This window comes from Arthrobacter sp. 9V (assembly GCF_902506065.1).
Taxonomy (GTDB): domain Bacteria; phylum Actinomycetota; class Actinomycetes; order Actinomycetales; family Micrococcaceae; genus Arthrobacter.
This window is the reverse complement of record NZ_LR732912.1, coordinates 2,917,351-2,974,519: the sequence shown is the minus strand read 5'-3', so window position 1 is coordinate 2,974,519 and position 57,169 is coordinate 2,917,351. Positions and strand designations below refer to the sequence as shown.

Genomic DNA, 57,169 nt, shown 5'->3' with positions numbered 1-57,169 from the left:
GCGCGACGTGAAAGCGATTGAAGACGACGTCCTGGACGCCGGGATGCTTGCTGACAACGACTCCCTCCAGGGCGAAGGCGCGCTGCTGGCCGCGCTCAATTCCAAGCGCACCGGCCGGATGTCGGACATCGTGGGCACCATTCAGTCCGAGCAGGACCGGATCATCCGTTCCTCCATTTCGGGCGCGTTGGTAGTCCAAGGCGGTCCCGGAACAGGCAAAACGGCCGTGGCCCTGCACCGCGCCGCTTACCTGTTGTATACGCACCGCGAGCGGCTCAAGAGCGCCGGTGTCCTGCTCGTGGGGCCGTCGTCGTCCTTCATGCACTACATCGAGCGCGTGCTGCCGTCCCTCGGTGAGACCGGAGTGGTCATGGCCAGCCTCGGACGCCTCATGCCCGGCATCAACGCCATCCCCGAGGAAGATGCCGATGTTGCCGCCCTCAAAGGCAAGCTGGACATGGCAACCGTGGTGGCTAACGCCGTGGCCAACCGGCAGCGGACACCTGCGGAGGACCGCATCCTCGAAGTGGATTCGCGGAAGCTGACACTGTCAGTACGTCAGGTACGCCGAGCCCGGGAAAAGGCCCGGGCCACGGGAAAGCCACACAACGAAGCGCGGCTCACGTTCGTCAAGATTCTCCTGCGTGAGCTCACCGAACAGCTGACGGACCTCGTGGAGGAAGGCAACATTGGCAACAACGCTGATCGCGCCTACTTGGCAGAAGATGTTCGTTCCGCCCGTGACGTGCGCATTGCGCTGAATCTCTGCTGGATGCCGATGACGCCTGAGAAGCTCATCTCTGAGCTCTTCAGCAAGCCGGCCATCCTGGAAGCCTGCACCCCGCACCTGACCCCGGAACAGCGCGCCCTGCTGCAGCGTCCGGTGGATGCGCCGTGGACCGAAGCAGATGTTCCGCTGCTGGACGAGGCTGCAGAGTTGCTGGGTGAGCTGGATCCGGCCGCCGGCAGGGGACTGGCCCAGCAGGAAGCCGACCGCGCCCGCGATCTGGCCAACGCGAAGCAGACCCTCGCCAACATGGAAGCGATGGGCGTGGATGTGCTGGTCACGGCTGAAGAACTTGCCGAGCAGAACCAGGAACGTGAAGGTCGGCTGACCGCTGCCGAACGTGCCACGAGCGACCGGTCCTGGGCGTTCGGGCACATCGTGGTTGACGAGGCACAGGAACTCTCGCCCATGCAATGGCGGCTTCTGGTGCGGCGTTGCCCGCTGAAGTCCTTCACGATTGTGGGCGACATCGCCCAAACGAGTGCAGCGGCCGGTGCGAACTCGTGGCAGAGCGCACTGGCGCCGTCGTTCGGTGACCGCTGGACGCTGGAAGAACTCACCGTCAACTACCGCACGCCCTCGCAGATCGCCGAAGCTGCTGTCCGAATGGCCAACCGCGCCGGCCTGGTTGTCTCGGCCCCCAAGGCCGTCCGCGAAGGCAAATGGTCGCCCGTTGTGGACCATGTGGCCGAGGGTGAAATCGTCAGGCGCCTGGTTGAAGTCCTGCCGGAGGAAGTGGAAGCGATCGACGGCGGCCTGCTGGCTGTCATCGCCGACGGACCATTGCTGCCGCAGGCCACCGCCGCGCTGCGCGAGGTCTACGGACGCCGCATCGGCAGCGGCGCAGGCAGCTACCAACAAGACATCGTGGTGATCAGCCCCAAGGAAGCCAAGGGCCTGGAATTCGACGGCGTTGTGGTCCTGGAACCGGCCGCCATGTTGAACCACGAGCACGGTAAGGTGGGCGACCTCTACGTCGCCATGACCCGGGCAACGCAGCGTCTGCGCCTCATCGCAGCCGCACCGGTGCCCGCCGGCATCGAGCGCTAAGAAAATTGGACCCTTCAACCGGTGCTAACTTAGATCTCGTGTCACACGTAAACAACCTCGAGTCCCAGCACAACGATCCCGCCTTTGCCAACGTCTGGCAGGAGCTCAAATGGCGCGGCCTGGTCCACGTTTCCACTGATGAAACTGAACTGGAAAAACTGCTCGCCGGGGACCCGATCACGTATTACTGTGGCTTCGATCCCACGGCGCCATCGCTGCACCTGGGCAACTTGGTGCAGCTGCTGGTGATGCGTCGACTGCAGCTTGCCGGGCACAAGCCGCTGGGTTTGGTTGGCGGCTCCACCGGCCTGATCGGCGACCCGCGTCCGACGGCGGAACGCACCTTGAACACCAAGGACACGGTTGCTGAGTGGGTTGGCTACCTTCAGGGCCAGGTGCGCCGCTTCCTCAGCTTTGAGGGCGAAAATTCTGCCCGCATGGTGAACAACCTCGACTGGACTGCACCCCTGAGCGCGATCGATTTCCTTCGGGAAATCGGCAAGCACTTCCGCGTTGGCACCATGCTCCGCAAGGATGCCGTCGCGTCGCGGCTGAACTCCGACGAAGGCATCAGTTACACGGAGTTCAGCTACCAGATCCTCCAGGGCATGGACTACCTTCAGCTCTTCCGCGACTACGGCTGCGCTCTGCAGACCGGTGGCTCGGACCAGTGGGGCAACCTCACCAGTGGAACCGAACTGATCCGCAAGGTGGAAGGCAAGAGCGTGCATGCCCTGGGTACGCCGCTCATCACCAACTCCGACGGCACCAAGTTCGGCAAGAGCGAAGGCAACGCCATCTGGCTGGACCCGGACATGTGCAGCCCGTACACGTTCTACCAGTTCTGGCTGAACACTGCTGATGCTGATGTGGTTGATCGTCTGAAGGTGTTCACCTTCCTGTCCCGCGCCGAAATTGAAGCCCTTGGCCAGACCGTGGAAGAGCGTCCGTTTGCCCGTGAAGGCCAGAAGAAGCTCGCCTTCGAAGTGACGTCCCTGGTGCACGGAGTCGACGCTACCGAAAAGGTCATCGCCGCTTCGGCTGCACTTTTCGGCAACGGCGACCTCACCGTATTGGACGAGCGGACTCTTGAAGCAGCCACTGCCGAGCTTCCCTCCGCGACGATCGGTGCGGACGGCCTCGGCATCATCGACCTCCTGGTCGCTTCGGGCCTTTCGGACAGCAAATCGGCAGCTCGTAGAACAGTTGGCGAAGGCGGTGCATACGTGAACAACACCAAGGTTTCCGATCCCGACGCCGTCATTGCCCGCGATGAACTGCTTCTCGGGCGCTACTTGCTCCTTCGCCGTGGCAAGAAGAACCTGGCCACCATTGAGGTCACAGCCTAGGTTCTCGTTTCCATTCCGTTCCAAAAGGGCCGGCACCTTCACAGGTGCCGGCCCTTTGCGTTCCAACGTGCTTCCGAGTGCAGAGGTTGCCGCCGGTGGTTGAGGGCGGCGGTGGCGTCTGGGCTGTGGTGGCGGCAGCCTGTGTTGAGGGCGGCGGTCATCCTCTGCGCGCTCGGTCATTCTTCCCTTGGACGCGCGCTGCCGGATGACCGCCCCTTCCGACGCTCGCTCACTTCCCTCGGGTTTGGTCTGGACGCTCGTGCAGGTCCCTCGGGCTTGTTGTCGACGCTCGCTCATTTCCCTCGGGTTTGGTCTGGACGCTCTCTCACTTTTGGTGGGGGAGCGTTGTGGTTTAAGGGTTCGACGGCGGTGGTTGGGTTTGGGGTTTGGGTTTGGGGGCGGGTGTGTGGGTGGTTGGTTGTGTGATGGGCTTCACGGGAAGTTGTTGGTGGGTTTTTGGGGTGGTTTTGGGGGGTTGTGGGGTTGTTTTCCNAAGTGAGCAGAAAGTACGACGCCGGGCCGGTCGCCTTTCGGTGACCGGCCCGGCGTCGTGCATCTCGGTTGGGTGACCCGACGAGCTAGGGGACGTGCCGCTCTTCGGGTCCGTTGTATTCGCTCAACGGGCGGATCAACGAGTTGGAGGCTACCTGTTCCATGACGTGGGCGGTCCAGCCGGTAATGCGGCTGGCTACGAACAACGGCGTGAACGTTTGGGTGTCGAAGCCCATGAGGTGGTACGTGGGGCCGGCCGGGTAGTCGAGGTTGGGCTTGATGGCTTTGGCCTCGTCCATGGCCTGTTCCAGTCCGTTGTAGAGGCCCAGGAGTTCAGGCCGGCCGTAGTGGGCGATCATCTTGTCCAAGGCGGCTTTCATGGTGGGCACGCGGGAGTCGCCGTGCTTGTACACCCGGTGTCCGAAGCCCATGACCTTCTTCTTCTGAGCCAGGGCCTCTTCCATCCATGCCTTGGCACGGGTGGCGGCTTCTTCGAGGGATTCTTCGCTGCGGATGCCGATCTCATCGAAGGTGTGCATCACAGCTTCGTTGGCGCCGCCGTGCAGCGGACCCTTCAAAGCGCCGATCGCGGCGGTCACCGCTGAGTGCAGGTCAGAGAGCGTGGAGGTGACCACACGGGCGGTGAAAGTGGAGGCGTTGAAGGAGTGCTCGGCGTACAGAATCATGGAGACGTTGAATGCCTCCACCACTTCAGGGACCTGCTCTTCGCCGAAGGTCATCCACAGGAAGTTCGCCGAGTAGTCCAGGTCCTCTCGGGCTTCTACTGGTTCCTGGCCACGACGGCGGCGTTGGTCGTAGGCGACCACTGCGGGCATGGCAGCCCAGAGGTCGATTGCCTTCTTCATGTTTGCCTCGGGCGAGGAATCCTCGGCCAGTTCGTGCCGGGCGCCGAGCACGGAGGCAGCCGTTTACGGCGGTCATAGCGTGGGGGAAACGCCCGGTCCCATTCCGAACCCGGAAGCTAAGACCCACAGCGCCGATGGTACTGCACCCGGGAGGGTGTGGGAGAGTAGGACACCGCCGGACAACCATTAACGGGAAGCCCCGACCACACGGTCGGGGCTCCCCGCATTTAACAACCAAAACCGGAAGACACCAATTTGCGTAGTCAATATTGCTGTTGAGACTGTCCTCCGGCTTGATGACAGAGCCACCGGTAGGGGATACCTGGACACCTTGCGCTGTTGTGAGACTTGCCACGGGACACCCGAAAGCTGTCTTCGGCGTTCGGTCGCTGAGTGTGGGTCGAATAGAATTGAATCAGACATACGAGTCGGTAGCTGAGCGCTGCCGGCGGCGTGACAACGAAATAAGGGTTATGAGCGACTACGCACGCGCCAGTGGTCGGCTCGCAACAGGAGGAATCCACCATGGCTGAGCACAACGGCGGCAATCGCGGCGGCAATCGCGGAAACTTCGGAGGGAACCGGGACGACCGCGGTTCGTACCGCCCCAACAACAATTCCGGCGGAGACCCCCGCGGGTTCCGTTCCAGGGAGAACCGGGACGGCAATGATCGTCCAGCTCGTGATGGCGAGCGTCGTCCCTTCAACAATGACCGTAACGATCGTCCCGCTCGTGATGGCGAGCGTGGTCCGTTCAACAATGACCGCGGTGACCGCAAGCCCTTCGGTGATCGCCCCGAGCGCGGACCGCGGAACTTCGATGCTCCCCGCCGCGACAGTGATGATCGTCGTCCGTTCAACAACGACCGCGGTGACCGCAAGCCCTTCGGTGATCGTAATGACCGTCCGGCTCGTGATGGCGACCGTCGTCCGTTCAACAACGACCGCGGTGACCGCAAGCCCTTCGGTGATCGTAACGATCGTCCGGCTCGTGATGGCGACCGTCGTCCGTTCAACAACGACCGCGGTGACCGCAAGCCCTTCGGCGATCGTAACGATCGTCCGGCTCGTGATGGCGAGCGTCGTTCCTTCGGCGGCGACCGCGGTGACCGCAAGCCCTTCGGCGACCGCCCCGAGCGTGGACCGCGGAACTTCGATGGTCCCCGCCGCGACAGTGATGACCGTCGTCCGTTCAACAACGACCGCGGTGACCGCAAGCCCTTCGGTGATCGTAACGATCGTCCGGCCCGTGATGGCGAGCGTCGTCCGTTCAACAACGACCGCGGTGACCGCAAGCCCTTCGGCGACCGCCCCGAGCGCGGTCCGCGGAACTTCGATGGTCCCCGCCGCGACAGTGGCGACCGTCGCCCGTTCAACAATGACCGCGGTGACCGCAAGCCCTTCGGCGACCGCCCCGAGCGCGGTCCGCGGAACTTCGATGGTCCCCGCCGCGACAGTGACGAGCGTCGTCCGTTCAACAACGACCGTGGCGGTTCGTGGGAAGAACGTCCGGCCAGGGTTCCCAACGCCAAGGACATCCGTAGCGCCAACCGTCCTGACCGCGAACGTTCACCTGAAATTGATGAGGACGTCACGGGTAAGGAACTCGACCGCGCCACGGGCCACCAGATCAAGACCCTCGAGGAACAGAGCGCAGGGTGGGTTGCCAAGCACCTGGTCATGGCTGGCCGTCTGATCGACATCGAACCTGAGCTCGCCTTCCAGCACGCCCTTGCCGCAAGCCGCCGCGGTGGACGCCTTTCGGCGGTACGCGAGGCGGTTGGCCTGACGGCTTACGCGGCAGGCCACTACGGTGAGGCTCTGCGTGAATTCCGTACGTACCGCCGCATCAGTGGTTCAAACGTGCACTTGCCGGTGATGGCAGACTGCGAGCGTGGCCTTGGCCGCCCCGACCGTGCACTGGACATGGTCCGTTCACCCGAAGCCCAGGATCTTGACGCTCCGGGCAAGGTTGAGCTCGCGATTGTTGCCTCAGGTGCCCGTGCAGACCTCAAGCAGTTTGATGCTGCCGTGAGTGAGCTTGAGATCCCGCAGTTGGACCTCAACCGGGCCTTCTCCTACAGCCCCCGTCTCTTCCGCGCATATGCTGAAGCTTTGACCGCGGTGGGTCGTACTGAGGAAGCGGACAAGTGGGCCCGTCAGGCGCTCGTAGCCGAGAATGCCTTGGGCGTGGGCGACTTTGCTGAACCCGAAATCCTTGACCTTGGCTGGGATGAGCAGGAAGAAGCAGCCGCTCGCAAGCCGCGCTTCGAGAAGCCGGCTCCGGACGCCGACGTCGTAAAGCCGGAAACGGTCATTGTTGAGGCTGCGGCAGCGGACGTCGAGCATGACGAGGTTGAGCTTGATGATGCCGAGTCGGATTACTTCGAGTCAGACGACGCAGAGTCGGACATCGATTCAGCAGAAGAAGACGATTCAGTTGACGTCGATACAGAGGTAAAGGACGAAGAAACCGAGAACGAGGGCTCCGACTCCCAGCATGGCTGATTCACTGATCTCATCTTTTGATGCTGTACTTTCGGATCTGGATGGAGTGGTCTATGCAGGACCACACGCCATCCCCGGTGCTGTGGAGGCGTTGCAGCGGCTGCAAACCGTGGGTGTTGGCCTTGGGTATGTGACTAATAATGCTTCGCGCACCCCGGCCCAGGTCGCCGCGCATCTGCGCGAGCTCGGTGCCCCGGCGGAGGACCATCAGGTGGTCAGTTCCTCGCAGGCGGCAGGGGAGCTTATGGCTTCCATGCTGCCTACGGGGGCGCACGTTCTCATCACGGGCAGCGCAGCATTGGCCCATGAGATCGAATTAGTAGGACTTAAGCCGGTGCACAGTGCAGCGGAGTCCCCGGTTGCCGTAGTCCAAGGCTTCAACCCTGAGATTGGTTGGAAGGATTTGGCTGAGGCATCTTATGTGGTGGCCGGGGGAGCCATGTGGTTCGCCACCAACACGGACATGTCCATCCCGCAGGCCCGGGGGATGGCGCCGGGGAATGGAACGTTGGTGGCCGCCGTGGCGGCTGCCACGGGTAAGACTCCCTTGGTGGCGGGCAAGCCTGAAGCGCCTCTGTTCCACGCAGCGGCCAATCGGCTTCAGTCCGATCGGCCGTTGGTTGTGGGGGACCGTTTGGACACCGACATCCTGGGCGGCAACCGTGCAGGATTTGCGACGGCGGCCGTCCTCACCGGGGTGGACACCACCTACACCATCCTTGCCGCCCGGACTGATGAACGTCCGGATTACCTTTTGGCGGACCTGGAGGGCCTATACGCGCCGTATCCGGGAGCCATCAACGACGACGGTACGTTCCGTTGCGGTGCAGCCTCGGCTGTTGCCGGGAACGGTACCGTCACCGTCACGGGTGACGAGGGCGACCTCGACTCTTGGCGCGCCGCTTGCGCTGCCTGGTGGGCGGAAGTTCCCGACACGGATGTGGCAAGGGCCCCGCAGTTGGAATGGCGCAATCACTAGACTGATGCGATGACCGAGCCCCAACATTCCGAGCCCTCACGTCCTGAGCCGGGAGCTTCTGAATCGGAAACTCCTGAGCCGGAACAGCCGGAACAGCCGGAACAGCCGGAACAGCCGGAAGGTCCTGCGGTGCAGTGGCCGGACGCGCCGAGTCCCACAGGCGATCCCCTGGTGGACAGGGCCTTGGCCCTGCTGGACGGAGTCAGAGAGTCGCCCGTTCCGGAGCATGGAGAGCTGTACGCCCGCATCCACGATGGTCTGTTGGAAGCTTTGGACGCGGAACCCGGGCTTCCGGTAAACCCTAAGAGCATCCCCCGCCCGGAAGGCGAGCGCTAAAGCATGCCAAGACTTGATCAGGAACTCGTCACCCGTGGGCTGGCGAGGTCACGTACCCATGCCGCCAAACTCATCAGCGACGGCAAGGTCAGCTCGGGAGGCCAGGTCCTCAGCAAAGCCGCACATCAAGTGGACGCGGAGACGGAGTTGGCTGTTGAGTCGCATTTGGAGGACATTTACGTCAGCCGCGCCGGGCATAAGCTGGCCGGCGCGCTGAAGGCGTTCCCCGGCGTCGAGGTTTCCGGAAGGCGGTGCCTGGACGCCGGGGCTTCCACGGGCGGTTTCACTGACGTCCTCCTCAGGGAAGGTGCCGCACAAGTGGTGGCAGTGGACGTGGGGCACGGCCAGCTGGTCCCGCAACTGAGGGATGATCCCAAAGTGGACGTCCATGAAGGCCTCAACGTCAGGTATATGACCCCGGAACAGATCGGCGGTCCGGCCGCTTTGACGGTGGCCGATTTGTCCTTCATTTCCTTGACGCTGGTCCTGTGGCCGCTGGCCCAATGCACGGAGCCGGGCGGCGATATGGTGATGATGGTCAAGCCGCAGTTCGAGGTTGGCAAGGAGCGACTCAGCCGAACCGGCGTGGTGTCTTCGGAGAATGAACGACGCCGGGCGGTGGCCCAGGTGGCCCACGCCGCTGTGGATGCCGGCCTTGAACTTATGGACCTGGCGGCCAGTCCGCTTCCGGGCCAGGACGGAAATGTTGAATACTTCCTGTGGATGAAGCGCAGGATGTCCACGGTGTTGCCTAAGATCGAAGAGCGGGACGAGGACGTTGCTGCGTTGATCAAGAAACTCTGGCCGAACCACTAGAAAGCAGATCCGATGAGCAGGCGTGTACTTGTCCTTGCCCACACAGGGCGGGAGGAATCGCTCCGCGCAGCGTGGGATGCCTGTACGCAACTGCATGCCTCCGGCTTGGTTCCCGTGCTGCAAAAATCCGAACTCGCAGATATTGAGCGTTTCTTCGGTGCCCTTGATACGCCAATCGAGATCCTCAATGATCACGTCAATCTGGAAGACGTGGAGCTGGTGATGGTCCTTGGGGGCGACGGCACCATCCTTCGCGCGGCTGAGCTGGTCCGTGAGGTGGACGTCCCGCTGTTGGGCGTCAACCTGGGGCATGTGGGCTTCCTTGCCGAAAGTGAACGTGCGGACCTTGCGCAGACGGTGGAGTGGATTGCCAGCCGTCAGTACACGGTGGAAGAACGCATGACCATTGATGTCCAGGTGTGGGTCAAGGGCCAAAAGATTTGGCACACCTGGGCTTTGAACGAGGCCGCAATTGAAAAGGCCAACCGGGAACGCATGTTGGAAGTTGTCACCGAAGTTGATGAGCGTCCTTTGACGTCGTTCGGTTGCGATGGCGTCGTCCTCGCTACGCCCACGGGCTCCACGGCCTATGCCTTCTCTTCAGGAGGGCCAGTTGTTTGGCCTGAGGTGGAGGCGTTGGTCATAGTTCCCATCAGTGCCCATGCACTCTTTGCCAAACCCCTGGTGGTGTCTCCGCGTTCGAAACTGGCCGTGGAAATCATGAACCGCACCGAGGCTTTGGGGGTCCTGTGGTGCGATGGCCGGCGTTCGGTGGACTTGCCGCCCGGAGCCCGTGTTGAAGTAACGCGTTCTGCCACCCCGGTACGGCTTGCCCGGACCCACAAGACTCCGTTCTCGGCGCGCTTGGTCCGCAAGTTCCAGCTTCCCATCCACGGCTGGCGTGGCCCGGCCCCTCGGAGCGGTGAAGTCCACACCGGTCCCATACCCGTCATCCGGACCCTGTCACCGGCTCCCTTGCCCAGTCCCCGGGACTCCGAAACGTCCCAGGACTCGGGGCAAGGTGGGCCATCAGATCCCACGAATGCGAAGTGAACCATGCTTGAAGAACTCCGAATCCGTGACCTCGGCGTCATCACCGATGCCGCCCTGCCGCTTGGCCCGGGCCTGAGCGTAGTCACCGGTGAAACCGGTGCGGGAAAGACCATGGTGGTGACCGCCGTCGGACTTCTTCTTGGTGCCCGTTCGGACGCAGGTGCCGTTCGCAGTGGTGCCAAATCCGCATCGGCCGAAGCTGTGCTGAAGCTGGATCCGGCCCATAGTGCCGTGGAACGGGCCAAGGAGGCCGGTGGCGAGGCTGAAGAGTTCGACGGCGTTGCTGAGCTCCTGCTGGCCCGCACCGTTGGCGCGGATGGGCGAAGCCGGGCTTATGTTGGTGGTCGCGCGGCACCGGTGGGCGTGTTGGCCGAGCTGGGCGAAAGCCTGGTAGTGGTCCATGGTCAGTCGGACCAGATCCGGCTCAAGAGCGCCACCGCTCAGCGGCACGCCTTGGACAGGTTTGCAGGAACACCCCTGGCCAAGACGCTGGGGGAGTACCAGGAGCTGTTCAACCACTGGAAGGCAATCCAGTCAGAACTTGAGACGCTGCGCAGCGAAGCCCGTGAGCGTTTGCGCGAGGCTGAGTCGTTGGACGCTGCCCTTAAGGAAATTGATGAGGTGGATCCCCAACCGGGTGAGGACGAGACCCTCAAGGCGGAGGCCGTGAAGCTCGCAAACGTCGAAGAGCTGCGTTTGGCGGCAGCTGCAGCCCACGAGTCCCTCATTGCTGAGGAATTCGGCGACGCGGGGGATGCAACCACCATGGTGGATGCCGCTAAACGGACGCTGGAGCACGTGGCAGAGCATGACGAGGAACTTCGTTCCGCAGCGACCCGGCTAGCGGAAGTGGGCTTCCTCCTCAATGACATCGCCGCCGAATTGTCCAGCTACCAGGCCGCGTTGGACACCGAAGGCCCTGAGCGCCTCTCAGAAATCGAGGAGCGCCGGGCGGCCCTGGCCAAACTGATCCGCAAATACGCCCCCAGTATTGACGAAGTCCTTGAGTGGGCGGCTACGGCGAGGGCCCGCCTTGATGAGTTGCAGGACGACTCAAGCCGTATCGAGTCTTTGGATGCCGAAGTGGCCTCTGCCGAGGCAACCCTGCTCAAGCTGGCTGCCGCTATCACCAAAGCCCGCCTCAAAGCTGCCAAGAATCTCTCATCCCGGGTCAGCGCCGAACTGAAGGCGTTGGCGATGGCCGACGCCACTCTGGTCATCGAAGTCGATGGCAGTGGCTCGTTGGGCCCTTGGGGCACCGATGAGATCGCTTTCCTCCTCCAACCCCACTCCGGAGCTCCGGCGAGGCCCCTGGGCAAGGGAGCCTCCGGAGGTGAACTGTCCAGGGTCATGTTGGCCATCGAGGTAGTGCTTGCCGCCGTGGACCCTGTCCCGACCTTTGTCTTCGATGAGGTGGACGCCGGGGTGGGTGGCCGTGCTGCCGTGGAAATCGGCCGCAGGTTGGCCATGCTCGCCCGGCACGTCCAGGTCCTGGTGGTGACGCACCTGCCACAGGTGGCTGCTTTCGCCGATCAGCACATCCGCGTGACCAAAACTTCGGTTCGGGGCGCTGACGGAAAGACGACCACCGGCTTCACCTCCAGCGACGTGCAGTTGCTGAGCGACGATGAGCGCGTCAAGGAGCTTGCCCGCATGCTGGCCGGTCAAGAGGATTCCGAGAGTGCACAGGCGCATGCCCAGGAATTGCTGGATGACGCGAAGCTTCTGCCTCAGGGCGCCTAAGGTGACGGGCACGGCTGCCCGTTCAGGGCGCTGTGGAAGACTGCGAGCACCATCACATCGGCGCACTTAATCCCGCCCGGGTCTTGCTTGGAATGCCCTGGTGAGCAACTATTGACCATTTGGGGAATCCGAACGGACGCTGGGAAGGCGTAATTGATGATAAGCTCGAATTCCGTGGTGCAGCGATCAAATTCCCGTGTAAATTCCCGGTTCCCGGGCTCGTCCAAGACGACCAAACACATCTTCGTCACCGGTGGTGTGGCGTCCTCGCTCGGTAAGGGTCTGACGGCTTCCAGCCTCGGTCACCTGCTGCGGGCACGTGGTTTGTCTGTAACTATGCAGAAGCTCGATCCCTATCTGAACGTGGATCCGGGCACGATGAACCCCTTCCAGCACGGCGAAGTGTTCGTGACCGATGACGGCGCCGAAACCGACCTCGACATCGGACACTACGAGCGCTTCCTCGATGAAAACCTCGAAGGTTCGGCCAACGTCACAACAGGCCAGATCTACTCCACAGTGATCGCCAAGGAACGTCGCGGCGAATACCTCGGAGACACCGTCCAGGTCATTCCCCACATCACCGATGAAATCAAGCGCCGCATGCGTCTTCCTGCCGAAGGCAAGAACGCTCCGGACGTCATCATCACCGAAATCGGTGGCACGGTGGGCGACATCGAATCACAGCCGTTCCTTGAGTCCGCACGCCAGGTCCGCCAGGATGTGGGCCGCAACAACGTCTTCTTCCTGCACGTCTCCCTGGTCCCGTACATCGGCCCTTCCCAGGAACTGAAGACCAAGCCCACCCAGCACTCCGTGGCTGCCCTTCGCTCCATCGGCATCCAGCCCGAGGCAATCGTGATCCGCTCGGACCGCGAAGTGCCTGAAGCCATGCGTGAGAAGATCGGCCGCATGTGCGACGTCGACATCGACGCCGTGGTGAACGCCGCTGACGCCCCGAGCATCTACGACATCCCCAAGACCCTGCATTCCCAGGGCCTGGATTCCTACATCGTCCGTGCATTGGATCTGCCGTTCAAGGACGTTGACTGGAGCAAGTGGGACAAGCTCCTCGAAGCTGTTCACAACCCCAAGCATGAGGTCGAAATTGCCCTGGTGGGTAAGTACATTGACCTCCCGGACGCCTACCTCTCGGTCACCGAGGCACTCCGTGCGGGCGGTTTCGCGAACGAAGCCAAGGTCAAGATCCGCTGGGTCCCCTCGGACGAGTGCGAAACCCTGGAAGGGGCAACCAAATCCCTGGCCGGTGTAGACGCCATTTGTGTTCCAGGCGGCTTCGGTATCCGCGGCCTTGAAGGAAAGCTGGGCGCTTTGAAGTTCGCTCGCGAAACCAAACTCCCGGTCCTGGGCCTGTGCCTTGGCCTGCAGTGCATGGTGATCGAGTACGCCCGTAACGTGGTTGGCCTTGAAGGCGCTTCCTCCAGCGAGTTTGAGCCGGATTCGAAGTACCCGGTCATCGCCACCATGGAAGAGCAGCTGGACATCGTGGAAGGCAAGGGAGACCTCGGCGGCACCATGCGTCTTGGACTCTACGAGGCCAAGCTGGATGAAGGTTCCGTCATTGCCGAGACCTACGGCACCACCACCGTCAGCGAACGCCACCGCCACCGCTACGAAGTCAACAACAAGTACCGCGATCAGATCGCAGCCGAGGGCCTGGTGTTCTCCGGTACTTCGCCTGACGGCAAGCTGGTGGAGTACGTGGAGCTTCCCCGCGAAGTCCACCCGTACTACGTGGCAACGCAGGCGCACCCGGAACTCAGCTCCCGTCCAACGCGCCCCCACCCGCTGTTCGCAGGTTTGGTCAAGGCTGCCTTGGAACGTCGTGAAGGTGCCCCCGTGGCCACCAAGACCGGCGCCCGCACGGTAGCTGCCAAGTAAACGCAAGTACTAACGAAGGACGGCGCGATGCCCGGTATTTCTGAAACCCCCCGCACATCAAGGCAGGTTTCGGACATGCCGAGCCCGCGCCGTCTTTTGTCTACCAGCAAGGTGTACGAAGGCCGCATTTGGGACGTTGTCAGCGACTCGTTTCAACTGAGCGACGGCACGGACACCCTGGTTCGCGACTACATCGACCACCCTGGAGCTGTAGCGGTGCTCCCCATGAACGTGGACGGCGAAATCCTGCTGCTGAAGCAGTACCGGCATCCGGTGGGGATGGATCTGTGGGAGATCCCGGCCGGTCTCCTGGATGTTGAGGGCGAGGATTTTGTGGTGGGCGCGGCCCGGGAGTTGGCAGAGGAAGCTGACCTGGTTGCGGCTACCTGGAATGTGCTGGTGGACTTCTTCAACTCCCCGGGTTCGTCCAGCGAGGCTGTCCGAATTTACTTGGCTCGAGGCCTCAGCGACGTCGCCCTGGCGGACCGGCACGTCCGCACGGATGAAGAAGCAGAAATTGAACTCCACTGGGTGCCGCTCGAAGACGCCGTGAAGGCAGTCATGGAAGGCCGTCTGCACAACCCATCGGCTGTGCTGGGGATCCTTGCCGCCGCTGCTGCCAAGGCCGATGGCTTCACGAGTCTTCGTCCCGCCAATGCGCCGTGGCCGGCTCATCCGAGCCAGCGCTGAGCATGGCCGAGGCCGCCACTCGAACCGCCAACGGCGTTGATCGCGCCATCACCGATTATCTGCAGCACGTTGGTGTGGAGCGCGGTTTGGCAGCCAACACCTTGTCCGCCTACCGCAGGGACCTGTCCCGGTACTCGAACTTTCTTGCAGCCCAAGGTGTGGAGCAGCCCGGGAATATCACACGGCACCACGTGACGGCTTTCGTCCAGGCCTTGTCCGACGGTTCCGACGGCGGCGCAGTACTGGGCGTGCGCTCTGCCGCACGCACAGTGGTGGCCGTCCGGGGGCTTCACAAGTTTTGGGCGCTGGAGGGAACCACGACGGCGGACCCCGCCAGCGATGTCCACCCGCCCATGCCGGGCAAACGGCTTCCCAAAGCCATCAGTGTGGGCGAAGTGACGCGCATCCTGGAAGCTGCCGGCTCGGATAGCGCCACGGGACTGCGGGACCGTGCATTGCTTGAATTCCTGTACTCCACGGGTGCCCGTATCAGCGAAGCTGTGGGCTTGGACGTCGATGACGTCTCGCTTGAGGACACCGGCGGTGATCCCGCGATCGTCAGGTTGTTCGGCAAAGGATCCAAGGAGCGTTTGGTGCCCTTGGGCTCCTACGGTGCCCGCGCCGTCGGGGCCTATGTTGTCCGCGGAAGGCCGCTGTTGGCCTCGAAGGGCAAAGGCACTCCGGCTCTGTTCCTCAACGCCCGGGGTGGCAGGATCAGCAGGCAGAGCGCGTGGACCATTCTGAAGGCGGCCGCGGACAAAGCAAACATCACCAAGGATGTTTCGCCGCACACGTTGCGCCATTCTTTTGCCACCCATCTCTTGGAGGGCGGAGCGGATGTCAGGGTGGTGCAGGAGTTGCTGGGGCACGCATCCGTGACCACCACGCAGGTCTACACCCTGGTTACCGCGGATACGTTGCGTGAGGTCTACGCGGCCGCGCATCCGAGGGCGCTGGGATAAGCCCGGCACTCCGCCGGCCGCTACTCGAGTACGTTCAGCGTCAGCTCGACGGCGTCCACGAACAATGCCAGTAGCGAGGTCCCTAGTCCTGCTACAACCAAAAGGCCGGGGTGTGCCAGCCCTACCACCACGCGCTTGAGTCGCGGACGTCCGCGGAGAAATTTCTTCGGGACGCGTGTCTTCAGTGGTACCTGCCGCCAACCCCTTAGCCGCCGCAGGAACCACGCGCAGCGGACGATGAACGCCATCCACAGGATGGAAAGCACCAGCGGAACAGCGGCCAGCATGAGGTTGAAACCCAGGGCTGTGACTTCCTTCTCAGAATCGCCGATGACGGTCTGGATGGTGGTGGATATGGAGGCACTCATCACCACGGAGGCTGCCCAGACCATGAATGCCGCAACTAGTGCAAGGAACCGGACGAAGAAGTGGCCGAGGACTGTTGCGTCCACAGCGCGGAGATGGCTGCGGGGTGTGGCATGCAGCACCACCAGCGTGGCGATCAGGGTGGGAAGGGCGGCCACGAACACCAGCACGTACCAGGTCCATCCGGCCAGGTCCACCACTTCGTCCAGGACGATCAGCCCGGCCCACACCACCGTCCAGGCCCAGCCTGCATAAAGCGGGTGTGCCACGAGCCAACGGGGCAGCCACGTGTCCGGTTCAGCTTTGGCCTTGGCAACGATGTCAGCGGACTCGGTAACCGCCTCGGGTGGCAAATCTGTGACCCCATCGACGGACACTGCCCGGGCCCGCCCGTTTCCCCCGTCTTCAGTCATGGGCTCACTGTAGCAATGGCGGCAGTGGCAAGGGAGATCAGGTTAAGGTAGGCAGCATGACTGCAGCCCATGTGACTCTGTGCTTCCTCCTCCGCGACGCAGCGGACGGCGAGCATGTCCTGCTCGGAACCAAGAAGACAGGTTTCGGCAGGGGCAAGGTAGTGGGCGTCGGTGGGCACGTTGAGTTGGGGGAGAACGCCTCGGAGGCGGCGTGCCGGGAGGTCATGGAGGAAATCAATGTTGTGGTGGCGGCGGAGGACCTGATTCCGGCGGGCACTGTTGACTTTGTGTTTCCGGCCAGGCCTGAGTGGAACATGGCCACCACCGTGTTCCTGACCCGTTCGTGGAAGGGCGAACCGTCCGAGAGCGATGAGATTGCCCCGGCATGGTTCCCGGTGACGGACCTTCCCGTGGAGAGGATGTGGGCTGACGCCGAACACTGGCTGCCCGCCATGATTGCCGGCCGGCGTATCGCCGTGCGGGTGTCCTTGGCAGCTGACAATGAGAATGTGGCTGACGTCCACACCATTGACTGGGTGGACCCCGGGCTATAGCAAGTGAGCAGAAAGTACGACGCCGGGCCGGTCGCCTTTCGGTGACCGGCCCGGCGTCGTGCATCTCGGTTGGGTGACCCGACGAGCTAGGGGACGTGCCGCTCTTCGGGTCCGTTGTATTCGCTCAACGGGCGGATCAACGAGTTGGAGGCTACCTGTTCCATGACGTGGGCGGTCCAGCCGGTAATGCGGCTGGCTACGAACAACGGCGTGAACGTTTGGGTGTCGAAGCCCATGAGGTGGTACGTGGGGCCGGCCGGGTAGTCGAGGTTGGGCTTGATGGCTTTGGCCTCGTCCATGGCCTGTTCCAGTCCGTTGTNGGTGTGGACGGTACGTGCTCATGCTGCTCCCCCGAGAGTGCTGTCCCTCCACGCTACCGCCATGCCGGTGGTCGCCTGCCCACCCCACTCGAGCGGTCCACCCACGCAGTCGCTGATCAGATGTCGGGAAGCAACGGGCCGACACGAGCACAACAGCTCGAGTCGGACCGATGCAGCGAAGACCGCCGACGGGGTCGCCGTCGCCGGATCCGTGCCGGGTCCGCGGACCGGCCCATCCGGCCACCCTTGGAACGAAGAAAGCCCCCGACCGGACCTGGTGGTCCTGCCGGGGGCTCCGTGGTGGTGGGCGATACTGGGATCGAACCAGTGACCTCTTCCGTGTCAGGGAAGCGCGCTACCGCTGCGCCAATCGCCCAAGTCCCTGCGTGGACCGGAGTCCATCAAGGTCTTGGAGGGTGGATCTGGAGGTGGGGACGGGATTCGAACCCGCGTGGACGGCTTTGCAGGCCGCTGCCTAGCCTCTCGGCCACCCCACCATCGAGGTTCACGGGCGGCGTTGGTCGTAGGCGACCACTGCGGGCATGGCAGCCCAGAGGTCGATTGCCTTCTTCATGTTTGCCTCGGGCGAGGAATCCTCGGCCAGTTCGTGCCGGGCGCCGAGCACGGAGGCAGCCGTACGGCAGACGTCCATGGGGTGGGCGGTGGTGGGCAAGGCGTCAATGACGGTCTTGACCACGGGGTCCAGGGCGCGGCCTGCGCGTTCCCGGGCGGTGAACTCCGCAAGCTCTGCGTCAGTTGGCAGTTCGCCGTTCCACAGCAGGTACGCCACTTCTTCGAAGCTGCACTTGGCGGCCAATTCCTGGACCGGGTAGCCGCGGTACAGCAGCGAGTTGGTGTCCGGGTTGACCTTCGAGACGGCGGTGTAGTCCACCACAACGCCGGCAAGGCCCTTTTTGATGTCAACAGCTGCCATGCTGCTCTCCTTCGTTCATAGAGCAAGCGCGCCGGGAGTTCCGGAATGCCTGCGTTCCCCTTGATGAATACGGAACCTAGCGGACGCCAGGAACCTGGAAGTTGAATACGCCGGTATCGAATTGGTTATAGGCCTCGTAGTCGACGAGTTCGTAGAGGCGCGCGCGTGTGAGCATGTTTTCCACGTGCGCTTCCTGGGTCCCCGCAGCCTTGATCGATTCCAGAGTACGCTCTGCAGCGCCCATGGCAATGCGGAGGAGGGTGACGGGGTAGATGACCATGTTCACGCCAACACCCTGGAGTTGCTCGACGGTGAAGAGTTCGCTTTTGCCGAACTCGGTCATGTTGGCCAGGATGGGCACGTCCACGGCGTCGCGGATGGCCTGGAACTCGCTTAAGTCACGCATCGCTTCGGGGAAGATCGCGTCGGCGCCGGCGTCCACCAGTGCTTTGGCGCGGTCCTGCGCGGCCTGGATTCCGTCGACTGCCCGGATGTCGGTGCGGGCCATGATGAGGAAGTTCGGGTCCCGGCGGGCGTCTGCTGCGGCGCGGATGCGTTTGGTGGCGGTGTCGATGTCCACCACGTTCTTGCCGTCCAGGTGTCCGCAGCGTTTGGGGTTGAACTGATCCTCGATGTGGCATCCGGCCAGTCCCGCGTTTTCGAGTTCCTGGATGGTGCGGGCTACGTTCATGGGTTCACCGAAGCCGGTGTCGGCGTCCACCAGGGACGGCAGGTCGGTCATGCGGGCGATTTGCCCGGCCCGGGTGGCTACCTCGGTCAGGGTGGTCAGGCCGATGTCCGGGAGGCCGAGGTCGTTGGCCAGGACGGCGCCGGAGATGTAGACCCCGGCGAAGCCCTTTTCTTCGATGAGCCGTGCCGAGAGCGGGTTGAACGCACCGGGGAACTGTTGCACGGTCCCGGAGTTGAGCAACTCGCGGAGCTTGAGGCGCTTCTGTTCCGGGGTGGTTGTGGAGTACAGCATTTAGAACAGCCCCTTGGGTGCGTTGCTGAGGTTGATGACGCCGGGTGCGGCGGTGATGTTCAGCTGGCCCAGTTCCCCGGCGGCGAGTTCGGTGACACGTTCGACGGCGGTGAGGAACCTTTCGATTTCGGCTTCTTCGACGAGTCCTGCTGCGAGGGTGCGGAACTTGTTGATGTATTGCTCGCGGGCGAACGGCCTGGCACCGAGCGGGTGCGCGTCAGCCACAGCGATCTGATCCGTGATGACGGTGCCGTCGGTCAGGGTGATTTCCACCGAACCGCCGAAGGCCTTCTCTGCGATGTCCAACGAGTGGTACCGGCGCGTCCACTCCGGGTCTTCCACCGTGGTGACCTTGTGCCACAGTTCCACGGTGTCCGGACGTGCGGCGCGTTCGGGGGCGTAGGAGTCCACGTGGTGCCAGGCGCCGTCCTGCAACGCGACGGTGAAAATGTAGGGGATGGAGTGGTCCAGGGTTTCGCGGGACGCGGTGGGGGAGTACTTCTGGGGGTCGTTCGCGCCGGAGCCGATCACGTAGTGGGTGTGGTGGCTGGTCTTGATCAGCACCGAGGTCACGTTGGCCGGGTCCGTGGTTTCCGGGTGCTCCTTGTGGAGTTTGCGGGCGAGGTCGATCCAGGCCTGGGCCTGGTACTCGGCGGAGTGTTCCTTGGTGTAGGTGTCCAGGATGGCGCGCTTGGCTTCACCGGGCAACGGCAACGGCACCTCATAGGAGGCGTCCGGGCCATCCAGCATCCAGGCGATCACGCCGTCTTCGCCTTCGTAGATCGGCACCGGGGAGGTCTGGCCGCGCATGGAGCGGTCCACGGCTTCGACCGCCATTTTGCCTGCGAAGGCCGGGGCGTGGGCTTTCCAGGTGGAGATTTCTCCCTTGCGGGACTGCCGGGTGGCGGTGGTGGTGTGCAGGGCCTGGCCCACGGACTGGAAGATCGTTTCCACGTCCAGGCCAAGAAGGGTGCCGATGCCGGCGGCGGCGGAGGGGCCGAGGTGCGCCACATGGTCGATCTTGTGCTTGTGCAGGCAGATGGCCTTGACCAGGTTCACCTGGATTTCGTAGCCGGTGGCGATCGCCCGCACCAGGTCCGCACCATTGGAGCCCACATGCTGGGCGACGGCCAGGATCGGCGGGATGTTGTCCCCGGGGTGTGAGTAGTCGGCGGCCAGGAAGGTGTCGTGATAGTCCAGTTCGCGCACGGCCACCCCGTTGGCCCAGGCAGCCCACTCGGGGGAGACCTGCTCGTTAATACCGAAAACCGAAGCACCCTTGCCGTTCGCGGAGGGAGCGTGGGTCAGTGCCTGGGCGCGGGCTGCGACGATCGGTGCCCGGTTCAGCGATGCGATGGCTACCGAGGCGTTATCGATAATCCGGTTGATCACCATGTCAGTGACCTCAGGCGAGACCTCAACGGGATCAGCGGCGACTACGGCAATTTTGTGCGCCAGCTGTTCCTCGCGGGGCAGGTTCTCTTCACTCTTGTAGACACGGACGTGGTTGTTCTTGACCATGGTGCTCCTTCTGGGCAGTGGTGTTTCCGAGCAGTGGGTGTATTTAGTCAGGGGTATGGGTGGCTTTGACGTGGGTGAGGCTGCGGTGGAGATGGACTGTTGTGGCGGCCTCGGCCAGCCGGGGGTTGCCCGCGGCGATGGCCTCGGCAATCGCGGCGTGTTCGGCTGCCGCGGCGTGGAGCCGGGCGGTGTCGTCGGCGGCCAGGCGGCGGACCCGCACCAGATGGACGCGCAGGCCCCGCATGGCATTGGCAAGGTAGGAATTGGAGACTGCGGCGTCGATCGCGTCATCCAACCGGCTCACCAAGGCGTAGTACTCGTGGCGCGCGGGATCCTGGTCCCGGAGCAGCTCAGGGGCCAGCAGCAGTTGGGTATGCAACTCGGCGAAGACACCAGGTTCCCCGCGTTCTGCGGCCAAAGCAGCGGCACGCACTTCAAGGGTTTCACGCAGTTCGAACAGTTCGTCGATGCTCTCCAGCGAGATATCGGTGACGACGACGCCGCGGCCCCCTGCCGCCGTCGTCAATCCTTCCGCGGTCAGCCGGCTTAGCGCCTCCCTAACGGGTGTCCGGGACACGCCGAGGCGTTCGGACTGCTCCACTTCCGCCAGAACCGTTCCCGGTCTCAGGCGCCATTCAATGATGTCTTCTCGGAGGGCGTTGTAAGCCCGATCACTGGCGCGCATACCCTCAGTGTATACAAAGAGGCTCGATCAGGCGAGCAAATGAACAAAAGAAAGACTCTGTGTATACAGAAAAAATCTAACGATGGTTCCAGCCGTACTCATTCTCCGGCCGGCCCGGGGTGCCGTACCGCGGCGCCCGGGTGACAGTTCCGGCGTCGGCAAGGTATTCCAGGTACCGTCTGGCTGTCACGCGGGACATCCCCAGTGCGTCCATAACCTCACTTGCCGAGACGGGGTGGTGCCCCGCCCGCACCAGATCCTTCACGGACTCCAGGGTTGAGCCGGAAAGTCCCTTGGGGAGCGGTAGTTCGGTGGGTGCGCGGAGGCTCGCGAACGCCTGGTCTACGTCACTTTGTGAGGCTCCTGCTTTGGAGATTCCGGACATCGAGCCTGCCAGCTGCTCGCGGAACGTGCGGTAGCTGCTGAGTTTGTCGGCAAACGTGGCGTAGGTGAAGGGCTTGATCAGGTATTGCACGACGCCGATTGAGACGGCGCTCCGCACAATGTTCAGTTCCCGGACAGCGGTAATGGCGATGATGTCCGCAAATACGCCCGCGGAACGCATCCTGCGGGCCACATCAAGGCCGTGAAGGTCCGGCAGATTCATGTCCAACAGGACCAGGTCCACCGGCGTCCCCGACGACGCAAACTCGCCAAGGATACGCAACGCGGATTGCCCGTCCGGTGCCGTCCCCACCAAGGTGAAGCCCTCCAGACGGCCTATGTAGACAGAGTGGGCGTCCGAGGCTATGGGCTCGTCCTCCACCACCAGTACGCGGATGTCAGTCATGCCTTCTCTTCCTCGGGAACAGGCGCGGGGAGCAGGACATGGAACTGTGCTCCGCCGGGATTGCTGATGGTCATCGTACCGTTGAGCCGCTCCACCGCCTGACGCACCAATGCCAGTCCCACGCCCCGGCCATGGGCGCCGCGTGGGCTTATTTCCGGGGACTTCGTGCTGAAACCGTAGTGCAGGACGTCCTCGATGGAGCTTGGATTGATGCCGCGGCCTGAGTCCCGCACCGTGAATTCGACGGCGGCGGGCCCGGCTTCTACCTCCAACTCCACCTTCCGCGGCAGGTCACCGGCGGCAGCGGCATCAATGGCATTGTCCAAAAGGTTCCCCAGAATTGTCACCAGGTCCTGGATCTCCAAGCCCCGGACGCCGGAGCTGCCCGAGGTCCGCACCACCAATTCCACCCCGCGTTCGTGGGCTTCGGCCGCCTTGCCCATCACCAGCGCGCTCATTACAGGCTCGTCCACGGACGCCACCATGTCATCGGTCAGCTGCTGGCTCAGCTCAAGGTCCTTGGTGGCAAAATCCAAAGCCTGGGGCGTGCGGCCCAGTTCCAGCAAGGAAACAATCATGTGCAGGCGGTTCGCATGCTCATGGGTCTGTGCGCGCAGGGCATCGGAAAGTGTCTTCATGGTCTGTAGTTCGGTACCCAGGGACTCGATCTCGGTACGATCCCGGATGGTTGCCACTGTGCCGTACGCGGCTGGCTTCTGCCGGCTGCGTTCAGGCACCGGCCCTACCGCCGGGGCTTGATTGACAACCAGTATGCGGGAACCGGTCAGGTGGATTTCGTCATGTGCCGGCCTTCCTGATTCGAACAGCGCCCGCAGGCTGCCGTCGAAGGGAAGGTCAGCGAGCTTGGGGGCCTGGTCAGGGGAGCGGTCGGCGTCGGAAGGCTCCAGTCCCAGCAGTTCTGCGGCTTGGTCGTTGTACATTACTGCCTTGCCGTGCGTATCAATCAGGATCACGCCTTCCCGGACCGAGTGGAGGACGGACTCGTAGTACGCGAACAGCTGCGCCAGTTGTTCAGGGCCCCACCCCCGGGTCACCGAGCGAAGGTAACGGCCCAACAGCCACGAGGCAACTGAACCGAAGAACAGGACCACCAAGGCGATGACGCCAATCACTGTCAGCCTCTCGGCCACATCGGTGTCCACGGTGCGGACCGTGACGCCGGCAGCTACCAAGGCCTTGACGTTCCCCTCGGTGTCCTTGACGGGCGCAATGGTTCGGACCGACGGACCAAGGGTTCCTGCCGTGACTTCGGTAAAGGTTTCACCGCCAAGGGCGGGCTCAATGGTCCCGATGTACGGCTTGCCCAGCTCCTCGGTCCGCGGATGGGTCCAGCGCGTCCTGTCCGGCGCCATGATGGTGATGAAGTCCGCATCCGCGTCGTCCATGACTTCCCGCGCGTAGGGCTGGAGGATGGCTGACGGATCCGGCGTTGAGGCAGCCTGCAGAACCAAGGGATTGTTGGCCAGCGAGGTAGCGATTGCCCGCATCCTGCCGCCGGCTTCGTCATAGGCCCTATCTCTTGCCTCCACTACGGAGAATGCGCCGAAGACCGCCGTCAGCACCAAGACAAACAATAGATTTGCCACGAACAAGCGGCGGGCGATGCTCCAGCTGTGAAACAAGAAGGCCTCCCATGACCAATATGACCGCAACGGTGATGTGTGTCACCAGCGGCTCAATGATGGATATCACACAAGGGCAGCGGATTGGACATCAGTGCAGGACCGCAGCGCCTTACACAGTATCCAAAGGAGAATCCCATGACCTCTCAACGAGGAGAGTCGGCAGTAGCTGCCAAAGCTGGACGCAAGGGGCTCGACAAGTCGCATTACTTGTACATCGCGGTGATCCTGGCCGTAGTGCTCGGCGCCGTGGTCGGCCTGATGTTCCCCGAGGTCGGAAAGTCGCTCAAGCCGCTCGGCGACGGCTTCATCAAGCTCATCAAGATGATGATCGCCCCGGTGATCTTCTGCACCATCGTCCTGGGCATCGGATCCATCGCAAAGGCTGCAACGGTTGGCAAGGTGGGTGGACTTGCACTGGGCTACTTCGTGGCAATGTCCACGTTCGCCCTGGCCATCGGCTTGGTGGTCGGTAACTTGATCCACCCGGGCGAGGGCCTCAAACTGACCCCGTATGATCCCAACAAGAAGGCCGACACAAACAGCACCGTTGACTTCCTCCTGGGAATCATTCCCGGTGACATCCCGGTCCTGCCCACCCTTCTGGCCGCCATCCTGGTCGGTTTCGCTCTGCAGAAGATGGGCAAGCAGGGAACGCCCATCCTCAACGCCATTGGACATGGACAGCGCCTGGTCTTCCGGATCCTCATCATGATCATGTGGCTGGCTCCGGTGGGAGCGTTCGGCGCAATCGCCGCCGTCGTGGGTGCAACGGGTGCCCAGGCGATCCTCAGCATGTTTACCCTGATGCTGGCCTTCTACATCACCTGCGCCCTGTTCATCGTGGTCATCCTGGGTACGCTGCTCCGTGCCGTTGCCGGCGTCAACATCTTCAAGCTCATGAAGTACCTGGCCCGCGAGTATCTCCTGATCTTCTCCACGTCATCCTCCGAGGCAGCCCTGCCGCGCCTGATCGCCAAGATGGAACACCTGGGTGTCTCCAAGCCGGTTGTCGGCGTTACGGTTCCCACCGGTTACTCCTTCAACCTTGACGGCACGGCGATCTACCTCACCATGGCATCGCTGTTCGTAGCCAATGCCATGGGCACGCCCTTGGATCTCGGCGCCCAGATCTCCCTGCTGGTCTTCATGATCATCGCCTCCAAGGGTGCTGCCGGCGTCACCGGTGCCGGACTGGCAACCCTTGCCGCCGGTCTCCAAGCACATAAGCCGGAACTCCTGGGCGGCGTGGGCATGATTGTTGGAATCGACCGTTTCATGTCCGAGGCCCGTGCGCTGACCAACTTCACCGGAAACGCCGTGGCAACAGTCCTGATCGGCACCTGGGTGAAGGAAATCGACAACGGCCAGGTGGAGCGCGTCCTCTCCGGCGTCGAGCCCTTCGACGAAGAGACCATGATGGCCCACGGCGGCGAAGAAGCAACAGCGCCCGCGACTGAAAACCGCGAAAAGACTGCGGTCTAACAGGACCAGCTTCAACATAAGACCGTTCGGCGGAGGCCGGCACCGTCCCAGGTGCCGGCCTCCGCTGTTCCCCCTGCAAAACTGAGGCCGGAGTCTCAACCTTCGACCTCAACCAGAGGGTAAAGGCTCAAGAATCGGCCAAAGTCAAGTTCCCCAAATAACCGTGTCGGGCGCTGTAGCCTAAAGGGGTAGCAGCGCTGTCACCCCAGGGTGCAGCGGCAGGGAAGATCGTCGTCGAAAGAGTGGTTAGATACGTGAGCATCGAACGGGGAACAGCTACGCTGGAAGGCACCGAGCTCGATCTGGAAGACGCCATCATGGGGCCCACGGGCCGCCCTCACCGCGAATTCCCGGAACCTGCTCCACTGGCCTCCCATGGTCCGGCGAGAGTCATCGCCATGGTCAACCAAAAGGGCGGCGTGGGCAAAACCACGTCCACCATCAACCTGGCGGCTGCGCTCGCCGAGTACGGCAGGCGTGTTCTGTTGGTGGACTTTGATCCCCAAGGGGCTCTTTCCGCCGGTCTTGGAGCCAACCCGCACGAGCTCGACCTCACCGTCTACAACGTCCTGATGGACCGCAAGGTGAACATTCGTGATGCCATCCAGCAGACCGGTGTTGAAGGCGTGGACCTCCTGCCCGCCAACATTGACCTTTCCGCCGCCGAAGTCCAGCTGGTCAACGAGGTAGCCCGTGAGCAGGTCCTGGACCGCGCACTCAAGAGCGTTGAGGATGATTACGACGTCGTCTTGATCGACTGCCAGCCATCGCTGGGCTTGCTGACGGTGAATGCGCTGACTGCAGCCCACGGCGTCATCATCCCCTTGATTTGCGAGTTCTTCGCCCTTCGTGCGGTGGCGCTCCTGGTGGAGACCATCGAAAAAGTACAGGACCGCCTAAACCCCCGCCTTCAGGTGGACGGCGTCCTGGCCACCATGTATGACGCCCGCACCCTGCACAGCCGCGAGGTCATCTCGCGCCTGGTGGAGGCGTTCGGGGACAAGGTCTTTGAAACAGTCATCAAACGTTCCATCAAGTTTGCAGATGCCACTGTGGCCGCCGAGCCCATCACCAGCTACGCCGGCAACCACATCGGCGCGGATGCGTACCGCCGGCTCGCCAAGGAACTGATCTCGCGCGGCGGCGCGCCCTAGCGGACGGTGGGACCGTCAATCGCCCCCACCGCGGAAGCGGAAGCGCCCGACGCCGGTACCTCCGAAGGCCGTAAGGCTGGCTTTGAAGTTCGGCTGGCCAACTTCACGGGACCCTTTGACCTTTTGCTCGGCCTCATTTCCAAGCACAAGCTGGATATTACCGAGGTGGCCTTGGCCACGGTCACTGATGAGTTCATCAAGTACATCCGGCGCCTTCAGGAGCTGGGCGAGGACTGGGCGCTGGATGAAGCCAGCGAGTTCCTGGTCATCGCCGCAACGCTTCTGGATTTGAAAGCCGCACGCCTCCTGCCCGCAGGTGAGGTGGAGGACGCCGAGGACATTGCCCTCCTTGAAGCGAGGGATCTGCTGTTTGCCCGGCTTCTGCAATACAAGGCGTTTAAACAGATCGCCGGCATCCTGGGCGGGACCCTGGAAGAGGAAGCCCGGAGGTACCCGCGGCAAGTTGCCCTGGAAAGCCATTTCGCGGCGCTGCTTCCGGAACTCGTCTGGAGGCACACGCCCGAGCAGTTCGCTGAACTTGCCGCGAAAGCACTTAAGCCCAAGGATTCCGTCCCTGCCGAGGTGGGCTTGGAACACCTCCATGCTCCGCCGGTCAGTGTCAAGGAACAGGCCGAGATCATGGGTTACCGCCTGAAGCTGGGGGCGCCACTGTCCTTCCGGACATTGATTGCCGACGCCGAGACTACTTTGGTGGTGGTGGCACGATTCCTGGCATTGCTGGAAATGTTCCGGGACCGCGTGGTTGCCTTTGAACAACCCGGGCCGTTGGCTGAACTGACGGTTCGATGGACGGGCGATGACGCGGGCTGGGACAGTTCCAGCCTGAGCGAGGAGTATGAGCCTGAAGCAGGAACAGGAAGCGGGGATGGCGCCGGTGAGTGAGCATGAAACAGCGGAGGACGGACTGGCCGGGCTCGATGCCCTGCCGGGCGGTGCGCGTGCGGCATTGGAAGCTGTCCTCATGGTGATCGATGTACCTGCCTCCTCGGAGGAGCTGGCGGCTGGGCTGAACGTGACGGTGTCCGTCGTCGAGGATTTGCTGCAGGACCTGCAGCGGGAGTATAGCGGCTATACTGTTAAAGCCCCGGACGTGGATGCTGTCGGCTTTGCCGATGCCAGCACTGCACCCCGGGGTTTTGAATTGCGGAACGTCGCCGGTGGGTGGCGGATCTATTCACGGCCGGAATTTGCCGACGTCGTGGGGAGATTCGTCCTTGAGGGGCAGACCACCAGGCTTACTCAGGCAGCGCTTGAGACGCTGGCGGTCATTGCCTACCGGCAACCGGTCTCAAGGGCCCGGGTTTCTGCCATTCGCGGCGTCAACGTAGATTCCGTGGTCCGGACTCTCACCCAAAGGGGTTTGATCGAGGACTCCGGAAACGATCCCGAGTCGGGGGCTGCCCTGTACCGGACAACCTCGTACTTCCTGGAACGGATGGGCATCGGCTCAGTGGCTGAATTGCCGCAACTCTCGCCGCACCTTCCTGGTTTGGAAGGCATCGACGAGTACTACGACGCAAGCCGGATGTAGCCACGGCCATCACCGGTACTGCAAGAGAACTTCATATTGATTCACGGCGCCATATCAAGGTGCACAGCGACAAGGGGCAGACGATGTCTGCCCGGCTGGCTAGTGTTGATTTCAACAGCACTTGCCGGCCATTACTACACAAGGACGGGTCATGACACAGGCGGGACGCCAGAGTTCACCACGTAACGGTTCGGGACGAAACAGTTCCGGACGCAATGAGGCCAAGGGAAGCGGCACCGGCCGCTCCAATGCCGGCGGCTTCTCCGGCCGCGGCGGCAGCGCCGGCGCTGGAAAGCGCAACTTCACCCAGGGCGAGGGCCGCCCTTTCAAGGCTTCGAAGCCGCGCGAAGCGGCACCTTTCGATCCTGACAACCCCACAACAGCGGGCGATTTCGACCGCGGCCAGGCAGGCAGGCCCGCGAAGCCCTTCCGGAAGCCCGGCTCCAACAAGCCCGGCTTCGGCAAGGCGCCCGGCACTCCGGGCGCGATCAAACCCAAAGCCAAGCCGGCACGGCAGTACGGATCCAAGGCCTTCGGCAGCGAACGCTTCGGCCAGAACCTTGGCCCCATCCGGAAGCCGGCACGCAACCGTGGCCCGCGGCAGGAAGTTCCCCAGTCGGACCTTCACGACGCCGACGGCGTACGCCTGCAAAAGGTCATGGCACAGGCAGGCGTAGCCTCACGCCGCGTGTGCGAGGAAATGATCCTCGAAGGCCGCGTCGAGGTTGACGGTGTGGTGACCACCGAGCTTGGTATGCGCGTGGACCCCACGGCCGCCGTGATCCATGTTGATGGCATCCGGATCCAGCTCGATGACACCCTCGTCTACATGGTCTTCAACAAGCCCAAGGGTGTTGTCTCCACCATGGAGGATCCTGAAGGCCGTCCCTGCATCAGCGACTTCCTCAAGAACAACAAGAACAAGGGCGAACGCCTGTTCCACGTTGGCCGCCTCGACGTCGCCACTGAGGGGCTGCTGCTGCTAACCAACGACGGCGAACTTGCCAACCGCTTGACGCACCCTTCCTATGAGGTGCCCAAGACGTACCTGGTCCAGGTGCGCGGGCCCTTCCCGCAAGGCGTGGGCGCAAAGCTGAAGAACGGCGTGGAGCTCGAAGACGGCGTTGCTGCAGTGGATTCCTTCCGTCTGGTTGACTCCACCCCGGGCCACGTCCTGATCGAGGTTGTCCTGCACTCGGGTAAGAACCGCATTGTGCGCCGCATGTTCGACGCCGTCGGATTCCCGGTGGAGCGTCTTGTCCGCGTCAAGGTTGGCCCCATCGGCTTGGGTGACCAGCGCCAGGGCAGCATCCGCAACCTCGGCAGGCAGGAAGTCGGACACCTCCTGGCATCGGTGGGACTCTAGGGCATGTCGGCATTCGGTACGCACGGCCGGGGCCATCTTGACGGCCCGGTCGTCGTTCTCGGTACAGGCTTGCTCGGAGCCAGCATTGGCCTCGGCCTGCGCGGACGCGGTGTCCCCGTTTTCCTTTTCGATCCTTCACCCACCAACCAGGCGGTGGCGGTGGACATCGGTGCCGGACGGCCGTTGGAGGAACTGGATAAGGATCCCCAGCTGGTAGTCGTCGCGGCCCCGCCGGACGTTACTGCCGACGTCGTGCAGAAGGCGCTGGCGGATTACCCGTCAGCGGTGGTGGTTGATATTGCCAGCGTCAAGGCCGGCATCCAGGCACAACTGCGGGAACGCGGCGTTGACCTTGCCCGCTATGTGGGTACGCACCCCATGGCAGGCAGGGAGAAGTCCGGCCCGGTCGCGGCCAGGGGTGAGCTTTTCACCTCCATGCCGTGGGTGCTCTGCCCCTCCGAAGAAACCTCGGATGCTGCACTCCAGGCTGCGCGTTCGCTCGCGGGGGATCTGGGAGCAATTGTTTCCCAATTCACTGCGGACGAGCACGATGAAGCCGTGGCGCTGGTGTCTCATTTACCGCAGATCATGTCCTCGCTTCTGGCGAGCCGTCTGCAGGGTACGCCGCTGCATGCCCTCTCTTTGGCGGGCAACGGACTTCGGGATACTACCCGCATCGCGGCCAGCGATCCCACCCTCTGGGTACAAATCCTGGGCGGCAACGCGGAAAAAGTGGTGTCCATCCTCCACGGTGTGCGTGAGGACCTGAACCGCTTGATCGGAACCTTGGAAGAACCCCTCGCCCCCGGCGCGCGGCTCGACCTCGCACAGCTGATCAGCGAGGGCAACGCAGGCCAGGCCCGGATCCCCGGAAAGCACGGCGGACCTCCCCAGGCGTACTCATGGCTCACCATCCTGGTGGATGACACGCCTGGTCAGATCGCGCATCTTCTCACCGAGATCGGCGAGATCGGGGTCAACCTGGAAGACCTTCGGCTGGATCATTCCTCCGGACAAAATGTTGGCATGGTGGAACTCTCCGTGCTTCCGAGCAAGCATGACCTCCTTGTTGAAGCTTTGACTGACCGTGGATGGCGGGTACTGCAGTAATGACGCGTGAATTCTTTGGCCCGGAAACTGTTGCCCGTCCCGGCAAGCCGCTCGTGATCGCGATCGACGGCCCTTCAGGATCAGGCAAATCCAGCGTCAGCAAGGAAGTTGCCCGGCGCTTGAAGCTGGCGTACTTGGACACTGGTGCGATGTACCGTGCCCTGACGTGGTTTTGCCTCAAGACCGGCGTTGACCTTCAGGACGGGGCCGCGGTGGAACAGGCTTCGAAGATCATGCCGTTGGAGATCAGCACAACAACCGCCACGGAGTATGTGGCAGTTGATGGTACGGACATCACGGACGAGATCCGGGATCCTCTGATCTCCTCTTCGGTGAGTGCTGTCGCTACGACGCTCGGTGCCCGCACCGAGCTGATCCGTCGACAGCGTGAGCTGATCGACCAGCATCACCGCCGTATGGTGGTGGAAGGCCGCGACATCACCACCGTCGTGGTCCCCAATGCTGAAGTTCGCATGCTCTTGACTGCAAGTGAGGAAGCCAGGATGCGGCGCCGCGGGATTCAGTTGGGCGGCACGCAGACCAAGGAACAGCTCAAGGCGCAGGTCATCCAGCGTGATGCCAAGGACTCCACAGTTGTGAATTTCACCCAAGCGGCCGACGGTGTAGTCACCCTCGATTCCTCGGATTTGAACTTTGAGGAAACGGTGGAGACTGCCTTGGCGATCGTGAGCAAGGTTATCTATGGTGACTGAGAATCAGCTACCTTCCGCAGCAAGCAGGATATGGAGCCGCCCAGTAGGTTGGTTCCTGGATCACTTCCTCTACCGGACCATCGTGGCGGGCAAAAGCAACGTGCCAGCGGCCGGGCCGGTGGTTTTCGCGGCGAACCACATTAGCTTCCTGGACGGGCCGGTGATGTTCGGCGCGTCACCTCGTGCCATGCACATTCTGGTCAAGAAAGAGATGTTCAAGGGTTTCCTGGGCTCTGTCCTGCGGGGTTCCGGACAGATCCCGGTGGACCGCTCCGGTGACCGCACCGCCCTGCATCTGGGCAAGAAACTGCTCGACGCCGGCCGTTGCGTAGGGATTCTTCCCGAAGGAACCCGGGGGAGCGGCTCGGCAGAAAACATCAGCAACGGAGTTGCGTGGCTTGCCCTGAACTCGGGAGCCACCGTTATACCGGTCGCCATCCTCGGAACCCGTCAGGGTGATGAGCATCGCGACCATATCCCCAAACCACGCCGCAAGCTCCATGTGAGCTTCGGCGAACCCATCACGGTGAAGCGCCGGAAGGGCGAACCGGGGCGTGTTTCAATGGACAGGGCGGCTGCGGAGATCCGTGAAGCCCTGGCCGGGCACGTCCAGGACGCCATCCGCGCCACAGGCCAGGATCTTCCTTTGGAGCCTGCGCCCGGAGAACCTACTCCGCAGCACCGCCATACAGCAGTAGCCGGGACGCCGGCAGACCACCACTAAGGAAAGTGCAATGAGCGATACGACTCAAAAATCCGGCCTCCACGGAGCCGGCGACGACGAATACACGCCCACCGGCACCGACCAGGTGGCGGAAAACCTGGCGGCCCTGGACGACGACGAAGCCGAGCTCCGCGCGGCCACCCTCCGGGCAGGCCTGGAGGACTACGAACTCGACGAAGAAGACGCCGCGCTGCTCAGCGGTGAATACGGCGATGAAGGCGAGGAAGGTCCCCTCAAGCTGGACCCGGTTCTGGCCATCATCGGACGCCCGAACGTGGGCAAGTCCACGTTGGTCAACCGTATCCTTGGCCGTCGCGAAGCAGTTGTGGAGGACACCCCGGGCGTTACCCGCGACCGCGTAATGTATTCGGCCCGCTGGAACGGCCGCAACTTCACCCTGGTGGACACCGGTGGTTGGGAGCACGACGCCAAGGGCATCCACGCCCGGGTTGCAGAGCAGGCCGAGATGGCTGTTGAGCTTGCCGACGCCGTACTCTTCGTGGTGGACTCCGCCGTGGGCGCAACAGCCACGGACGAGGGTGTCATGAAGATGCTCCGCAAGAGCAAGAAGCCGGTCATCATGGTGGCCAACAAGGTGGACGACTTCGCCCAGGAAGCCGATTCCGCGGCACTCTGGGGCTTGGGCTTCGGCCAGCCGTACCCGGTTTCGGCCTTGCACGGCCGCGGTGTTGCGGACCTCCTGGACCACGTCATGGACACCCTTCCCGAGTACTCCCTGGTGGATGGTGTGGAGCGTTCAGGCGGTCCCCGCCGCATCGCGCTGATCGGTCGCCCCAACGTGGGTAAGTCCTCGCTGCTCAATAAGCTTGCGGGCTCCGAGCGCGTAGTGGTGGATCCACTGGCAGGCACCACGCGTGACCCCGTTGACGAGTTCATCGAACTGGGCGACCGCACGTGGCGCTTCGTGGACACTGCAGGTATCCGCCGCCGTCAGCACATGGCCCAGGGTGCCGACTTCTATGCTTCGCTGCGGACGCAGGCCGCGCTCGAAAAGGCGGAGGTCGCCGTCGTGCTTCTTGCCGTTGATGAAGTCCTCAGCGAGCAGGACGTCCGTATCCTGCAGCTGGCTATCGAGTCCGGCCGTGCGCTGGTTCTCGCTTTCAACAAATGGGATCTGCTGGACGACGAACGCCGCCGTTACCTGGAGCGCGAAATCGAGCAGGACCTCGCGCACGTGGAATGGGCTCCCCGCGTGAACATCTCCGCCAAGACCGGCTGGCACAAGGACCGGCTGGTCCCCGCGCTGGACATTGCTTTGGAGAGCTGGGACCGGCGTATCCCCACCGGACGCCTCAACGCGTTCCTGGGCGAACTGGTGGCGGCCCACCCGCACCCGGTCCGTGGCGGAAAGCAGCCGCGCATCCTCTTCGGCACCCAGGCATCGAGCCGCCCGCCGAAGTTCGTGTTGTTCACTACCGGATTCCTAGACCCCGGATACCGTCGCTTCATCACCCGTCGCCTCCGCGAAACGTTCGGCTTCGAGGGCACGCCCATCGAGGTCAACATGCGCGTCCGCGAGAAGCGGGGCAAGAAGCGCTAAGTGAGACGGGCATCACAGCCCACTTTGGCTGTGATGGCGTCTCCCACCTCCAACTTCGTGTAAGCTTTTGGAGGTGGTTCGGCCGGACTGCTTAGGTGAGACTCCTCGGAGGAAAACTTAGGCGGAGAACGGTGGAACCAGCGGGCTGTAGCGCAGCTTGGTAGCGCACTTGACTGGGGGTCAAGGGGTCGCAGGTTCAAATCCTGTCAGCCCGACCATAAAGGCCGGAATCACGTGGAAACACAGTGATTCCGGCCTTTGGTCGTTAATGCCTGCGCACTCCCGGTCTTGTTCGAATCACCCGCCGTTGAGCGTCGGGGGATTGCGAATAAGACCGGGGGATGGGGCTAGACCTTCTGCAACACGCTGAGCGCCCGCACCAGCGGCTCGAGTTCGGGCACGGACTCGGCGGCCTCAAGGGCGGATGCCAGGGTGTGGTCGTGCACGGGCTTGGCCGCCTCGAGAAGCTTCTGCCCGGCCTGCGTCAGTTCGGTGTAGATGCCGCGTCGGTCGTCGGCGCACAGGATACGGGTGAGCAGGCCGCGGTCTTCCAGCCGGTTGACCAGTCGTGTGGTGGCGCTGCTGGAGAGGGCGGTGGCGCGGGCTAGCTGCTGCATTCGCATGTGCCAACCGTCCTGGCGGCTCAGTGCGTCCAGGACCGTGTACTCCACTACAGACAGGTCACTTGAGGCCTGGAGAGCCTTCTCGAGCTCCGCTTCGATGCTTCCGTGCAGCGCGGCAAGGGTTCGCCAACCCTGTGCCCGTACCTCTACGGCGTCATCCTTGATGCCCATATCTACTGTGCTCCTGCCTTCATGTCTTGTGATCCGCGATGCATCGGAATGTAGTTGCTTGCGCAAGTATCTAGCGTGTGCAACTATATATAGAGCGTCTGCAACTAATATTCTACGGTTCCCGGCGACGCACTTCCACTTCGTCCCGGAACCAGTCATTTGAAGGAGCTCCACATGCCCGCAGGGTTGATCGCCCTTGCCCTCGGCGGATTCGGCATCGGACTGACCGAATTCGTGATCATGGGCCTCTTGCCGGAAGTTGCTGCCGACTTCCAGGTCAGTGAGGCTTCCGCCGGTTGGTTCATCTCCGGCTATGCCTTGAGTGTCACCGTTGGCGCCCTCCTGGTCACTGCCGCAGTGACCAGGCTGCCGCGAAAGCCGGTTCTCATCGGCTTGCTCGTCTTGTTTATTGCCGGCAACTTTTTATCCGCCATCGCGGACAGCTACGCGGCCATGATGATCGGCCGTATTGTCGCAGCGCTCTGCCATGGCGCCTTCTTCGGTATTGGGTCCGTGGTCGCCGCAAGCCTGGTGCCATCCCACAAGAAGGCCGGGGCCATCGCCATCATGTTTACCGGTCTTACCGCAGCAAACGTCCTGGGAGTTCCCTTCGGGACGCTGCTGGGCCAGAACTTCGGGTGGCGCTCAACCTTTTGGGCCATCACGGCCATAGGCGTGGTTGCCCTGCTCGGTATCGCGCTGATGGTCCCCAAGGCCACCACGGAACCCACCAAGGGCCTCCGCAGCGAGTTGGGTGCCTTTGCATCCGGTCAGGTGTGGCTCTCCATCATCGTGACCATTCTCGGATTCGGCGGCATGTTCGGTGCGTTCACGTATATCGCCTTCACTCTCACCGAGGTCTCCGGATTTGAGTCAGGAGCCGTGCCGTGGCTCCTGGTGCTGTTCGGTGGCGGCCTGTTCGTGGGCAACTTCCTGGGAGGAAAGGCCGCGGATAAAGCGTTGGACAAGTCACTCATTCTCATCCTTGCCGGGCTGGTCGCTGTGCTGATCTTCTTCGCCCTTACCGCTTCGAACAGCATCGCAACGCTGGTGTCCTTGGTGCTCATGGGCGGTTTCGGTTTCGCTACCGTTCCGGGTCTCCAGATGCGCGTGATGCACTTTGCCTCCACGGCACCCACATTGGCATCAGGTGCGAACATCGGCGCGTTCAACCTCGGCAACGCGCTGGGGGCCTGGCTCGGTGGCGTCACTATCACCGCGGGTCTCGGCTACACCTCGCCCATCTGGGCCGGGGCCGGCATTACTGTCGCAGCACTGTTGGTCATGCTGGCCGCGGCTGCAGCGGCGAAACGAGGGGGAGCGGCGGCACCTGGTGTAACTCCCGACGTCGAACGCGAACCGCGTGAGGTCACCGTCGCCTGACGCCGGGCTGCCAGGCTCGGCCGAAAACAAAGAAGCCCGCCACGGATAATTCGTGGCGGGCTTCTTGATGTACTATGCGTTGGGCGTGGTTTGCGTTTCAGCTGCAGTGCTCTTCGCGGCCTTGACGCGTTGGTTCTCGGCTTGCCTGAGCACCTTCATCTGCTTTCCCCTGCGCCGCCACAGCGCCCAAAGAATGGTCATTGCAATGAAGACGATGACAGCAGCAACGGCGGAAATGGCGGTCCAGGTGGTGAAGAATCCAGCATCCACGCTCAAGGTCCGTTGGCCGGCGTGGGCGGACTCGGTGCTGCCGAACGCGATGCCTGCGGTGAGCAGATTAGGTGTGGAGATGGCGACGGCAACCAGGACAATGACGATTTTCCAAGGCCAGGACACCGGTTTGCGGGTGGCTTGCCATGCAACAAGGAGTGGCATGAAGGTGAAAACGAATCCGTAGAACATACCTACCAGAACACTGGCTCCAAGGTCGCGCCGGACCTGTCCGGCGATCACATCGGCCCACCAGCGGGGAAGGATGGCCCCAAGAATAAAGTAAGCTGCCACAGCGACAAGTACTGCCACCAGGATCAGGACTATTTTGACGCCTGTATTGCGCTTTTTCTGAGCTGGTACTTGTACTTGTTCGGTCATGGGTCAATCATGGCAGAGACCCCATCAGGTGCAGGGGAAATGTGCCTATACTTTCAGCGGTGGCCATCTGTACAGGCCGCCGTCGAGGTTCGTGAAAATCCCGATGAAAGGCCACCAGTGAGCAATATTCCGGAAGAACTTTCCTACACCGCAGAACACGAATGGGTTACCGCTCCCGATGCCGACGGCGTAGTGCGCATTGGCATCACTGACTTCGCGCAGGACGCGTTGGGTGATGTTGTCTATGCCCAGATGCCTGAGCCGGGGACGAAAGTCACCGGCAATGAAGTTGTGGGCGAGGTGGAATCCACCAAGAGCGTGAGCGATATCTACGCGCCGGTTACCGGTGAAGTCATCAATCGAAACGATGCTCTGGACACTGATCCGGCCTTGATTAACTCAGACCCGTACGGCGAGGGATGGCTTATTGAAGTAAAGCTCGCGGAAGCTGACGCAGTGGATTCCCTGCTCAGTGCATCGGAGTACGAACAACAGGTAGGCTAAAGTTATCTGGCCCGTCAGGCGGCTTTCCTTAAACAGAAAAGCATGACGGCGGGCCAGCAACCGATTTGCCCGGCGGTACCGGGAGGCGGAAGTGGCCGGCAGGGTTTGGAACTGCCGGCGGATGAGGAGGAAATTCCATGGTTGGCGGCGAACAGAATCAAGCCAATGTCGGGAACGGCGCGGAGGAACAGCCGACGTCGGAGACCACCTCGATCAGCATCACGCCAACGTGGGACGAGCCGAGTATCGCGCCCAAGTTGGCCCCTGAAGAGCGTGCATCCGTAGACGCACTTCCGCCGAACTCAGCTTTGCTCATTGCGCACAGCGGACCCAATGCCGGTGCTCGTTTCCTGTTGGACGCGGACACCACCACGGCGGGAAGGCACCCTGATGCCGATATCTTCCTGGATGATGTCACGGTCTCCCGCAAGCATGTTCAGTTCATCCGGTCTGAATCCGGCTTCGAACTGGTGGACATGGGAAGCCTGAATGGAACGTACGTTAACCACGACCGCGTGGACCGTGTACACCTGAAGAGCGGCAACGAGGTTCAGATCGGCAAGTTCCGGTTGACCTACTACCTGAGCCCTGTTCGCGCAGCAGGCCAAGTCTGACGGGGTATCTGCCTGTGGCTATGGCCCAGCAGGACCGTCGCGGACCGCAGGTCCTGAACATAGGGGAAGTCCTGGCTCAGTTGAGCGACGACTTCCCCGGCATGACGGCGTCCAAGATTCGTTTCCTTGAGGAAAAAGGACTCATCAACCCCAAGCGGACTCCTGCCGGCTACCGTCAGTACGCAGACAGCGACGTTGAGCGGCTACGCTTCGTGTTGGCCCTTCAGCGGGATCAGTACCTTCCGCTCAAGGTCATCAAGGACTATCTGGACGCAATCGACCGCGGTGAGAGGCCGGAGAATCTTCCGCCCGGTGTCACGGTGTCACCCAGGGTGGTCTCAGCGGAGATGGCAGCTGAGGTGCAAGGGCGTGCCCGTGCCCTCACCGAGGAGCAGTTGCGCGCCGAGTCGGGCGCGAGCGTTCCGTTGCTCGAATCACTCTTGAGTTTTGGGTTGATCAGCCACGTGGGCGGGAAGTTTGACGAACACGCCCTCCAAGTGGCGCGGGCCTGTGTCCAGTTGGAAGGTCATGGTTTGGAGCCCCGGCACCTTCGGCCCTTCCAAGCTGCCGCCGAGCGGGAGTTCGGCCTGGTTGAGAGGGCTGTTGCGCCCTTGACTTCGCGGCGGGACGCAGCGTCGCAGGCCCGGGCTGCTGAGGCCGCCCGCGAGATCAGCGATCTTTGCCTTACCCTGCACAGGGCCTTGGTTCACCACCGTATCTCCCGGATGGATAGCTGATGATCGAAGTCGAAATCGTCGGGGTCCGGATCGAACTGCCTTCCAACCAGCCTTTGGTGCTCCTGAGGGAGATCAACGGAGAGCGCCATGTTCCCATCTGGATCGGAACGCCTGAGGCCAGTGCCATCGCCCTGGCCCAGCAGGGCGTTGTCCCGCCGCGGCCCATGACGCACGATCTTTTGGTGGACGTTGTGGAGTCCTTGGGGCATTCGATCATCAGCGTGAACATTGTGGCTGTGGAAGACAACATCTTCTACGGACAGTTGCAGTTCGACGACGGCACGGTGGTGAGCTCCCGCGCTTCGGACGCGTTGGCCTTGGCACTGCGGGCCAAATGCCGTATCTGGTGCGCCGACGCCGTCATGGAGGAAGCCGGCGTGCGCATTACTGAGCACGACGAAGGCGAGGATTCGGAGCCGGATCCCGCAGTGGATGAAGAACGTGAAATGCGCCGTTTCCGGGAGTTCCTGGATGACGTGGAACCGGAAGATTTCGAAGGCTGATCCACCCTAAGCCTAAAGTTGAGGGTGAAAGTTTCGACACGACCGGATTTTGGGGCCAAGGTCTTTGACCTCGGGGCCTCACGGGCCTAACGTCGAAGTTATCAAGTTCCCGTTGCATACACTGCCTGCGCAAGTCACACTGGAAGATGCGGACTTGCGGGAATTACACCGCTGCATTTTGCCGTTGTATCAGGGTATGCACCGTCCCCAAGGGAACTGAGAACAAGGAGGTCACGTGAGTCCGAAAGGCGAAGCAGGCGAGCTGAAGCAGTCCTCTGCCGGTATTGCTGCGCCCGCATCCGGCGCCCAAGGTTTGCTCTTCACGGAGGACCTTCCTGTGCTGGACGAGGACGCGGGCTACCGCGGTCCTACTGCTTGCAAGGCCGCAGGGATCACCTACCGCCAGCTCGACTACTGGGCACGTACTGGTTTGGTTGAGCCTGCCGTTCGCGGTGCAGCCGGCTCCGGATCACAGCGACTCTATGGCTTCCGCGACATCCTGGTTCTCAAAGTGGTCAAGCGCCTCCTTGATACCGGCGTATCACTCCAGCAGATCCGCACCGCCGTGGAACACCTGCGCGAGCGGGGCGTCGAGGACCTTGCACAGATCACACTGATGAGCGATGGCGCCAGTGTCTACGAATGTACATCCGCTGACGAGGTCATCGATCTCGTTCAGGGCGGTCAAGGCGTCTTCGGCATCGCCGTGGGGCGTGTATGGCGGGAAGTGGAGGGAAGCCTGGCTGCGCTTCCCAGCGAACACGCTGGTGAACAGTCCTTTCCCGACGACGAATTGAGCAAGCGACGCGTAGCGCGCCGGATCGGCTAAACGCCAACCATAGCTAAAAGTCAACGAAAAGAAGGCCTCGGTCCCTGATGGGACCGAGGCCTTCTTAGTGTTTAGAGCGTGTTTCCGAACAGGGGACTCGCGGGCGGTATCAGCGTTGTCGGCGGTCCCGCAGCGAGGATTGTCCGGCCAAGAGGCTTTCGAGCAGGGCATCGAAAAGCTTGGCTGCATTCTTGGCGGAATCTCCGGGCCAGTGATGGACCGAGTGCGCTGCGCCTTGGATTTGCTGCCAGTTGGCTTGCTCCGGAATGTGCGGTGTCAGCAGCAGTTCGCCGAACATGGATTCCATTTCAGCCAAACGGAAGGTGTGCTCCACGGATCCGGTGCGGACTCTGTTGGCCACAATCCCGGCCGGGGCCAAATTGGGGGCGAACTCCTGCCGGAACAGCTGGATGGCACGCATGGTGCGCTCCGTGCCGGCCACGGAGAAGAGCCCGGGCTCGGCCACGAGTACTACGCGGTCGCTGGCGCTCCACGCCATTCGGGTCAGCCCGTTGAGTGAGGGCGGGCAGTCAACCAGAACGAGCTCATAGTTGGCGGCACCAGCCAATACTGCGGAAAGGCGTCGGAGATCGCGCCTGCCCAGGTCGGGGCGGTCGTAGATTCCTGTGAAGGCCGAGCCGACAGCTACGTCCAAGGTGCCATTGCTTGAGCCGTTGGAGACCCAACTGCTGCCGGCCACATTGCCCGCCAGGTTGGCTTTCCGAGGGCTTTTCAGCATTCGGCCGATGTCCAGTTGTCCGCCTGGCTGCACGCCAAGTGCCGTGGTGGCGTCGGCGTGGGGATCGAGATCCACCACCAGAGTGGAAATACCGGCTGCGAGGGCCGCGGACGCCAGACCGGTGGTGACGGACGTCTTTCCCACTCCACCTTTGAGGCTGCTGATGCTGACTACTTGCACTTGAAAACCCAAAACCTAACGCCGGTTGCCGTATCGCGCTGATTCGCTCCGGAAGCGCCGGAGCCGGGGCTTGCCGAAGCCCCCTCAACATCATATGGTGCATCGCTGTGGTTTCCCGCTTTCTACGCGCCCGGGTGCCGGGGTAAGGCTCGGCAATAGCATGCCGTCGGATCGCGCGCACGCATATACAGCCCACATGACGTTTCCTTTGTGATGGTTGCCACAAAGATTTGTGTTTGATGCTGGCGGCACTACACACTGTGACCACCGACCGATCCACCCGCAATGATGCAGGAGAAGTATGTTTTCGAAAATTCTGGTGGCCAATCGCGGCGAAATCGCGATCAGGGCGTTTCGCGCTGGTTATGAACTGGGCGCCAAGACCGTAGCCGTCTTTCCGCACGAGGACCGTAACTCGATCCACCGGCAGAAGGCCGACGAAGCTTACCTGATCGGCGAGGTGGGCCATCCCGTCCGCGCCTACCTGGACGTAGAGGAGGTTGTCCGCGTCGCCAAAGAAGCCGGCGCTGACGCCATTTACCCCGGCTACGGCTTCCTCTCGGAGAACCCGGACCTCGCCCGTGCTGCCAAGGCAGCAGGAATTACCTTTGTGGGTCCGCCCGCGGAGGTATTGGAGCTGGCAGGCAACAAGGTTGCCGCGTTGGAGGCCGCCCGCAAGGCAGGCGTTCCTGTCCTGAAGTCGAGCAAGCCCTCCAAGGACCTTGACGAGCTCATCGCTGCAGCTGACGAGATCGGCTTTCCGATTTTCGCCAAGGCTGTTGCCGGTGGCGGTGGCCGCGGGATGCGGCGCGTGGAGACGCGCGAAGCCCTTCCTGAAGCGTTGCAGTCCGCCATGCGCGAAGCTGACGCAGCATTCGGCGATCCCACCATGTTCCTGGAGCAGGCAGTCCTGCGTCCGCGTCACATTGAGGTGCAGATCCTGGCGGACGCCGAAGGTAACGTCATGCACCTCTTTGAGCGTGACTGTTCGTTGCAGCGCAGGCACCAGAAAGTTGTGGAAATCGCGCCTGCTCCCAATCTGGATGAGAACATCCGCCAGGCGCTGTACCGGGATGCCGTGGCCTTCGCCAAGGCCCTGAACTACGTCAACGCCGGAACCGTGGAATTCCTGGTGGACACGGAGGGGGAGCGGGCAGGCCAGCACGTCTTCATTGAAATGAACCCCCGTATCCAGGTTGAGCACACCGTCACAGAGGAAATCACCGATGTTGACCTTGTGCAGGCACAGATGCGCATTGCCTCGGGTGAAACCCTCGCGGACCTGGGGCTGAGCCAGGATTCGGTGTCCATCAAGGGCGCTGCCCTGCAGTGCCGTATCACCACCGAAGACCCCGCCAACGGCTTCCGCCCCGACGTCGGAAAGATCACCGGCTACCGTTCCGCTGGTGGCGCCGGCGTCAGGCTCGACGGCGGTACGGTCTACTCCGGTGCCGAGATCAGCCCCCACTTTGACTCCATGCTGGTGAAGCTGACCTGCCGTGGCCGTGACTACCCCGCGGCTGTGGCCCGCGCGCGTCGTGGCTTGGCTGAATTCCGCATCCGTGGCGTGTCCACCAACATTCCGTTCCTGCAGGCAGTGCTTGCGGACCCGGACTTCAATGCCGGAAACGTGGCAACGGACTTCATTGATAAGCGCCCTGAGCTGCTGAAGTCGCACATTTCCGCAGACCGCGGTACCAAGTTGCTGACTTGGCTGGCCGAAGTCACCGTGAACAAGCCCAACGGCGAGCTCACTGTCCACTCGGACCCGGCAAGCAAACTTCCCGTGATCGACGGACCCGTTCCCACTTCGGGTTCGCGCCAGAAGTTGATTGAACTTGGGCCTGAAGGCTTCGCAAAGGCCCTTCGCGAACAGCAGGCAGTGGCTGTCACGGACACCACCTTCCGTGACGCTCACCAGTCGCTGTTGGCAACACGTGTACGTACCCGGGACCTCGTAGCCGCCGGCCCGGCCGTCACGGCACTCATGCCGGAGCTGCTTTCCGTGGAAGCCTGGGGCGGTGCAACGTACGACGTCGCGCTCCGCTTCCTCGGTGAGGACCCGTGGGACCGCCTGGCTGCTTTGCGTAAGGCGTTGCCAAACACCTGTATCCAGATGCTGCTCCGCGGGCGTAACACCGTAGGCTACACCCCGTACCCGGAAGAAGTGACGGAGGCCTTCGTTAACGAGGCCGCCGCCACAGGCATTGATATCTTCCGCATCTTCGACGCCCTCAATGACGTCAACCAGATGGCTCCCGCCATTCGGGCGGTACGGGCCACGGGTACGGCCGTTGCGGAAGTTGCGCTGTGCTACACCGGCAACCTTCTGGATCCCGATGAGGACCTCTACACCCTCGACTACTACCTGGACCTGGCCCGGAAGATCGTCGATGCCGGTGCACACATACTGGCCATCAAGGACATGGCCGGCCTCCTGCGTCCGGCGGCTGCCGCGAAGCTGGTCTCGGCCTTGCGTGAGCGCTTCGACCTCCCGGTGCACCTGCACACCCATGACACCGCGGGCGGTCAGCTTGCCACCTTGCTTGCAGCTGTTGAGGCCGGAGTGGACGCCGTCGATGTCGCAGCTGCTTCCCTGGCCGGCACCACCAGCCAGCCCGCCGCCTCTGCATTGGTTGCCTCTTTGGCCAACACGCCCCGCGATACCGGGCTTAGCCTGGCCAACGTCGGCGCGCTCGAACCCTACTGGGAGGCTGTGCGCAGAGTTTACGCCCCGTTCGAATCCGGTCTTCCGGGGCCCACAGGACGCGTCTACCAGCACGAAATCCCCGGCGGCCAGTTGTCCAACCTCCGCCAGCAGGCCATCGCATTGGGTCTCGGCGAGCAGTTCGAGGCGATCGAGGACATGTACACGGCGGCTGACCGCATCCTTGGCCGCTTGGTGAAGGTTACTCCGTCCTCCAAGGTGGTGGGCGATCTCGCCCTGCACCTGGTGGGACTCAATGCCGATCCCGCGGACTTCAACGAGAACCCGCAGAACTACGACATCCCGGACTCCGTGATCGGCTTCCTGTCCGGCGAACTCGGTGATCCTCCCGGAGGCTGGCCCGAGCCGTTCCGCACCAAGGCCCTTCAGGGCCGAAGCATCAAGGTGCGCGACGTCGAGATCAGCGCCGAGGACAGCGCAGCGCTTAAGGGTGACTCCAAGACCCGACAGCACACGCTGAACCGTTTGCTCTTCGCAGGACCCACCAAGGATTACCTGAAGAGCGTTGACACTTACGGCAACATCTCCGTGCTGGATACCCGTGACTACCTGTACGGTCTCCAGCAGGGCGCAGAGCACGTCATCGAGCTGGAGAAGGGCGTACGCCTCATTGCCCAGCTTGAGGCTGTCTCAGAAGCCGATGAGAAGGGCATGCGCACCGTGATGTGCACGCTCAACGGCCAGTCACGGCCGGTTGTTGTCCGCGACCGTTCGGTGGTCAGCAACGTCAAGGCGGCCGAGAAGGCAGATCCGGCACAACAGGGTCAGGTTGCCGCCCCGTTTGCCGGCGCAGTGACAGTGACGGTCAAGGTGGGCGATGCTGTGAACGCAGGCGACACCGTGGCCACCATTGAGGCCATGAAGATGGAAGCGTCCATCACGACGCCGGTGGCGGGCACGGTCTCACGACTCGCCATTTCCTCCGTGGAGCAAGTCCAGGGCGGCGACCTGCTGCTGGTGGTCGGCTAGCCACACACGCAAAAAGTACCCCGTCCGGAACATCCGGACGGGGTACTTTTTTAGTTCCAGTCGCCAGCGTTTCGGTGGCTAGGACGCCCGCGGTGCCGAGTACATTTCCTCAATGACGGCGTCGAAGTCCTTCATGACTTGCGCACGCTTGACCTTGAGGGACGGCGTCAGGTGCCCTGAGGCTTCAGTGAAGTCCGCCGGGACGATCCTGAAGGACTTGATGGCCTCTGCCTGGGAGACGGACTGGTTGGCCTTGCTGATAAGTTCCTGGACGGCCGCCTTCACTACGGCGTGGTCAGTGGCTTCTGCGAGCGTGGTGCTTGCAGGCAGTCCGTGACGGTCCAGCCAGCCGGGAAGGGCTTCTTCATCCAGGGTGACCAGGGCGCCGATGAACGGGCGGTTGTCGCCCACTACCAGCACTTGGGAAACCAGGGCATCCGCCCGGATCTGGTCCTCCAGCAGGGCAGGAACTACGTTCTTCCCGCCTGCGGTAACAATGATTTCCTTCTTGCGTCCAGTGATCTTGAGGAAACCGTTGCTATCCAGTTCTCCGATGTCGCCGGTGCGGAACCAGCCATCGGCGAACGTCTCAGCCGTGAGGTCTTCGCGGTTGTAGTAGCCACGCATGACGCAGACGCCCTTGGTGAGGATTTCGCCGTCGTCGGCAATCTTCACTGAGTTGCCCGGGAGCGGGGCGCCAACGGTGCCGATCTTGATCATGGACGGAGTGTTCACGGAGATGGGTGCCGTGGTCTCAGTCAGGCCATAGCCCTCCAGGATCTGCAGGCCGATGCCTTGGAAGAAGTGGCCCAGGCGCTCTCCCAGGGGACCGCCGCCGGAGACCGCGTGCGCAACGTGGCCGCCCATTGCGGCGCGAAGCTTCCCGTAGACGAGTTTGTCGAACACGGCATGCTTGAGCTTCAAGCCAAGACCCAGCGAACCGGCTTCGCGCGCCTTGGAGTAGGCGATTGCGGTATCGGCTGCCCGATGGAAAATGGCGCCCTTGCCGCCGTCCTCTGCTTTGGTCAGTGCAGAGTTGTACACCTTTTCAAAGACACGCGGAACAGCCAGGATGAACGTCGGCTGGAAGCTCTGGAGGTCAGCCAGCAGATTCTTGATGTCCGGAGTATGTGCCACCTTGACCCCGCCTGCCACGGCCAGCACGGAGATGAAGCGTGCAAAAACGTGGGCCAAGGGGAGGAACATGATGGTCTTGCCGGACTCATTGATGATCTCAGGCAGTGAAGCACGGGCATTCTCGGAAAGTTCAACGAAGTTGCCGTGTGTCAGCTCGCAACCCTTGGGCCTGCCCGTGGTGCCTGAGGTGTAAATGATGGTGGCGAGATCCTTGAGCCCGGCCGAGGAGCGGCGGGACTCGAGTTCGTCGTCGGGAACTCCTGCACCCGCGGCACGCAGGGCGTCCAGTCCGGCACCTTCAAGCTGCCACACATTGGCCACAGAGGTGATATCTTCCGCGGCCACAGCCTGGCGGATCACATCCTCATGGTGCGCGGCTTCACCAAACGCGGCCACGGCGCCGGAGTCGCCCAGGTTCCAGGCCACCTGTGAAGGGGAGGACGTCTCGTAAATCGGCACGGACACTGCGCCGGCAAACCAAATGGCAAAGTCCACCAGGGACCATTCATAGCGGGTGCGGGACATGATGCCCACGCGGTCGCCTAAACCCACGCCGCTGGCGATGAGGCCTTTGGCCAAGGCCCTCACGTCCTCGAGGAAGTCCGTGGCGCGGATGTCCTGCCACTGCCCGTTCGTGTCCAGCTTGGAGAAAAGTGCGGGGTTGGATGCTTTTCCTGCCTCGCGGATCACGAAGTCCGTGATGTTGGTTTCCGGGGCGATGTTCACGAGGGGAGGAACACTTATTTCACGCACGGGTAGCTCCTTTGATATCCACGGGCCACGAGGGGCTGCTTTCACTCTAGTATGCCCGCTCGCGGTGGTGTGTTCTATTTCACCTACTGGCGAGTAACTTTACGGATCAGCGGTCAATTCAAGCAACTCGGGACCTTCTCCCGTCTGGAATGCAGGTGCCGCTCCGCCCCGCGGAATAGGATGATGGGATGCCCGCACTACGGTCCAGTTCCCTGGTCAGACCCAAGCCCCCGGCCTCGGCATGGAGGGATGCGCCCTGGGCTGCCCGACGAAGCCATTTGGGCCGCCGCGGACTGGCGATCGGGATTGACATCGGCGGTACCAAAGTGGCCGCAGGCGTTGTGGACGCCGAGGGCCGGGTCCTCGCCGAAGCCCGCAGGTCAACACCCGGCTCAGATCCCCGCGCGGTAGAGCAGACCATTGTAGAGCTGGTCAACGAGCTCAGTGCGGGCCACAGGATCGCTACGGTGGGAATCGGGGCCGCAGGGTGGATGGACCTCGACGGCGGCACTGTACTGTTCAGCCCGCACCTCGCCTGGCGTAATGAGCCCTTGAGGGACAGCCTTCAGAAATTGCTGAGGCGTCCGGTCCTGTTGACCAACGACGCCGACGCCGCAGCGTGGGCGGAATGGCGCTTTGGCGCAGGTCAGGGCGAAAGCCGCCTCGTGTGCATCACCCTGGGCACGGGAATCGGCGGAGCCATGGTCATGGACGGCCGGGTGGAGCGTGGACGCTACGGCGTGGCAGGCGAATTTGGGCACCAGATTATTTTCCCCGGGGGACACCGCTGCGAATGCGGCAACCGCGGATGCTGGGAGCAGTACGCCTCCGGCAACGCCCTGGGGCGCGAAGCCAGGCAACTGGTACGGACCAACTCCCCGGCAGGGTGCGCCCTCTTGGAAAAGGCGGGCGGGACCGTGGACAATCTGTCCGGGGCAGCCGTGACGTCACTGGCGCTTGAAGGCGATGCCACCTCTCGGGAACTCATTGCCGATCAAGGCGAATGGTTGGGGCTGGGGTTGGCCAACCTCGCGGCGGCGTTGGATCCCGGAATGTTCGTGATCGGCGGAGGTCTGTGCGATGCAGGGGAGTTGCTTGCCGCGCCGGCCCGGGAGTCATTTGCAAAGAACCTCACAGGGCGGGGCTTCCGGCCCATGGCGGGAATAGAACTGGCAGCACTCGGCCCGCGGGCCGGCATGATCGGCGCCGCAGACCTCTCCCGTGTCAGTGGCCGGGCGCGCAACTAGAGGCGGGCGCCGTCGTCGTCTTCATTCTTTTCCTGCGGAAGCCGCATGATGAGGTATATCACCGATGCCACGAAGACAGCCACGATGCCGAGCGTTGCCGTTAGGGGTGCGGACCGCCAAAACATGGCAGTGAAGAGCAAAGCGATGGGTCCGCCCACGGCACCAACCCATGCCAACATGACCAGCGGTTCCGTTCCCGCCAGGCTTGGGGGCTCTTCCGGGATGAACGTATGGTCCTCGTCCTCCACTTCGAAGTCACGGGGTCCGGACGATCGGCCGGGTGTTTCGGCATCTTCACGAGTTGCGGCACCATCCGGCGCAGCTTCCTGAGCCGGGGCAGAGAGGCCCAGCGGATCGAAATCCTTGAAGGTCCTCCCGGGCCCGGGTCCGGGCTGTGGATGCCCGGCTTCAACGCCGTGGCCCTCATGGCTGTCCTCAGCCGGTTCCCCGGCCGGCCCCGACTGCGTGGCCTCCAAGCGGGACACCAGATCCAGCCACACGGCGTCGTCGTCCTTGTTGGCGCTTTGATCAGCGGAATTGGGATCAGGCCTGTTCATGGGCTGTGTCCTTTTCGGAGGAAAGCCCGTGTCCGGCCAAGGCCGCTACGGTCTTTTGAATGAACTCGACAGAACCGGCAAAGATCTCCGGCGCATCATTATCCAAGGTGGCCACATGGCGACTGTTATGGAGATAGCTGACATCCACCGGTGCCTGGACCCGGGAACGGAGGAACTCCAGGCTCGCGTTCGAAATCACATTGTCTACGGTGGACTTGTAAACGAGGACCGGCGAGGCGATGCGGGGCAGGATAGCGGCCGTATCTTTGTACATCTTCTTCAATTGGTGAGCGGCTGCGACCGGTGTCCGGGCGTAGGCACCCTCGTCTTGATCCGGTTTGAGGATGTCATTGGCGATCGACGGAGTAGTTCTCACAACGTACTTCAGTGCAGCAACGATCACAGCCCGTGGATCATCAAGGACCAGCCCCGGATTCACCACCACTGTCCCTGCGACAGGACGCGTGGCTGCGATCCGCAAAGCCAAGGTTCCACCCATGGACAAACCTGCAGAGAACACGTAATCGCACTCGGAAGCCAGCTCGAGGTAAGCATCATCCACGGCACGGTGCCACTCCCGCCATGAGCGGGTGGCCATGTCCTGCCACGAGGTGCCGTGCCCGGGCAACAAAGGCAGCCTGACGGCATAGCCGGCCGCGGCAAGGTGCTGAGCCCACGGCCTGACGCTGTGGGGGCTCCCGGTGAACCCGTGGGACAGGACCACGCCAACGCGCGGCCCGGCCCCCTTCCAGCTGCTGTGGAACGGTGAAAAGTCGGGAGGCATGTTCATGATGACTCCGAGGCTACTCTGTCGCCGGCGTGCTGGCGGAAAAAGTGGGCCGATTCTTCAAAAATGGCGGGCGCGTCAACATCCAAGGTGGCTACGTGCCCGCTGTTGGGGAGGGTGACCACGTTCAAGCGGGAGGAGTCAATGTACTTGCTGATAGTGGCCACAGAGCTGGGCGGGATAACACCATCCACCGAGGACTTGAACACCAAAGCGGGAGCCTCAACATGGGGCAAGCCCCGGGTAGCTGCGCGGAAGAGCTTCTTCAGTTCGTGCACTGATTGCAGCGGTGTCTTGGAGTAATCACCGTCCTGGGTGGTTACCGGTGCGGGTGTGTCCTCCACGATGGGGGTGGTAGTACGCATGACGTACTTCAGTGCTCCCACGTACCTTACGCGGCGGTCGTAGAAACTCAGCCCCGGATTCACCAACGCCAGCCCGGCAACGTCATGCCGGGACGCCACGCGAAGAGCCACGGCACCACCCATGGACAGGCCTGCCACAAAACAGGTTTCGGTCTTGGCGGCAAGGTCCAGGTAGCTCTGCTCGAAGGTGCGGTACCAGTCCTGCCATCGTGTAGTGGCCAGGTCCTGCCAACTGGTGCCGTGCCCGGGAAGGAGGGGGACGGACACGGCGAAACCCTGCTTGGCCAGATACTCGGCCCAGGGAAGGACGCTGAGGGGGCTTCCGGTGAAGCCGTGGCAGATGGCCACTCCGATTGATGCATTGGCTCCGTGCCCGGCATGGTGGAAAGCGAGCGGTGCGGCGGGTTTGTTGCGGTCCGTCATGCGTCCATCGTGTCACTGTTCGTGTCATTTCTCACTGGAGTAGGGTTGCTGTTGAGTGCCGGCCGGGTTGCCCGGATGCATGCCAACCAATCGGCCGTGAGAGGACAAACGTGTTCTATTGGGTCATGAAGAGGATCTTTCTTGGTCCCATCCTCAAGCTCTTGTTCCGTCCCTGGGTGAAGGGACTGGACAATGTTCCAGAAAATGGAGCCGCCATTCTGGCGTCCAACCACTTGTCCTTCTCGGACTCCATCTTCCTGCCCCTCATGGTGCACCGCCCTGTGATCTTCCTGGCCAAGACCGAGTACTTCACGGGAAAGGGGCTCAAGGGGCGGCTCACAGCGCTGTTCTTCCGGCTGAGCAACCAACTGCCCATGGACCGCTCCGGAGGGGCAGCCTCGGAAATGTCGCTGCAGGCAGGCAAAGACGTCCTGAATTCCGGGGGCTTGTTGGGGATCTATCCCGAAGGCACCCGCAGCCCGGATGCCAGGCTCTACCGGGGCAAAGTGGGCGTGGCCAAACTTGCACTGCAGACACGTGTCCCGGTGATACCCGTGGCCATGATTGGTACGGAGAAGGTCCAGCCAATCGGCAAACGGCTCCCCAACATCCGCCGGATCGGACTCATCTTCGGGCAGCCCCTGGACTTCAGCCGGTACTACGGCATGGAGGAGGACCGATTGATCCAGAGGGCCGTCACCGATGAAATCATGTACGAACTGATGCGGCTTTCAGGCCAGGAGTACGTGGACGAATACGCAGCGGTGGTCAAAGCCCAGTTGGCCGGTAAGGGCCCGGAGCCTGTCCACAAGATTGAGGTTGCCGAAGAGACCGTCGAGGACATTGCCGAAGACAGGGACGAACCCCGCAGCCAGGGGAGCCCCGAAGCCAGGTGAACCTGGCGGGAAGGCCGCGGATCAACGGGGAAACTGTGACGCAGAAGGCGGCATCAATGACGGCTGCAGTCCCGCAACCTTGCTGCGGCCTACTACTCTTGAAGGGTGACTGAGCTAACCGCGAACACCGCACCCTCCGCAGCAGATCCCCTCGCCAGCACCGCCCAGAGCGGGGCGGCAAACTATCCAGGGCTCGACGCCTGGCGGGACCTGCCCATTTCCCAGCAGCCCACGTGGTCCAACACTGATGTCTTCAAGGCTTCCGTCAAGGAACTCTCCGTTGTTCCGCCCTTGGTCTTCGCCGGTGAAGTGGACGTTCTGAGGGAGCGGCTCGCTGCAGCTGCCCAAGGCAAAGCTTTCCTCCTGCAGGGTGGCGACTGCGCTGAAACGTTTGAGGCCGCTACGGCGGACAAAATCAGTGCCCGGGTCAAGACGATCCTGCAGATGGCTGTGGTCCTCACGTACGGTGCTGCCATGCCCGTGATCAAAATGGGTCGGATGGCCGGCCAGTTCGCGAAGCCGCGTTCCTCCAATGACGAGACCCGCGACGGCATCACGCTTCCCGCTTACCGCGGCGACATCGTCAACGGCTACGAATTCACGCCCGAATCCCGCGCTCACGACGCCGGCCGGATGCTGAAGGCCTACCACACGTCGGCGTCCACACTGAATCTGATCCGTGCCTTCACCCAGGGCGGTTTTGCAGATCTTCGCCTTGTTCACCAGTGGAACAAGGGGTTCACGGAGAACCCGGCGCACGCACGCTACGAATCGCTGGCCCGGGACATCGACCGCGCCATCAGCTTCATGGATTCCTGCGGGGCTGACTTCGAAGCACTCAAGCGCGTGGAGTTCTTTGCCAGCCATGAAGCACTGCTGCTGGACTACGAGCGCGCACTGACGCGCATCGATTCTCGGACCGGCCTGCCGTATGACACCTCGGCGCACTTCCTGTGGATCGGCGAGCGGACCCGCGAACTGGACCACGCCCACGTGGACTTCCTGTCCCGTGTGCGGAACCCCATCGGAGTCAAACTCGGCCCCACCACCAGCGGTGATGACGCCCTGCGCCTCATTGACAAGCTGGACCCCAACCGCGAACCGGGCCGTCTGACGTTCATCACCCGCATGGGCGCCGGCAACATCCGCGAGAAGCTGCCAGCCGTCGTCGAACGCGTCACTTCATCCGGTGCCCAGGTGCTATGGGTGACTGACCCGATGCACGGCAACACGGTCACCTCGCCGAACGGCTACAAGACGCGCAACTTCGATGACGTCATTGATGAGGTGCGTGGATTCTTCGAGGTCCACCAGGCACTTGGTACAGTGCCGGGCGGACTGCACGTTGAGATGACCGGCGACGACGTCGCTGAGTGCCTGGGCGGTGCCGATCCCATCGATCAGGACGCCTTCCTGGACCGCTATGAGTCGGTGTGCGATCCCCGCCTGAACCATATGCAGTCCCTCGAGATGGCCTTCCTCGTGGCAGGAGCCCTCTCCAAGAAGTAGTGGGGATACAGCAAAGGCGCGGTCCGGATTCTTCGGACCGCGCCTTTGCTATGTGGCTAAAAGGAGTTAGACAACAGTCAAGGTCACCACTGAGTCTTCAGGTACCTCCGCGTTGACGGGGCTCTGGTCACGGACGGTGCCGAAGAAGCCGCCCAGGACCTTGTTGACTTCAACTTTGAACCCCAGTTTTTTCAATTCCCGTTCAGCTTCGGCGGCCTGCTTTCCGATGAAGCTGGGGACCTTGATCAACTTGGGCCCCTTGGACACCGTGAGGGTCACGGTTTCGCCCCGGACCAACGTGCCGTTGGCTGGCAACTGGGAGACCACGGCTCCCTTGGGCACTGTCTTGTCGTTTACGGTCTCCGGAGCGATAACGGCTTTGAGGCCGGCGTCCTGAAGGGCTTTGACCGCGGCATCCTGGGCCAGTCCACGCACGTCCGGCACAGGGATGGGTTGTGGCCCTTTGGAGACCACTAACGAGACCGGGGTTCCGTGCCTCACTTCGGTGCCCTTGGCAGGGTCCTGGGAAAGCACGACGCCGGCCGGAACCTTGTCGTCGTAAGCCTCAGTGATGTTGCCGAGAGCCATTTCGGCGGCATTCAAGGCAATCTTGGCTTGATCCAGAGTGCTGCCGGCCAGACCGGGCAGGGGGAAAAGCTGGGCACCTTTGGAAACGAAGAGCGTGATGGGTTGAAACTTCCGGACTTCGGCGCCGGATTCGGGTTCGGTCCCAACGGCGAGGCCAGCAAGGATGTCGTCGTCGAAAACGTCCCGCGGTTCCGATTGGAAACCAGCAGTGCGGAGGAGTTGCTGTGCTTCGGCCACGGTCTTGTTCTTGACGTCGGGCACGGTCCCCGGGGATCCGGGACCCATCCCGAAGAACCAGCCGGCAGATGCCGCGAGCGTTGCAAGGATAATGATCACAATGGTCCAGATGATGCCGCGGCGGCGGGGGTTGCCTTCGCGCAGAGGGCGGCTGGGCGTGGCTGCGGCCCGTGCACGGTCCTTGTTTTCTTGCCGTTCGAGTCTCTTAAGCTCCCGCTTGCCTGCCGGGCGCCCGTCCTGATGGTTGACCGGAACGACGGCGCCAGCCTGCGTCCTGCCCGGGGCGCCTGCAGCCATGACGGTGGTGGGGTTGCTCTGGTGGGAAATGAACTCCGTGGGTGAGGCCGTAGTGGCTAGGGCTTCTGTGGGGTGGCTGCCGGAGGTGACTGGTTCCTTGGCAGCTGCGGCGGCCAAGGGCTGGCCGGACGGCCGGGAGGATGCCTGCCTATGGTCCAGTTCTTCGTCTGAGAGTGTGGTGCGGATGTGTCGGAGTTCGGTGAGCAGTGCAGCACCATCCACCGGCCTGTTCTCTGCCTCAACCGCGGTGCACCACTGCACCAGCTCATCAAGGTCCTCGGCAAGGCCCGGAGCAGCATCCGAAGGACGTCCCACTACGGCATTGACGTGCTGGTAGGCGACCTGGATGGGGGAGTCTCCCGCGTAGGGCTGCTTGCCCGTCAACATCTCATAGAGCATGATGCCTGCCGAGTAGATGTCGCTGCGGGCATCCGCGGGCTGGCCGAGCACAAGCTCGGGAGCCAGATAGGCCACTGTGCCTATCAGGGCGCCGGTGCTGGTGTTGGCAGAGATCGCCCGGGCCAAACCGAAGTCGCCCACTTTGATCCGGCCGTCGTCTGCTATGAGGACGTTCTCCGGCTTGACGTCGCGGTGGATCAAGCCGGCGCGGTGTGCGGCAGCCAGCCCCTCGATAACAGGATCGATCAGTGCCAGGGCAAGGCGCGGGGGCAACGGGCCCTGTTCGTCAAGGGTGTCGCGAAGGGTATGGCCCTTGACGTACTCCATGACCAGGTAAGCAATATGGCGGTCCTCGCCCTGGTCAAGAACGCCCACGATGTGGGGGTGCGAGAGGCTCGCAGCAGCTTTGGCTTCCCGGCTCAGGCGCTGCAGGAACGTGGGGTCGTTCGCCAAGTGCGGGTGCAGGACTTTGAGGGCCACGTCGCGTTCAAGGCGCTGGTCCGTAGCCAGGTAAACGGTGGACATTCCGCCGCTCGCCAAGCGGGAACGAACCGTGTATCGGCCGTCCACGGTGGTCCCGATGAGGTGGTCCTGCGTTGGTTCTTGCACCATACGATCCTAAACGAGGCAGGGAAGGGGCCCGAATCCACGAGGGATGCGGGCCCCTTCCGAGGTGCAGTTGAAGGTCTAGCCGAAGGTGCGCTGACGCGCCTTGATTGATTCGACGTAGCGCTTGGTGTCGTCATACATGCCGTACTTGCTGACCGAATACTGGCCCTGGTAGTAGCCGGCGATTGCCGTGTCCAGGTCCTTGCTGGTGGCAATGAGTGTACGAATGATCGCAACACCTGCCGTGGCATTGTCGTAAGGGTCCAGGAGGTTGAGTTTCCGGCCCACCAGATCGGATGCCCACTGCCCGGAGGAGGGGATCACCTGCATGGTGCCAATGGCGTTTGCCGGGGAAACGGCGCGTTGGTCAAAGCCGGACTCCTGTTCGGCGAAGGCCAAAGCCAGGGACGGGCTCACTCCCATGCGCCGGGCTGTGTCCGCCACAATGCTCTTCATTTCGGCCCGGGTGGGCACCGGAGACGCGTTGAGCAGGGCCTTGTTCTCGTTGGCGGAGGTGACAACTGCAGGCGGGTAAGTGAAGCCCAGGAAAGTGCTGGGTACCAGTGGCTTGGTTTCGCCCGCCGGCTGCAGGCCGGCGCCGGGGATGGTGAGCTTCTGGCCGGGGTAGATGACGGTGGTGGCTGTCACGTTGTTGTTGGCGGCCATCAACGCAGCCAAGGAGACACCGTGGCGCGAAGCGATGGAACTCAGGGTGTCACCCGCCTTGATGGTGTAGGAACCTGTGCCGGCCAAAGGGGCAGGAGCCGGCGCAGGGGCTGCCGGTGCTGTGGGTGCCGATGGGGCGGACCCGCCGCTGACCTTGATCTTCTGGCCGGGGTAGATGATGGAACTTCCGTTCAACCCGTTCCAGCTGAAGATGCTGGACAAGGGAACGCCGTGCTTGGCTGCAATGGCGCCCAGGGTGTCGCCGGAGACCACGGTGTACACGGTTGCGCTTGTGGGGGCGCCGGGTGCACTCGGTGCGGCCGGGGCCGGCTGCGCGGGTGCTGCCGGGGCTGTACCCGTGAGCTTGATGGTCTGTCCCGGGTAGATCAGCGTGGTTGCAGAAAGCTTGTTCAGTTGCAGAACGGCCGAAGTGTCCAAGTTGAAGCGGCGTGCGATCGCGCTGATGGTGTCTCCGCGGACGATCGTGTAAGTGTCCGGAACGGACGGGGCCATGGGGCGTAACGCGGCAGGAAGGGTGGCTGCAACCGCATTGGCTGGAATGACGGTGCCCACGTTGACCGCTTGCGCTTTCATGGCCGCGGCGAGCGTGGCGGGAATCTTCCGCGGCTGCGGCGCCGGTGCCGCCATGGACGGTTGGGCCAGGGCGAGCGATGACAAAACCACGGCGGGAAGCGCAGCCGTGGTTGCCGCAATAACCGGCATGCTCATGGTTCGTTTCGGCGAGCGGGGCGTCGTCATGAAATGTGTCCTCATCTCGAACAGCGGAGCGATTGTTAACGCTGTTGTCAGTGTTACCAATGTTGCTCATGTTATGAATGGTGCAAATGTGATCAGTGTGAATCTCTCACACTTAGTCGATCAGCACAACAATTCCTGTCAAACCAAACAAATAGCCACAATTGAGGAGGACAAAAGAGCGCTGCAGAGCGTCCCGGGCATGGCGGCCTAGGACTTCGGCTAGGCGCCGGGCGGGGCGGCGTGGCAACCTTGTTCCGTGAGTAATGTAGAAAGCCTTGTTTCCGATTGGCTGCCGCTGCCGGATGTCGCCGAAATTTTGGAAGTTTCCATCACCAAAGTCCACGGTCTTCTGGATGAGCGTGCACTTGTCGCCATCAGGCGGGGAGAGCGGAACATCCGCTCAGTTCCTGCCCTCTTTGTCCAGGACGGACATGTTGTAGACAGCTTGAAGGGAACCATTGCGGTTCTCAGCGACGCCGGCTACACCGATGAAGAATTGATTATCTGGCTTTTCACCCCGGACGAGTCATTGCGGGGGCGTCCCATTGATGCCCTGCGCGAGGGGCGTAAGACCGAGATCAGGCGCCGCGCCCAGTCTCTGGCTTGGTAACTTCTTTGGCCTGGTAACCGGCTTTCCCAACCGGAAGCCGGATTAAACGCGGACGACGGCGGTGACTCACCGCCGTCGTCGACGTATGTGCTCCAGGGGCCGGTTAATAACTTCCCACCATCTTTGGGAGGCTACAAAAGAGCCATGGATTTGGGCCGTCCTGGAGGCCCCGGGGTCATGCAGCGCGGCTGACAGCGGCCTCAGCCAGCCGACGCAACGCCAACAGCGGCAGATCCTCAAGGGGCAGGCGTTCAAGGGCGTCAAAGGCCCTGTTGCTCAACTCGCCGATCAAAGATTCCGTAGCTTCCAAAGCGCCGCATTCAATGATGATTCGGCGTATTTCAGCTACCTCCTCCTCCATCAAGAGGGGGTTGCCGAGCATGCGATCCAAGTAATCTGCCTCCACCCGGGGGGCTTGGTTGATGGCAAACCCAACCAACACTGTTCGCTTGCCTTCCCTGAGATCGTCTCCGGCGGGCTTGCCGGTGGTTTCGGGATCCCCAAAGACGCCCAGGACGTCATCCCGCATCTGGAATGCCTCGCCCAGCGGCAATGAGAATTCCGAGTAACCTTCCATCAGCCCCGCTGATGCACCGGCCAGAGCCCCGCCCAACGCCAACGGGTGCTCGGTGGAGTACTTCGCCGACTTGTAACGAATGATGGATTTCGCCCGCGCCACAGATCCTGCCCGGTCGCGTACAGGGCCGGCCACTTCTTCCAGGATGTCCAGATACTGGCCTGCCATCACTTCTGCCCGCATCACATTGAAAATCCGCCGTGCCGGACTTCCGGCTGCTGCCCGTGGGCCGATTTCGGTAAAGGACTCCTCGCTGAAGGAAAGGCAGAGGTCGCCGGTGAGGATGGCTGCTGCGTCGCCGAAGCGCCCGCTGTCCAAAGCCCAGCCATTGGCGTCATGGAGCTGGCTGAACCGCTTGTGCACGCTGGGACCGCCGCGGCGGGTGTCGGAACGGTCAATGATGTCGTCGTGAATCAGGGCGGCTGCCTGGAAGAGCTCCAGGGCGCAACCGGCGGTGATGATGTCCGGGTTCCCGGCAGGGCCGCCGGCACCTCTCCAGCCCCAGTAGCACATGAGGGCCCGAAGGCGCTTACCGCCGGTGACGAGATTCGAAATCGATCCAATGAGCGGCTCGACGTCAGGCGAAACAGTAGCCATCAGCTCCTGTTGCGCAGACAGGAACCCGTTCAATTTTCCGGAGACACTTCCGATGAACTGTGCCTGCTCCGAGCTGACCTGTGCTGCAGCCGTCACTTAACGGACCCGGCCGCCACGTT

49 protein-coding genes, 3 tRNA genes, 1 rRNA gene and 3 pseudogenes (2 of these 56 running past the window's edge) are annotated in these 57,169 nt (G+C 62.5%); 34 read left to right on the top strand and 22 right to left on the bottom strand.

The features are described from left to right. Together BACI9J_RS13700 and tyrS are read left to right on the top strand one after the other, a co-directional pair. On the top strand, positions 1–1,837 hold the 3' portion of the coding sequence (locus BACI9J_RS13700) for an ATP-binding domain-containing protein (protein WP_159734862.1). The gene continues 392 nt to the left of window position 1, outside the view; 1,837 of the gene's 2,229 nt are visible here — the last part of the coding sequence; its start codon lies beyond the left edge, outside the window; it ends in the stop codon at positions 1,835–1,837. A gap of 38 nt (positions 1,838–1,875) precedes the next feature. Next, positions 1,876–3,186 carry a tyrosine--tRNA ligase gene (gene tyrS / locus BACI9J_RS13695; protein WP_159734861.1) on the top strand — a complete coding sequence of 437 codons (1,311 nt, stop codon included), beginning with the start codon at positions 1,876–1,878 and terminating at the stop codon, positions 3,184–3,186. Between the two features lie 578 nt (positions 3,187–3,764). Here the strand turns inward: tyrS and BACI9J_RS13690 are convergent. Further along, a pseudogene (locus BACI9J_RS13690) lies at positions 3,765–4,607 on the bottom strand (citrate/2-methylcitrate synthase); the annotation flags it as partial. 1 nt (position 4,608) lies between these two features. Between BACI9J_RS13690 and rrf the strand changes: the two are divergent. From rrf to xerD, 10 genes are all read left to right on the top strand, one after another. Then, a 5S ribosomal RNA gene (rrf, locus tag BACI9J_RS13685) occupies positions 4,609–4,725 on the top strand. Positions 4,726–5,069: 344 nt separating this feature from the next. Continuing rightward, positions 5,070–7,052 carry a hypothetical protein gene (locus BACI9J_RS13680; protein ID WP_159734860.1) on the top strand — a complete coding sequence of 661 codons (1,983 nt, stop codon included), beginning with the start codon at positions 5,070–5,072 and terminating at the stop codon, positions 7,050–7,052. Beyond that, a complete protein-coding gene (locus tag BACI9J_RS13675) occupies positions 7,045–8,031 on the top strand; it encodes an HAD-IIA family hydrolase (RefSeq protein ID WP_159734859.1) in 987 nt (328 codons plus the stop codon). Before BACI9J_RS13680 ends, BACI9J_RS13675 begins: the two co-directional genes overlap by 8 nt. A gap of 9 nt (positions 8,032–8,040) precedes the next feature. Then, entirely contained in the window at positions 8,041–8,367 is a 327-nt protein-coding gene (locus tag BACI9J_RS24365) for a hypothetical protein (protein WP_236558691.1), read from the top strand. A gap of 3 nt (positions 8,368–8,370) precedes the next feature. Beyond that, positions 8,371–9,183 (top strand): TlyA family RNA methyltransferase, encoded by an 813-nt coding sequence (locus BACI9J_RS13665; RefSeq protein ID WP_159734858.1) that lies wholly within the window; start codon positions 8,371–8,373, stop codon positions 9,181–9,183. Positions 9,184–9,195: 12 nt separating this feature from the next. Next, positions 9,196–10,236 carry an NAD kinase gene (locus tag BACI9J_RS13660; RefSeq protein WP_159734857.1) on the top strand — a complete coding sequence of 347 codons (1,041 nt, stop codon included), beginning with the start codon at positions 9,196–9,198 and terminating at the stop codon, positions 10,234–10,236. 3 nt (positions 10,237–10,239) lie between these two features. After that, entirely contained in the window at positions 10,240–11,979 is a 1,740-nt protein-coding gene (recN, locus tag BACI9J_RS13655; RefSeq protein WP_159734856.1) for a DNA repair protein RecN, read from the top strand. A gap of 156 nt (positions 11,980–12,135) precedes the next feature. Further along, a complete protein-coding gene (locus BACI9J_RS13650) occupies positions 12,136–13,881 on the top strand; it encodes a CTP synthase (RefSeq protein WP_159734855.1) in 1,746 nt (581 codons plus the stop codon). Between the two features lie 27 nt (positions 13,882–13,908). After that, on the top strand, positions 13,909–14,571 hold the full coding sequence (locus BACI9J_RS13645) for an NUDIX domain-containing protein (protein ID WP_159734854.1): 663 nt from the start codon (positions 13,909–13,911) through the stop codon (positions 14,569–14,571). Positions 14,572–14,573: 2 nt separating this feature from the next. Beyond that, positions 14,574–15,533 carry a site-specific tyrosine recombinase XerD gene (gene xerD, locus BACI9J_RS13640; protein ID WP_159736474.1) on the top strand — a complete coding sequence of 320 codons (960 nt, stop codon included), beginning with the start codon at positions 14,574–14,576 and terminating at the stop codon, positions 15,531–15,533. Between the two features lie 20 nt (positions 15,534–15,553). Here the strand turns inward: xerD and BACI9J_RS13635 are convergent, their stop codons facing one another. After that, positions 15,554–16,312 (bottom strand): hypothetical protein, encoded by a 759-nt coding sequence (locus BACI9J_RS13635; protein WP_159734853.1) that lies wholly within the window; start codon positions 16,310–16,312, stop codon positions 15,554–15,556. A 56-nt stretch (positions 16,313–16,368) separates the two neighbouring features. Between BACI9J_RS13635 and BACI9J_RS13630 the strand changes: the two genes are divergently transcribed. Beyond that, positions 16,369–16,866, top strand: a complete 498-nt coding sequence (locus BACI9J_RS13630; RefSeq protein WP_159734852.1) for an 8-oxo-dGTP diphosphatase — start codon at positions 16,369–16,371, stop codon at positions 16,864–16,866. Between the two features lie 86 nt (positions 16,867–16,952). Here the strand turns inward: BACI9J_RS13630 and BACI9J_RS13625 are convergent. The 9 genes and pseudogenes from BACI9J_RS13625 to BACI9J_RS13585 all read right to left on the bottom strand — a co-directional run. Then, a pseudogene (locus BACI9J_RS13625) lies at positions 16,953–17,185 on the bottom strand (citrate/2-methylcitrate synthase); the annotation flags it as partial. A gap of 302 nt (positions 17,186–17,487) precedes the next feature. Continuing rightward, positions 17,488–17,562, bottom strand: a tRNA-Val gene (locus tag BACI9J_RS13620). 47 nt (positions 17,563–17,609) lie between these two features. Continuing rightward, positions 17,610–17,683, bottom strand: a tRNA-Cys gene (locus tag BACI9J_RS13615). Positions 17,684–17,690: 7 nt separating this feature from the next. Further along, a pseudogene (locus BACI9J_RS13610) lies at positions 17,691–18,120 on the bottom strand (citrate/2-methylcitrate synthase); the annotation flags it as partial. A gap of 76 nt (positions 18,121–18,196) precedes the next feature. Beyond that, positions 18,197–19,102 carry a methylisocitrate lyase gene (gene prpB, locus BACI9J_RS13605; protein ID WP_159734851.1) on the bottom strand — a complete coding sequence of 302 codons (906 nt, stop codon included), beginning with the start codon at positions 19,100–19,102 and terminating at the stop codon, positions 18,197–18,199. After that, complete coding sequence (locus BACI9J_RS13600; protein ID WP_159734850.1) at positions 19,103–20,623, bottom strand: MmgE/PrpD family protein; 1,521 nt, start codon at positions 20,621–20,623, stop codon at positions 19,103–19,105. Positions 20,624–20,666: 43 nt separating this feature from the next. Then, positions 20,667–21,308, bottom strand: coding sequence for a GntR family transcriptional regulator (locus tag BACI9J_RS13595; RefSeq protein ID WP_159734849.1), 642 nt, complete (start codon positions 21,306–21,308; stop codon positions 20,667–20,669). Between the two features lie 76 nt (positions 21,309–21,384). Then, positions 21,385–22,098 carry a response regulator gene (locus BACI9J_RS13590; protein WP_159734848.1) on the bottom strand — a complete coding sequence of 238 codons (714 nt, stop codon included), beginning with the start codon at positions 22,096–22,098 and terminating at the stop codon, positions 21,385–21,387. Then, on the bottom strand, positions 22,095–23,741 hold the full coding sequence (locus BACI9J_RS13585) for a sensor histidine kinase (protein WP_159734847.1): 1,647 nt from the start codon (positions 23,739–23,741) through the stop codon (positions 22,095–22,097). The genes BACI9J_RS13590 and BACI9J_RS13585 overlap by 4 nt, the downstream gene beginning before the upstream one ends. A 138-nt stretch (positions 23,742–23,879) precedes the next feature. Between BACI9J_RS13585 and BACI9J_RS13580 the strand changes: the two genes are divergently transcribed. The 10 genes from BACI9J_RS13580 to BACI9J_RS13535 all read left to right on the top strand — a co-directional run bounded on the left by BACI9J_RS13580 (position 23,880) and on the right by BACI9J_RS13535 (position 33,624). After that, positions 23,880–25,226 carry a cation:dicarboxylate symporter family transporter gene (locus BACI9J_RS13580; RefSeq protein ID WP_159734846.1) on the top strand — a complete coding sequence of 449 codons (1,347 nt, stop codon included), beginning with the start codon at positions 23,880–23,882 and terminating at the stop codon, positions 25,224–25,226. 254 nt (positions 25,227–25,480) lie between these two features. Continuing rightward, a complete protein-coding gene (locus BACI9J_RS13575) occupies positions 25,481–26,380 on the top strand; it encodes a ParA family protein (RefSeq protein WP_011774377.1) in 900 nt (299 codons plus the stop codon). A gap of 6 nt (positions 26,381–26,386) precedes the next feature. Further along, complete coding sequence (locus tag BACI9J_RS13570) at positions 26,387–27,283, top strand: segregation and condensation protein A (protein WP_159734845.1); 897 nt, start codon at positions 26,387–26,389, stop codon at positions 27,281–27,283. Next, positions 27,267–27,932 (top strand): SMC-Scp complex subunit ScpB, encoded by a 666-nt coding sequence (gene scpB / locus BACI9J_RS13565; protein WP_201296682.1) that lies wholly within the window; start codon positions 27,267–27,269, stop codon positions 27,930–27,932. Before BACI9J_RS13570 ends, scpB begins: the two co-directional genes overlap by 17 nt. Positions 27,933–28,083: 151 nt before the next feature. Then, positions 28,084–29,298 carry a pseudouridine synthase gene (locus tag BACI9J_RS13560; RefSeq protein WP_159734843.1) on the top strand — a complete coding sequence of 405 codons (1,215 nt, stop codon included), beginning with the start codon at positions 28,084–28,086 and terminating at the stop codon, positions 29,296–29,298. A 3-nt stretch (positions 29,299–29,301) separates the two neighbouring features. After that, positions 29,302–30,408 (top strand): prephenate dehydrogenase, encoded by a 1,107-nt coding sequence (locus BACI9J_RS13555; RefSeq protein WP_159734842.1) that lies wholly within the window; start codon positions 29,302–29,304, stop codon positions 30,406–30,408. Further along, complete coding sequence (cmk, locus tag BACI9J_RS13550) at positions 30,408–31,121, top strand: (d)CMP kinase (RefSeq protein ID WP_159734841.1); 714 nt, start codon at positions 30,408–30,410, stop codon at positions 31,119–31,121. The genes BACI9J_RS13555 and cmk overlap by 1 nt, the downstream gene beginning before the upstream one ends. Positions 31,122–31,149: 28 nt before the next feature. Then, a complete protein-coding gene (locus BACI9J_RS13545; RefSeq protein WP_159736473.1) occupies positions 31,150–31,845 on the top strand; it encodes a lysophospholipid acyltransferase family protein in 696 nt (231 codons plus the stop codon). Between the two features lie 10 nt (positions 31,846–31,855). Continuing rightward, on the top strand, positions 31,856–33,406 hold the full coding sequence (gene der / locus BACI9J_RS13540) for a ribosome biogenesis GTPase Der (RefSeq protein ID WP_141284728.1): 1,551 nt from the start codon (positions 31,856–31,858) through the stop codon (positions 33,404–33,406). Positions 33,407–33,547: 141 nt separating this feature from the next. Then, positions 33,548–33,624: transfer RNA gene (locus BACI9J_RS13535), tRNA-Pro, on the top strand. Positions 33,625–33,753: 129 nt separating this feature from the next. Here BACI9J_RS13535 and BACI9J_RS13530 read toward each other — a convergent pair. Further along, positions 33,754–34,200 (bottom strand): MarR family winged helix-turn-helix transcriptional regulator, encoded by a 447-nt coding sequence (locus BACI9J_RS13530; RefSeq protein ID WP_159734840.1) that lies wholly within the window; start codon positions 34,198–34,200, stop codon positions 33,754–33,756. A gap of 174 nt (positions 34,201–34,374) precedes the next feature. Here BACI9J_RS13530 and BACI9J_RS13525 point away from each other — a divergent pair, with 174 nt between their 5' ends. Then, entirely contained in the window at positions 34,375–35,583 is a 1,209-nt protein-coding gene (locus BACI9J_RS13525) for an MFS transporter (protein WP_159734839.1), read from the top strand. 72 nt (positions 35,584–35,655) lie between these two features. Here BACI9J_RS13525 and BACI9J_RS13520 read toward each other — a convergent pair whose 3' ends face one another. Next, positions 35,656–36,234, bottom strand: a complete 579-nt coding sequence (locus BACI9J_RS13520; RefSeq protein WP_159734838.1) for a hypothetical protein — start codon at positions 36,232–36,234, stop codon at positions 35,656–35,658. A 117-nt stretch (positions 36,235–36,351) separates the two neighbouring features. Between BACI9J_RS13520 and gcvH the strand changes: the two genes are divergently transcribed. The 5 genes from gcvH (at position 36,352) to BACI9J_RS13495 (ending at position 39,421) form a co-directional block, all read left to right on the top strand. Further along, a complete protein-coding gene (gene gcvH, locus BACI9J_RS13515; RefSeq protein ID WP_159734837.1) occupies positions 36,352–36,738 on the top strand; it encodes a glycine cleavage system protein GcvH in 387 nt (128 codons plus the stop codon). A 137-nt stretch (positions 36,739–36,875) separates the two neighbouring features. After that, positions 36,876–37,352, top strand: a complete 477-nt coding sequence (locus BACI9J_RS13510; RefSeq protein WP_159734836.1) for an FHA domain-containing protein — start codon at positions 36,876–36,878, stop codon at positions 37,350–37,352. Between the two features lie 20 nt (positions 37,353–37,372). Next, entirely contained in the window at positions 37,373–38,089 is a 717-nt protein-coding gene (ftsR, locus tag BACI9J_RS13505; RefSeq protein WP_159734835.1) for a transcriptional regulator FtsR, read from the top strand. Then, positions 38,089–38,592, top strand: a complete 504-nt coding sequence (locus BACI9J_RS13500) for a bifunctional nuclease family protein (protein ID WP_017200817.1) — start codon at positions 38,089–38,091, stop codon at positions 38,590–38,592. The genes ftsR and BACI9J_RS13500 overlap by 1 nt, the downstream gene beginning before the upstream one ends. 235 nt (positions 38,593–38,827) lie before the next feature. Then, the gene (locus tag BACI9J_RS13495) at positions 38,828–39,421 is read left to right on the top strand and encodes a MerR family transcriptional regulator (protein ID WP_141284742.1); all 594 of its coding nucleotides are present in this window, start codon (positions 38,828–38,830) and stop codon (positions 39,419–39,421) included. Positions 39,422–39,530: 109 nt separating this feature from the next. Here the strand turns inward: BACI9J_RS13495 and BACI9J_RS13490 are convergent, their stop codons facing one another. Further along, positions 39,531–40,340 (bottom strand): ParA family protein, encoded by an 810-nt coding sequence (locus tag BACI9J_RS13490; protein WP_159734834.1) that lies wholly within the window; start codon positions 40,338–40,340, stop codon positions 39,531–39,533. Between the two features lie 301 nt (positions 40,341–40,641). On the opposite strand from BACI9J_RS13490, the gene BACI9J_RS13485 reads away from it, so the two are divergent. After that, positions 40,642–44,037 carry a pyruvate carboxylase gene (locus BACI9J_RS13485; protein ID WP_159734833.1) on the top strand — a complete coding sequence of 1,132 codons (3,396 nt, stop codon included), beginning with the start codon at positions 40,642–40,644 and terminating at the stop codon, positions 44,035–44,037. A gap of 78 nt (positions 44,038–44,115) precedes the next feature. Here BACI9J_RS13485 and BACI9J_RS13480 read toward each other — a convergent pair whose 3' ends face one another. After that, entirely contained in the window at positions 44,116–45,927 is a 1,812-nt protein-coding gene (locus BACI9J_RS13480) for an AMP-dependent synthetase/ligase (RefSeq protein ID WP_159734832.1), read from the bottom strand. Between the two features lie 188 nt (positions 45,928–46,115). On the opposite strand from BACI9J_RS13480, the gene BACI9J_RS13475 reads away from it, so the two are divergent. Further along, positions 46,116–47,174, top strand: a complete 1,059-nt coding sequence (locus BACI9J_RS13475; protein ID WP_159734831.1) for an ROK family protein — start codon at positions 46,116–46,118, stop codon at positions 47,172–47,174. Here BACI9J_RS13475 and BACI9J_RS13470 read toward each other — a convergent pair. Genes BACI9J_RS13470 through BACI9J_RS13460 form a run of 3 tightly spaced genes read right to left on the bottom strand, consistent with a single transcriptional unit; the run spans position 47,171 to position 49,306 of the window. Then, complete coding sequence (locus BACI9J_RS13470; protein ID WP_159734830.1) at positions 47,171–47,731, bottom strand: hypothetical protein; 561 nt, start codon at positions 47,729–47,731, stop codon at positions 47,171–47,173. The genes BACI9J_RS13475 and BACI9J_RS13470 overlap by 4 nt on opposite strands. Next, positions 47,718–48,521 (bottom strand): alpha/beta hydrolase, encoded by an 804-nt coding sequence (locus BACI9J_RS13465; RefSeq protein WP_159734829.1) that lies wholly within the window; start codon positions 48,519–48,521, stop codon positions 47,718–47,720. Before BACI9J_RS13465 ends, BACI9J_RS13470 begins: the two co-directional genes overlap by 14 nt. Then, positions 48,518–49,306, bottom strand: coding sequence for an alpha/beta hydrolase (locus BACI9J_RS13460; protein WP_159734828.1), 789 nt, complete (start codon positions 49,304–49,306; stop codon positions 48,518–48,520). The genes BACI9J_RS13465 and BACI9J_RS13460 overlap by 4 nt, the downstream gene beginning before the upstream one ends. A 110-nt stretch (positions 49,307–49,416) precedes the next feature. Here BACI9J_RS13460 and BACI9J_RS13455 point away from each other — a divergent pair, with 110 nt between their 5' ends. Together BACI9J_RS13455 and BACI9J_RS13450 are read left to right on the top strand one after the other, a co-directional pair. Further along, complete coding sequence (locus BACI9J_RS13455; protein WP_159734827.1) at positions 49,417–50,202, top strand: lysophospholipid acyltransferase family protein; 786 nt, start codon at positions 49,417–49,419, stop codon at positions 50,200–50,202. Between the two features lie 105 nt (positions 50,203–50,307). Beyond that, a complete protein-coding gene (locus BACI9J_RS13450; protein ID WP_159734826.1) occupies positions 50,308–51,711 on the top strand; it encodes a class II 3-deoxy-7-phosphoheptulonate synthase in 1,404 nt (467 codons plus the stop codon). Positions 51,712–51,777: 66 nt separating this feature from the next. Here BACI9J_RS13450 and pknB read toward each other — a convergent pair whose 3' ends face one another. After that, the gene (gene pknB, locus BACI9J_RS13445) at positions 51,778–53,844 is read right to left on the bottom strand and encodes a Stk1 family PASTA domain-containing Ser/Thr kinase (protein ID WP_159734825.1); all 2,067 of its coding nucleotides are present in this window, start codon (positions 53,842–53,844) and stop codon (positions 51,778–51,780) included. Positions 53,845–53,919: 75 nt separating this feature from the next. After that, entirely contained in the window at positions 53,920–55,266 is a 1,347-nt protein-coding gene (locus BACI9J_RS13440) for a LysM peptidoglycan-binding domain-containing protein (RefSeq protein WP_159734824.1), read from the bottom strand. Positions 55,267–55,522: 256 nt separating this feature from the next. Here BACI9J_RS13440 and BACI9J_RS13435 point away from each other — a divergent pair, with 256 nt between their 5' ends. After that, entirely contained in the window at positions 55,523–55,876 is a 354-nt protein-coding gene (locus BACI9J_RS13435; protein WP_159734823.1) for an Rv2175c family DNA-binding protein, read from the top strand. Between the two features lie 175 nt (positions 55,877–56,051). On the opposite strand, the gene BACI9J_RS13430 is transcribed toward BACI9J_RS13435, so the two are convergent. Beyond that, a complete protein-coding gene (locus tag BACI9J_RS13430) occupies positions 56,052–57,146 on the bottom strand; it encodes a polyprenyl synthetase family protein (protein WP_159734822.1) in 1,095 nt (364 codons plus the stop codon). Beyond that, a protein-coding gene (locus BACI9J_RS24780) for a hypothetical protein (RefSeq protein WP_159734821.1) crosses the window boundary here: on the bottom strand, positions 57,143–57,169 show its end. It continues 552 nt past the right edge of the window; only the last 27 of its 579 coding nucleotides appear in the window; the start codon falls outside the window, past its right edge; it ends in the stop codon at positions 57,143–57,145. Before BACI9J_RS24780 ends, BACI9J_RS13430 begins: the two co-directional genes overlap by 4 nt.

Excerpts from the sequence above, each read along its gene's own strand:
- BACI9J_RS13680 (WP_159734860.1), top strand. The coding sequence starts at position 5,070 with ATGGCTGAGCACAACGGCGGCAATCGCGGCGGCAATCGCGGAAACTTC.
- BACI9J_RS13675 (WP_159734859.1), top strand. The coding sequence starts at position 7,045 with ATGGCTGATTCACTGATCTCATCTTTTGATGCTGTACTTTCGGATCTG.
- BACI9J_RS24365 (WP_236558691.1), top strand. The coding sequence starts at position 8,041 with ATGACCGAGCCCCAACATTCCGAGCCCTCACGTCCTGAGCCGGGAGCT.
- BACI9J_RS13665 (WP_159734858.1), top strand. The coding sequence starts at position 8,371 with ATGCCAAGACTTGATCAGGAACTCGTCACCCGTGGGCTGGCGAGGTCA.
- BACI9J_RS13660 (WP_159734857.1), top strand. The coding sequence starts at position 9,196 with ATGAGCAGGCGTGTACTTGTCCTTGCCCACACAGGGCGGGAGGAATCG.
- recN (WP_159734856.1), top strand. The coding sequence starts at position 10,240 with ATGCTTGAAGAACTCCGAATCCGTGACCTCGGCGTCATCACCGATGCC.
- BACI9J_RS13650 (WP_159734855.1), top strand. The coding sequence starts at position 12,136 with ATGATAAGCTCGAATTCCGTGGTGCAGCGATCAAATTCCCGTGTAAAT.
- BACI9J_RS13645 (WP_159734854.1), top strand. The coding sequence starts at position 13,909 with ATGCCCGGTATTTCTGAAACCCCCCGCACATCAAGGCAGGTTTCGGAC.
- xerD (WP_159736474.1), top strand. The coding sequence starts at position 14,574 with ATGGCCGAGGCCGCCACTCGAACCGCCAACGGCGTTGATCGCGCCATC.
- BACI9J_RS13635 (WP_159734853.1), bottom strand. The coding sequence starts at position 16,312 with ATGACTGAAGACGGGGGAAACGGGCGGGCCCGGGCAGTGTCCGTCGAT.
- BACI9J_RS13630 (WP_159734852.1), top strand. The coding sequence starts at position 16,369 with ATGACTGCAGCCCATGTGACTCTGTGCTTCCTCCTCCGCGACGCAGCG.
- prpB (WP_159734851.1), bottom strand. The coding sequence starts at position 19,102 with ATGCTGTACTCCACAACCACCCCGGAACAGAAGCGCCTCAAGCTCCGC.
- BACI9J_RS13600 (WP_159734850.1), bottom strand. The coding sequence starts at position 20,623 with ATGGTCAAGAACAACCACGTCCGTGTCTACAAGAGTGAAGAGAACCTG.
- BACI9J_RS13595 (WP_159734849.1), bottom strand. The coding sequence starts at position 21,308 with ATGCGCGCCAGTGATCGGGCTTACAACGCCCTCCGAGAAGACATCATT.
- BACI9J_RS13590 (WP_159734848.1), bottom strand. The coding sequence starts at position 22,098 with ATGACTGACATCCGCGTACTGGTGGTGGAGGACGAGCCCATAGCCTCG.
- BACI9J_RS13580 (WP_159734846.1), top strand. The coding sequence starts at position 23,880 with ATGACCTCTCAACGAGGAGAGTCGGCAGTAGCTGCCAAAGCTGGACGC.
- scpB (WP_201296682.1), top strand. The coding sequence starts at position 27,267 with ATGGCGCCGGTGAGTGAGCATGAAACAGCGGAGGACGGACTGGCCGGG.
- BACI9J_RS13560 (WP_159734843.1), top strand. The coding sequence starts at position 28,084 with ATGACACAGGCGGGACGCCAGAGTTCACCACGTAACGGTTCGGGACGA.
- BACI9J_RS13555 (WP_159734842.1), top strand. The coding sequence starts at position 29,302 with ATGTCGGCATTCGGTACGCACGGCCGGGGCCATCTTGACGGCCCGGTC.
- cmk (WP_159734841.1), top strand. The coding sequence starts at position 30,408 with ATGACGCGTGAATTCTTTGGCCCGGAAACTGTTGCCCGTCCCGGCAAG.
- der (WP_141284728.1), top strand. The coding sequence starts at position 31,856 with ATGAGCGATACGACTCAAAAATCCGGCCTCCACGGAGCCGGCGACGAC.
- BACI9J_RS13530 (WP_159734840.1), bottom strand. The coding sequence starts at position 34,200 with ATGGGCATCAAGGATGACGCCGTAGAGGTACGGGCACAGGGTTGGCGA.
- BACI9J_RS13525 (WP_159734839.1), top strand. The coding sequence starts at position 34,375 with ATGCCCGCAGGGTTGATCGCCCTTGCCCTCGGCGGATTCGGCATCGGA.
- BACI9J_RS13520 (WP_159734838.1), bottom strand. The coding sequence starts at position 36,234 with ATGACCGAACAAGTACAAGTACCAGCTCAGAAAAAGCGCAATACAGGC.
- BACI9J_RS13510 (WP_159734836.1), top strand. The coding sequence starts at position 36,876 with ATGGTTGGCGGCGAACAGAATCAAGCCAATGTCGGGAACGGCGCGGAG.
- ftsR (WP_159734835.1), top strand. The coding sequence starts at position 37,373 with ATGGCCCAGCAGGACCGTCGCGGACCGCAGGTCCTGAACATAGGGGAA.
- BACI9J_RS13500 (WP_017200817.1), top strand. The coding sequence starts at position 38,089 with ATGATCGAAGTCGAAATCGTCGGGGTCCGGATCGAACTGCCTTCCAAC.
- BACI9J_RS13485 (WP_159734833.1), top strand. The coding sequence starts at position 40,642 with ATGTTTTCGAAAATTCTGGTGGCCAATCGCGGCGAAATCGCGATCAGG.
- BACI9J_RS13475 (WP_159734831.1), top strand. The coding sequence starts at position 46,116 with ATGCCCGCACTACGGTCCAGTTCCCTGGTCAGACCCAAGCCCCCGGCC.
- BACI9J_RS13470 (WP_159734830.1), bottom strand. The coding sequence starts at position 47,731 with ATGAACAGGCCTGATCCCAATTCCGCTGATCAAAGCGCCAACAAGGAC.
- BACI9J_RS13465 (WP_159734829.1), bottom strand. The coding sequence starts at position 48,521 with ATGAACATGCCTCCCGACTTTTCACCGTTCCACAGCAGCTGGAAGGGG.
- BACI9J_RS13460 (WP_159734828.1), bottom strand. The coding sequence starts at position 49,306 with ATGACGGACCGCAACAAACCCGCCGCACCGCTCGCTTTCCACCATGCC.
- pknB (WP_159734825.1), bottom strand. The coding sequence starts at position 53,844 with ATGGTGCAAGAACCAACGCAGGACCACCTCATCGGGACCACCGTGGAC.
- BACI9J_RS13440 (WP_159734824.1), bottom strand. The coding sequence starts at position 55,266 with ATGACGACGCCCCGCTCGCCGAAACGAACCATGAGCATGCCGGTTATT.